The 57,671-nt window shown below is 36.2% G+C and carries 50 protein-coding genes and 1 riboswitch (2 of these 51 running past the window's edge); of the genes, 19 read left to right on the top strand and 31 right to left on the bottom strand.

Features of this window, described 5'->3' with window-relative positions; translation table 11 throughout:
* The 6 genes from aroA to ACZ1JT_RS08015 form a co-directional block, all read right to left on the bottom strand.
* Nucleotides 1–223 carry the 5' end (the start) of a 3-phosphoshikimate 1-carboxyvinyltransferase gene (gene aroA, locus ACZ1JT_RS08040; RefSeq protein ID WP_465093325.1) on the bottom strand. Its footprint begins 1,010 nt before the window's first position, so only the first 223 of its 1,233 coding nucleotides appear in the window; it begins with the start codon at nucleotides 221–223; its stop codon lies beyond the left edge, outside the window.
* Nucleotides 224–225: 2 nt separating this feature from the next.
* Nucleotides 226–552 carry a nucleotide pyrophosphohydrolase gene (locus tag ACZ1JT_RS08035; protein ID WP_221259814.1) on the bottom strand — a complete coding sequence of 109 codons (327 nt, stop codon included), beginning with the start codon at nucleotides 550–552 and terminating at the stop codon, nucleotides 226–228.
* A complete protein-coding gene (gene dtd / locus ACZ1JT_RS08030; protein ID WP_465093324.1) occupies nucleotides 552–1,004 on the bottom strand; it encodes a D-aminoacyl-tRNA deacylase in 453 nt (150 codons plus the stop codon). The genes ACZ1JT_RS08035 and dtd overlap by 1 nt, the downstream gene beginning before the upstream one ends.
* Nucleotides 1,005–1,016: 12 nt before the next feature.
* A complete protein-coding gene (rsgA, locus tag ACZ1JT_RS08025) occupies nucleotides 1,017–1,997 on the bottom strand; it encodes a ribosome small subunit-dependent GTPase A (protein WP_465093323.1) in 981 nt (326 codons plus the stop codon).
* 78 nt (nucleotides 1,998–2,075) lie between these two features.
* Nucleotides 2,076–2,600: a hypothetical protein gene (locus tag ACZ1JT_RS08020; protein WP_465093322.1), complete on the bottom strand. Its 525-nt coding sequence runs from the start codon at nucleotides 2,598–2,600 to the stop codon at nucleotides 2,076–2,078.
* Between the two features lie 75 nt (nucleotides 2,601–2,675).
* Nucleotides 2,676–3,770: a chorismate mutase gene (locus ACZ1JT_RS08015; RefSeq protein ID WP_465093321.1), complete on the bottom strand. Its 1,095-nt coding sequence runs from the start codon at nucleotides 3,768–3,770 to the stop codon at nucleotides 2,676–2,678.
* 269 nt (nucleotides 3,771–4,039) lie between these two features.
* Here ACZ1JT_RS08015 and gldA point away from each other — a divergent pair, with 269 nt between their 5' ends.
* The gene (gene gldA / locus ACZ1JT_RS08010) at nucleotides 4,040–4,936 is read left to right on the top strand and encodes a gliding motility-associated ABC transporter ATP-binding subunit GldA (RefSeq protein WP_465093320.1); all 897 of its coding nucleotides are present in this window, start codon (nucleotides 4,040–4,042) and stop codon (nucleotides 4,934–4,936) included.
* 8 nt (nucleotides 4,937–4,944) lie between these two features.
* On the opposite strand, the gene ACZ1JT_RS08005 is transcribed toward gldA, so the two are convergent.
* The 11 genes from ACZ1JT_RS08005 to ACZ1JT_RS07955 form a co-directional block, all read right to left on the bottom strand.
* Nucleotides 4,945–5,685: a head GIN domain-containing protein gene (locus ACZ1JT_RS08005; protein ID WP_465093319.1), complete on the bottom strand. Its 741-nt coding sequence runs from the start codon at nucleotides 5,683–5,685 to the stop codon at nucleotides 4,945–4,947.
* Between the two features lies 1 nt (nucleotide 5,686).
* The gene (locus tag ACZ1JT_RS08000; RefSeq protein WP_465093318.1) at nucleotides 5,687–6,778 is read right to left on the bottom strand and encodes an acyloxyacyl hydrolase; all 1,092 of its coding nucleotides are present in this window, start codon (nucleotides 6,776–6,778) and stop codon (nucleotides 5,687–5,689) included.
* Nucleotides 6,779–6,835: 57 nt separating this feature from the next.
* Complete coding sequence (locus tag ACZ1JT_RS07995; RefSeq protein WP_465093317.1) at nucleotides 6,836–7,291, bottom strand: hypothetical protein; 456 nt, start codon at nucleotides 7,289–7,291, stop codon at nucleotides 6,836–6,838.
* A 100-nt stretch (nucleotides 7,292–7,391) separates the two neighbouring features.
* Entirely contained in the window at nucleotides 7,392–8,348 is a 957-nt protein-coding gene (metF, locus tag ACZ1JT_RS07990; protein ID WP_465093316.1) for a methylenetetrahydrofolate reductase [NAD(P)H], read from the bottom strand.
* Between the two features lie 91 nt (nucleotides 8,349–8,439).
* Entirely contained in the window at nucleotides 8,440–11,118 is a 2,679-nt protein-coding gene (metH, locus tag ACZ1JT_RS07985; protein WP_465093315.1) for a methionine synthase, read from the bottom strand.
* The gene (locus ACZ1JT_RS07980) at nucleotides 11,118–12,104 is read right to left on the bottom strand and encodes a homocysteine S-methyltransferase family protein (protein WP_465093314.1); all 987 of its coding nucleotides are present in this window, start codon (nucleotides 12,102–12,104) and stop codon (nucleotides 11,118–11,120) included. The genes metH and ACZ1JT_RS07980 overlap by 1 nt, the downstream gene beginning before the upstream one ends.
* A 178-nt stretch (nucleotides 12,105–12,282) precedes the next feature.
* Nucleotides 12,283–12,383: riboswitch (SAM riboswitch) on the bottom strand.
* A gap of 124 nt (nucleotides 12,384–12,507) precedes the next feature.
* The gene (locus ACZ1JT_RS07975; protein WP_465093313.1) at nucleotides 12,508–13,680 is read right to left on the bottom strand and encodes a trans-sulfuration enzyme family protein; all 1,173 of its coding nucleotides are present in this window, start codon (nucleotides 13,678–13,680) and stop codon (nucleotides 12,508–12,510) included.
* 27 nt (nucleotides 13,681–13,707) lie between these two features.
* Nucleotides 13,708–16,125, bottom strand: a complete 2,418-nt coding sequence (gene thrA / locus ACZ1JT_RS07970; protein ID WP_465093312.1) for a bifunctional aspartate kinase/homoserine dehydrogenase I — start codon at nucleotides 16,123–16,125, stop codon at nucleotides 13,708–13,710.
* Between the two features lie 13 nt (nucleotides 16,126–16,138).
* Nucleotides 16,139–17,128 carry an alpha/beta fold hydrolase gene (locus ACZ1JT_RS07965; protein ID WP_465093311.1) on the bottom strand — a complete coding sequence of 330 codons (990 nt, stop codon included), beginning with the start codon at nucleotides 17,126–17,128 and terminating at the stop codon, nucleotides 16,139–16,141.
* Between the two features lie 78 nt (nucleotides 17,129–17,206).
* Nucleotides 17,207–17,665 carry an OsmC family protein gene (locus ACZ1JT_RS07960; protein WP_465093310.1) on the bottom strand — a complete coding sequence of 153 codons (459 nt, stop codon included), beginning with the start codon at nucleotides 17,663–17,665 and terminating at the stop codon, nucleotides 17,207–17,209.
* Between the two features lie 18 nt (nucleotides 17,666–17,683).
* Nucleotides 17,684–17,860 (bottom strand): hypothetical protein, encoded by a 177-nt coding sequence (locus ACZ1JT_RS07955; RefSeq protein ID WP_465093309.1) that lies wholly within the window; start codon nucleotides 17,858–17,860, stop codon nucleotides 17,684–17,686.
* Nucleotides 17,861–18,546: 686 nt separating this feature from the next.
* On the opposite strand from ACZ1JT_RS07955, the gene metK reads away from it, so the two are divergent.
* Both metK and ACZ1JT_RS07945 read left to right on the top strand, forming a co-directional pair.
* Entirely contained in the window at nucleotides 18,547–19,797 is a 1,251-nt protein-coding gene (gene metK, locus ACZ1JT_RS07950; protein WP_465093308.1) for a methionine adenosyltransferase, read from the top strand.
* 103 nt (nucleotides 19,798–19,900) lie between these two features.
* Nucleotides 19,901–22,273 (top strand): tail fiber domain-containing protein, encoded by a 2,373-nt coding sequence (locus ACZ1JT_RS07945; RefSeq protein ID WP_465093307.1) that lies wholly within the window; start codon nucleotides 19,901–19,903, stop codon nucleotides 22,271–22,273.
* A gap of 27 nt (nucleotides 22,274–22,300) precedes the next feature.
* Here the strand turns inward: ACZ1JT_RS07945 and ACZ1JT_RS07940 are convergent, their stop codons facing one another.
* The gene (locus ACZ1JT_RS07940) at nucleotides 22,301–25,054 is read right to left on the bottom strand and encodes a carboxypeptidase regulatory-like domain-containing protein (RefSeq protein ID WP_465093306.1); all 2,754 of its coding nucleotides are present in this window, start codon (nucleotides 25,052–25,054) and stop codon (nucleotides 22,301–22,303) included.
* 30 nt (nucleotides 25,055–25,084) lie between these two features.
* Nucleotides 25,085–25,987 (bottom strand): GLPGLI family protein, encoded by a 903-nt coding sequence (locus ACZ1JT_RS07935; protein ID WP_465093305.1) that lies wholly within the window; start codon nucleotides 25,985–25,987, stop codon nucleotides 25,085–25,087.
* Between the two features lie 110 nt (nucleotides 25,988–26,097).
* Between ACZ1JT_RS07935 and ACZ1JT_RS07930 the strand changes: the two genes are divergently transcribed.
* From ACZ1JT_RS07930 to ACZ1JT_RS07920, 3 genes are all read left to right on the top strand, one after another.
* On the top strand, nucleotides 26,098–26,889 hold the full coding sequence (locus ACZ1JT_RS07930) for a hypothetical protein (RefSeq protein ID WP_465093304.1): 792 nt from the start codon (nucleotides 26,098–26,100) through the stop codon (nucleotides 26,887–26,889).
* Entirely contained in the window at nucleotides 26,889–27,503 is a 615-nt protein-coding gene (locus tag ACZ1JT_RS07925) for a deoxynucleoside kinase (protein ID WP_465093303.1), read from the top strand. The genes ACZ1JT_RS07930 and ACZ1JT_RS07925 overlap by 1 nt, the downstream gene beginning before the upstream one ends.
* Before the next feature lie 98 nt (nucleotides 27,504–27,601).
* Nucleotides 27,602–28,003 carry a hypothetical protein gene (locus tag ACZ1JT_RS07920; protein WP_465093302.1) on the top strand — a complete coding sequence of 134 codons (402 nt, stop codon included), beginning with the start codon at nucleotides 27,602–27,604 and terminating at the stop codon, nucleotides 28,001–28,003.
* Nucleotide 28,004: 1 nt separating this feature from the next.
* Here ACZ1JT_RS07920 and ACZ1JT_RS07915 read toward each other — a convergent pair whose 3' ends face one another.
* The 9 genes from ACZ1JT_RS07915 to ACZ1JT_RS07875 all read right to left on the bottom strand — a co-directional run bounded on the left by ACZ1JT_RS07915 (nucleotide 28,005) and on the right by ACZ1JT_RS07875 (nucleotide 41,973).
* Nucleotides 28,005–30,467 (bottom strand): glycoside hydrolase family 2 protein, encoded by a 2,463-nt coding sequence (locus ACZ1JT_RS07915; RefSeq protein ID WP_465093301.1) that lies wholly within the window; start codon nucleotides 30,465–30,467, stop codon nucleotides 28,005–28,007.
* A complete protein-coding gene (locus ACZ1JT_RS07910) occupies nucleotides 30,467–31,135 on the bottom strand; it encodes a copper homeostasis protein CutC (RefSeq protein WP_465093300.1) in 669 nt (222 codons plus the stop codon). Before ACZ1JT_RS07910 ends, ACZ1JT_RS07915 begins: the two co-directional genes overlap by 1 nt.
* Nucleotides 31,135–32,160: an isoaspartyl peptidase/L-asparaginase family protein gene (locus ACZ1JT_RS07905; protein WP_465093299.1), complete on the bottom strand. Its 1,026-nt coding sequence runs from the start codon at nucleotides 32,158–32,160 to the stop codon at nucleotides 31,135–31,137. The genes ACZ1JT_RS07910 and ACZ1JT_RS07905 overlap by 1 nt, the downstream gene beginning before the upstream one ends.
* An 11-nt stretch (nucleotides 32,161–32,171) precedes the next feature.
* Complete coding sequence (locus tag ACZ1JT_RS07900; protein WP_465093298.1) at nucleotides 32,172–34,439, bottom strand: beta-N-acetylhexosaminidase; 2,268 nt, start codon at nucleotides 34,437–34,439, stop codon at nucleotides 32,172–32,174.
* Nucleotides 34,440–34,522: 83 nt separating this feature from the next.
* Nucleotides 34,523–37,096, bottom strand: coding sequence for a sodium-translocating pyrophosphatase (locus ACZ1JT_RS07895; protein WP_465093297.1), 2,574 nt, complete (start codon nucleotides 37,094–37,096; stop codon nucleotides 34,523–34,525).
* A 114-nt stretch (nucleotides 37,097–37,210) separates the two neighbouring features.
* The gene (locus ACZ1JT_RS07890) at nucleotides 37,211–37,741 is read right to left on the bottom strand and encodes an inorganic diphosphatase (protein WP_465093296.1); all 531 of its coding nucleotides are present in this window, start codon (nucleotides 37,739–37,741) and stop codon (nucleotides 37,211–37,213) included.
* A gap of 106 nt (nucleotides 37,742–37,847) precedes the next feature.
* A complete protein-coding gene (locus tag ACZ1JT_RS07885; RefSeq protein WP_465093295.1) occupies nucleotides 37,848–38,450 on the bottom strand; it encodes a DNA-3-methyladenine glycosylase family protein in 603 nt (200 codons plus the stop codon).
* The gene (locus ACZ1JT_RS07880) at nucleotides 38,450–40,930 is read right to left on the bottom strand and encodes a DUF5686 and carboxypeptidase-like regulatory domain-containing protein (protein WP_465093294.1); all 2,481 of its coding nucleotides are present in this window, start codon (nucleotides 40,928–40,930) and stop codon (nucleotides 38,450–38,452) included. The genes ACZ1JT_RS07885 and ACZ1JT_RS07880 overlap by 1 nt, the downstream gene beginning before the upstream one ends.
* 65 nt (nucleotides 40,931–40,995) lie before the next feature.
* Nucleotides 40,996–41,973, bottom strand: a complete 978-nt coding sequence (locus tag ACZ1JT_RS07875) for a pyruvate dehydrogenase complex E1 component subunit beta (protein ID WP_465093293.1) — start codon at nucleotides 41,971–41,973, stop codon at nucleotides 40,996–40,998.
* Between the two features lie 323 nt (nucleotides 41,974–42,296).
* Here ACZ1JT_RS07875 and ACZ1JT_RS07870 point away from each other — a divergent pair, with 323 nt between their 5' ends.
* The 8 genes from ACZ1JT_RS07870 to porT all read left to right on the top strand — a co-directional run bounded on the left by ACZ1JT_RS07870 (nucleotide 42,297) and on the right by porT (nucleotide 48,615).
* Nucleotides 42,297–43,043, top strand: coding sequence for an electron transfer flavoprotein subunit beta/FixA family protein (locus ACZ1JT_RS07870; RefSeq protein ID WP_465093292.1), 747 nt, complete (start codon nucleotides 42,297–42,299; stop codon nucleotides 43,041–43,043).
* Between the two features lie 78 nt (nucleotides 43,044–43,121).
* Complete coding sequence (locus tag ACZ1JT_RS07865) at nucleotides 43,122–44,090, top strand: electron transfer flavoprotein subunit alpha/FixB family protein (RefSeq protein WP_465093291.1); 969 nt, start codon at nucleotides 43,122–43,124, stop codon at nucleotides 44,088–44,090.
* A 92-nt stretch (nucleotides 44,091–44,182) separates the two neighbouring features.
* Nucleotides 44,183–44,806 (top strand): bifunctional nuclease family protein, encoded by a 624-nt coding sequence (locus ACZ1JT_RS07860; protein WP_465093290.1) that lies wholly within the window; start codon nucleotides 44,183–44,185, stop codon nucleotides 44,804–44,806.
* Between the two features lie 80 nt (nucleotides 44,807–44,886).
* Complete coding sequence (locus tag ACZ1JT_RS07855) at nucleotides 44,887–45,711, top strand: thymidylate synthase (protein WP_465093289.1); 825 nt, start codon at nucleotides 44,887–44,889, stop codon at nucleotides 45,709–45,711.
* Nucleotides 45,712–45,756: 45 nt separating this feature from the next.
* On the top strand, nucleotides 45,757–46,095 hold the full coding sequence (locus tag ACZ1JT_RS07850) for a 2TM domain-containing protein (RefSeq protein ID WP_465093288.1): 339 nt from the start codon (nucleotides 45,757–45,759) through the stop codon (nucleotides 46,093–46,095).
* Complete coding sequence (locus ACZ1JT_RS07845; RefSeq protein WP_465093287.1) at nucleotides 46,092–46,577, top strand: dihydrofolate reductase; 486 nt, start codon at nucleotides 46,092–46,094, stop codon at nucleotides 46,575–46,577. Before ACZ1JT_RS07850 ends, ACZ1JT_RS07845 begins: the two co-directional genes overlap by 4 nt.
* 600 nt (nucleotides 46,578–47,177) lie before the next feature.
* Complete coding sequence (gene ubiE / locus ACZ1JT_RS07840; RefSeq protein WP_465093286.1) at nucleotides 47,178–47,909, top strand: bifunctional demethylmenaquinone methyltransferase/2-methoxy-6-polyprenyl-1,4-benzoquinol methylase UbiE; 732 nt, start codon at nucleotides 47,178–47,180, stop codon at nucleotides 47,907–47,909.
* A gap of 1 nt (nucleotide 47,910) precedes the next feature.
* Entirely contained in the window at nucleotides 47,911–48,615 is a 705-nt protein-coding gene (gene porT / locus ACZ1JT_RS07835) for a type IX secretion/gliding motility protein PorT/SprT (RefSeq protein WP_465093285.1), read from the top strand.
* A 2-nt stretch (nucleotides 48,616–48,617) separates the two neighbouring features.
* On the opposite strand, the gene ACZ1JT_RS07830 is transcribed toward porT, so the two are convergent.
* The gene (locus ACZ1JT_RS07830) at nucleotides 48,618–49,349 is read right to left on the bottom strand and encodes a TrmH family RNA methyltransferase (protein ID WP_465093284.1); all 732 of its coding nucleotides are present in this window, start codon (nucleotides 49,347–49,349) and stop codon (nucleotides 48,618–48,620) included.
* Nucleotides 49,350–49,385: 36 nt separating this feature from the next.
* On the opposite strand from ACZ1JT_RS07830, the gene tamL reads away from it, so the two are divergent.
* From tamL to accD, 3 genes are all read left to right on the top strand, one after another.
* Nucleotides 49,386–51,953 (top strand): translocation and assembly module lipoprotein TamL, encoded by a 2,568-nt coding sequence (tamL, locus tag ACZ1JT_RS07825; RefSeq protein WP_465093283.1) that lies wholly within the window; start codon nucleotides 49,386–49,388, stop codon nucleotides 51,951–51,953.
* A gap of 47 nt (nucleotides 51,954–52,000) precedes the next feature.
* The gene (fbaA, locus tag ACZ1JT_RS07820) at nucleotides 52,001–53,068 is read left to right on the top strand and encodes a class II fructose-bisphosphate aldolase (RefSeq protein ID WP_465093282.1); all 1,068 of its coding nucleotides are present in this window, start codon (nucleotides 52,001–52,003) and stop codon (nucleotides 53,066–53,068) included.
* A gap of 118 nt (nucleotides 53,069–53,186) precedes the next feature.
* Nucleotides 53,187–54,041 carry an acetyl-CoA carboxylase, carboxyltransferase subunit beta gene (gene accD, locus ACZ1JT_RS07815; protein WP_465093281.1) on the top strand — a complete coding sequence of 285 codons (855 nt, stop codon included), beginning with the start codon at nucleotides 53,187–53,189 and terminating at the stop codon, nucleotides 54,039–54,041.
* A 56-nt stretch (nucleotides 54,042–54,097) separates the two neighbouring features.
* Here accD and ACZ1JT_RS07810 read toward each other — a convergent pair whose 3' ends face one another.
* A complete protein-coding gene (locus tag ACZ1JT_RS07810; protein WP_465093280.1) occupies nucleotides 54,098–55,360 on the bottom strand; it encodes an ABC transporter permease in 1,263 nt (420 codons plus the stop codon).
* A gap of 207 nt (nucleotides 55,361–55,567) precedes the next feature.
* Here ACZ1JT_RS07810 and fabD point away from each other — a divergent pair, with 207 nt between their 5' ends.
* Complete coding sequence (fabD, locus tag ACZ1JT_RS07805) at nucleotides 55,568–56,440, top strand: ACP S-malonyltransferase (protein ID WP_465093279.1); 873 nt, start codon at nucleotides 55,568–55,570, stop codon at nucleotides 56,438–56,440.
* Between the two features lie 99 nt (nucleotides 56,441–56,539).
* Complete coding sequence (locus tag ACZ1JT_RS07800; RefSeq protein ID WP_465093278.1) at nucleotides 56,540–56,791, top strand: hypothetical protein; 252 nt, start codon at nucleotides 56,540–56,542, stop codon at nucleotides 56,789–56,791.
* Nucleotides 56,792–56,843: 52 nt separating this feature from the next.
* On the opposite strand, the gene galE is transcribed toward ACZ1JT_RS07800, so the two are convergent.
* Nucleotides 56,844–57,671, bottom strand: partial view of a UDP-glucose 4-epimerase GalE gene (galE, locus tag ACZ1JT_RS07795; RefSeq protein WP_465093277.1) — the 3' portion only. The gene runs 189 nt beyond the window's last position; 828 of the gene's 1,017 nt are visible here — the last part of the coding sequence; its start codon lies off the right edge, out of view — the gene reads right to left on this strand; the stop codon is at nucleotides 56,844–56,846.

The raw sequence follows: 57,671 nt of genomic DNA, 5'->3' as shown, positions 1-57,671 counted from the left end.
GAAAACGCATGGCAGTTCCAGCATGGTGAATATCGATGATGTTCTCCGAAGATTTCAATGCTTTAACCATCACTTCAGAATCGTCGGAATTCGAAGTGTTTTCCAGAGTAAGATTGGAATACAGAGCTTGCAACAATAACAACCGATTCGTTTCCGATTTGGAACCGGAAATACAAACAGTCGATTCCGACTTGATATTGGATTTAGCAAGCTGTAAATTCAAAACTATTTCAGTTTTTCGTTATTATGGTGACGATCGTGATCGCGCTTGGTTTTCAAATCCATTTTCTTATCGAAAGCGGCTTGCAAGTCTACTCCGGTTTGATTGGCCAAACACAAAACCACAAAAACCACATCGGCTAATTCTTCACCTAAATCTTTGTTTTTGTCGCTTTCTTTTTCGGATTGCTCGCCATAGCGACGCGCAATAATTCGAGCCACTTCACCTACTTCTTCAGTAAGTTGCGCCATATTGGTCAATTCGTTAAAGTAACGAACGCCGTGTTCTTTAATCCAATTATCGACGTCTAATTGTGCGTTTTTAATGTTCATCACTCTTTATTTTTTGTATCAATTAATATTGTAACAGGACCATCGTTAATTAATGCCACTTTCATATCGGCTCCAAATCTACCTGTTTGTACATTTTTGCCAAGTTCTATATCCATTTGTTTTACAAAAGCTTCATACAATGGGATAGCAATATCGGGCTTAGCTGCTTTTATATAGGATGGTCTATTCCCTTTTTTGGTAGAAGCATGCAGTGTAAACTGACTTACGACAATACAATCACCATTCATATCTTTTATTGACAAATTCATCACTTCATTTTCATCTGGAAAAATACGAAGGTTAGCTATTTTTGATGCAAGCCAAATAATATCCTCTTGAGTATCGGCCTCTTCTATACCCAGTAAAATAAGTAGTCCCTTATCAATTTGAGCCACTTTTTCTCCTTCAATAGTCACCGAAGATTCTAAAACTCGCTGTAATACTGCTTTCAAATGATTCTAAATTTATGATTGTCGTGTTTCGTCGCTCGCTTTTCTGTCGTCACCGTAAATATCAGTTCGATACTGTTCATCATCACCTTCTAAAATTTGCAAATAACTTTTATACCGCGACCAAGCGATTTCATCTTTATCTAAAGCCGCTTTGACCGCACAATGAGGTTCTTCTTTATGCAAACAGTTATTGAACTTACATTGATTTTTTAAGGCAAAAAATTCCGGAAAATAATCTCCAATTTCTTCTTTTTCCATGTCTACAATTCCGAAGCCACGAATTCCTGGCGTATCGATAATTTTAGCACCAAAAGACAAATCAAACATTTCAGCAAATGTAGTAGTGTGTTGTCCTTGCGAATGCGAATCGGATATTTCTTTGGTTTTCAAATTTAAAGTGGGTTCTAAAGCGTTGACCAACGTAGATTTCCCTACTCCGGAATGTCCTGAAAACATAGAAACCTTATCTTTCATCATAGCTTTAAGTTCTTCCAAACCTTTATTTTCTTTTGCAGAAACTCGCAAGCATTGATAACCAATCGTTGAATAAACATATTGTAAATACAATTGTTCGTCTAGTGTGGCTTCATCGTACGTATCAATTTTATTAAAAACTAAAACTGCCTCAATACCATAAGCTTCAGCAGTTACTAAAAAACGATCAATAAAACTGGTTGTTGTTGGCGGATTATTTATGGTCACTAATAAAAAAACCACATCGATATTTGTAGCAATTATATGAGTTTGCTTAGACAAGTTAACCGATTTTCTGACGATATAATTTTTACGATCGTGAATATTGATTATTGTTCCTGTAGTAACATCGGTGGAATCTTCTAACTCATAATCGACTATATCACCAACCGCAATAGGGTTTGTACTTTTAATACCTTTCAAACGAAATTTGCCTTTGATACGACATTCTAGAAATTTGTCATCATCGGTTTTAATCGTATACCAACTTCCGGTAGATTTATAAACGGTTCCTGTCATGCAACAAAGATATTGCTTCTTTAATTAATAAAAAAGGCTGCAAAATGCAGCCTTTTAATTTTGTACCTAGATACTCAATTACATATATCTGTAACCAATACCTTTTTTAATAACTTGAGAACCTCCTAAAGAGTTTGAAGAAGCCCCTACAGTAGATTTATCAGCTGTTTGTAAAATAAATGGACATTTCATTGCTGCAGCTGCCATTTTTAATTTTTTCTCAGCTTTTTTATCACCTGTATTTCCAGTATGATAGTTAATTAAACCCGTTTTACCTCTTACTTCCTCACCTTTTTTCAATCCTGCGATGTAAGCTTTGTCTTCTAAAATAACAACTTTTTCCCAATCATCTTCACCGTTAACAACGATTTTCTCAGTGATATCTTCTACACGACCACTTTTACCGTAAACAATTTTTTCAATTGCATACTTACTTAAAGTGTTTTCAGCATCTTCACCATCATACTTAAATACAACAGTGTACTCTTCAACTTTAACAACTTTTCCTTCTACAACCTCACCACTGTGTTTGTAGATTTTATCAACTTGAGCACTCACAACACTAGCCGTAAATAAAAGGGCTAACAATAAAAAATTTTTCATGTTTATCTATTTAAATTTGGAAAGGCAATATTACTAAAATTATGTTAATTTGATATACGACAGTTGCCGTATTTTTTAATTATTTAATTTTTTGTTAACCACTTTTTCCTGATGTGAGATGCTTTCTTGATGAATTGCCTTGAAGAGTTTCAGAATAAATTCTTCGCTGAGTCCTTTTTGCTCACCTTCTTCAATCATTTTCCCTAAAATTTGATGCCAACGAGCACTTTGTAATACAGCCACATTTCGCTCTTTTTTTAACAACCCAATAGCATCGGCAATTTTCATTCGGTTGGCCAAAATAGTTACAAGTTTTGCATCCAATTCATCTATCTGAGTTCGTAGTCCAGCCAACTGTTGGTTATAATCATCGCCTTCATCGGTTTCTTTACGAATTTTCAAATCATTAAAGATTTGTTTCAAAGCAGTTGGAGTTACTTGTTGTGCTGCATCGCTCCAAGCTTTATCGGGATTGCAATGCGTTTCTATCATTAAACCATCATAATTTAGATCTAATGCTTGTTGCGAAACTTCTAAAATCATGTCTCTCCTACCTGATATATGAGATGGATCGCAGATTAAAGGCAAATCAGGAAATTTACTTTGCAACTCGATAGCAATTTGCCATTCTGGTATATTTCGGTATTTCGATTTTTCATAAGTAGAAAACCCACGATGAATCACGCCTAAGTTCTTAATCCCCGCATTATACAGTCGTTCTATACCTCCCAACCACAATGACAAATCTGGATTCACAGGATTTTTCAACAATACAATTTTATCGGTTCCATGCAAAATATCGGCAATTTCTTGAACCGCAAAAGGGTTTACTGTAGTACGAGCACCAATCCACAGTACATCTATATCATATTCTAACGCTAATTGTACATGATGCGCATTAGCTACTTCAACAGCAAGCAATAAGCCTGTTTCTTTTTTAGCTCGTTGCAGCCATTTTAACCCAATTTCACCAACACCTTCAAATCCACCCGGACGTGTTCTGGGTTTCCAAATACCTGCTCTAAAAATAGACACATCCGAATTTTTTAATTCGTGTGCAATTTCTAAAACTTGTTCTTCGGTTTCGGCACTACAAGGCCCCGCAATTACTAATGGATGCGACAATTGAAAGGCATCCAACCAGTTACGCATTGTTTTACTGTTTTCCATAGTTTTACAAAATTAGCTTTTGCTATTCAAATTTGAGCAAAAAAAATCCCGATATTTAATCGGGATTGTATTGTATGATATATTGACTTCACTTCATTACACACCAAAACAACCCCATTTGCTTTTCCAAGCAAACCAAGTCATAGTGTTCCAAGCAGTGTTATTACTCTGATTCATGGCGACAAATGTAAAAAATTTCGTTTGAATAAACTAAACTTCACAAATAACCATTCATTTATTTTGTTACTTTTGTTTCAAACTTGTGTGATATGTCTATTGAAGTACAAAATATTTCTAAAAATTACGGCGAACAAAAAGCGTTAGATTCTATTTCTTTCTCAGTAAAAAGAGGTGAAATTGTTGGTTTCTTAGGCCCAAACGGTGCTGGAAAATCAACTTTAATGAAAATTTTGACAACGTATATTAGTGCAGATGAAGGCAACGCATTAGTAAACGGACATGATGTATCAAGTACTCCAAAAGAAGTTCAAAAATCTGTTGGATATTTACCGGAACACAATCCCTTGTATTTGGACTTATATGTTCGTGAATATTTAGCATTCAATGCCGACGTGTATAAAGTAAACAAATCACGAATTGACGAAGTAATAGCTTTAACTGGATTGACTCCGGAAAGTCACAAAAAAATTGGAGAACTTTCAAAAGGATACCGCCAACGAGTTGGATTAGCAACTGCACTACTTCACAATCCAGAAGTATTAATATTAGATGAACCCACAACTGGTTTAGACCCAAACCAATTAGTTGAAATTCGCGACCTGATTAAAAACATCGGAAAAGATAAAACCGTTTTTCTTTCTACACACATTATGCAAGAAGTGGAAGCTATTTGCGACCGCGTTATTATTATCAACCAAGGAAAAATAGTAACCGATAAAAACTTAGAGCATTTGGTTGCCGATGTGGAAGAACAACTTATTGAAGTTGAATTTGACAAAGAAGTATCCGAAACTATTTTAATGAATATCCCGAATTTGAAATCGGTTAAGAACATTCAAAACAACCATTGGGAACTAACCTTTGAGACCAATGAAGACATGCGTCCGAAACTGTTTGATTTTGCCCAAAACAATGGACTTCGAACACTTCAGCTATCTTTAAAGAGTAAAAACTTAGAGCAAATTTTTAGAGAAAAAACGAAATAAAAAATTCGTTATTGATAAATAATATGCCCGGTATAATGCTGAACGACATCAACTATTGGAGGATGTTGTAAAAGTATAACATTACCATTACTATAGATATTTCCTTCAATTTTATTCACTGGATTTAGAATCATGTCGTTTGAACTTCTTTGAAAAATAAACACGTTGTTTGTATTCAAATCCTTGCCTTCAAATCGTGAATCGCCAGCGTAAAAAGAAACGTTTAAATAATTTACATATCCTTTTATTCGGAACATGGTTGTGTTATTATTTTCAACGACCAATTCTTCACAATTTACATTCATTGTAAAAATATTAGAAGCTGTTTTTCCAAACAACCCTTGTTGCAAATGCAAATGAGGAAAATTTAAAACCCCATTAGAAGACACATTAAACTGAGATGATGAATATATTTTTTTAAGGTTTGGAACAGTTACTACTGCTTTTACTGGCGACTCTGATCCTAATTTACAATTCAAATTATTTTTCACTAGCAACGTAGAATCTGCAGAAACTACAGCCGACATTTCATCAATAATATTTTCTCCGGCAACCAAAGTAACTGAAATTTCATCTCCTTGCTGCACTACTAATTCTACCCCTTCACCAATATTTATCTTATCAAAAAATAGAGTTGACACATTTTGATTAACCAAACTTCCAGTACTTCTATAGCAAGCCGGAATTATTTCTGAACTGCAAGAAACCAATCCTAAAAAAGCAAAAAAAAGTAAAACTATCTTCTTCATATTACAATCGAACTCCAATATTAAACTCTAAAGCTTCTGCTCTAGAAATATGTGTTTTTAAACTCATTCCCGCAGAAATATTTTTTGTAATATAATATTTTGCTCCTAACCTTTGATATATGCTACCAAATTTTTGTGATGGGTCATACACATAATATCCCATTTGTGTATCTATGGCTAATTTATCTATAAACAGCTCATGTCCCGCAAAAACACCAACACGTCTATAATCAGCATTACCATCATAACCTGATTCATAATAAGCAATGGCTTGATACTTAATGAATTCTTCTAGATATTTCATCCAAAAAACATCAGTTCCCAGTTGAATCGCACTTTTTCGGTTAATTCTTTTATCCACATACATAGATGCAACATAAAATGGATACTGACCACTATTCACCACATCACTTTCATTTATACCTGTTCTAAAAACCAAATTGTATCGAATTGGCTCTGTGAACTTTTCTTTTTCATGTGAAATGTACTCTTGAGATTCTTTGCTATCAAAATTATAATTCACGCCAACGTTTATAGCAATTGTATTCGTACTGGTATTGGGCGCTTTAATATTAGCATTGGAATGATGTACAAAATTAACGCCGGCCTGTACACCAAAATTTTTCCACACATATGGTTTATGATAATTAAGCATGAAATATGTTGAAGGCATATAGCGTGCCCCGTAAGCCAGATTTCTGTAGTTTGTTTCCCTATCGTAAGGATTTGTATTATAGGCAATACCTTGACCCACGCGAAGTTGCAATCGTCTGCTTAGAAAATAAAAACTAAAATGACCGTATAGGCCGTACAAATTACCTAATTCGGGATTTTTGTTGTTTTGAAATTGAAAAGAAAGTCCGTAATCCGGATAATTATACCAAGCTTCCCATTTTTTAGAACCAAATGTTTTACGGTTAAAACTAAGAATAGTTCCTTCAGGATGCCCTTTAATTAAATGTAAGATGTTGGTGTGGTGCGGCAGAATGCTTCCGTAGAAATAATTTGCATCTACAAAATAGTTTTTAGATTCCTTTTCTTGAGCGATGGAAACAAAACAAAACAAAAGTAAAAAGTAGGTAAATTGGCGCATTTGTTTTTTGAAAATCAAGCAAATATACTAGATTTTCAAAAATTGAAATTATTTTTTTTAGTATGACACCAAAACCTCTTCTTGTTCTAGATACTCTTTGCTGGTATTGAACTTTTCAATGAATTTTTTTCTCAATTCGTTGTATTCAGGTTCAATAGTGCGTATAGCATAAATTTTAAAACCTTGATTCAATTCTGCAGTATTGGTAATGTTATCTATAGTTGAACCATATTCATAAACTGCTATCTTCAAGAACATAACAGCACTTTTTTCTTTATTGTCTTTAAAATAACAATCGGCTATTTCATAACAAATTTCCCTTGCCTTATCATGGTTTTTTTGTTCCTCTTTTAATGCTTTTAAATAAAATTTTATAGCTTTAGAATATTGACTCTCGTTCTTTAGACGAGCAGCTTCTTGAAGATTATCATCACTACCTGATTTGGCAATTGATGTTGAATATGCTGCAGAAAAGCAAAAAATAGCTACGATAAGTGTATAAATTGTTTTCATAGTACTAAAGGTTAAGTTCATTTTTTTGGAGAATTAAATTTAGTAAAAAAATATTAAAAACCAAAAAAAAATAAAATTTTATCAAATTAATTGTTAAAATTTAAAAAACTTCAGTCGCAATAGCTTTAATATTAGTTGCTTTCCCCATAGAATAATAATGCAACACAGGGATACCCGCTTTTTGTAATTCTTTACTTTGCTGAATACACCATTCTACTCCTATTTGCGAAACCGCATCATTATCTTTTGCCTTTACCACTTCCATAACCAAATCATCAGGCAAATCGACTTTAAATCGATGAGGAATTAAATTGAGCTGTTTTTTGGTTGCTATAGGTTTTAATCCCGGAATAATTGGCACAGTAATTCCTGCTGCTCTACATTTGGCTTCGAAATCAAAAAATTTCTGATTGTCAAAAAACATTTGTGTCACAATATAATTAGCACCATTTTTAATTTTTTGTTTTAAAAAATAGATATCACTATCCATGCTTGGCGCTTCCATGTGTTTTTCAGGATAACCCGCAACACCTATACAAAAATTAGTAGCCGTCGAATTTTTTAAATCATCGTCCAGATATATTGCTTTATTTAAATCAGAAATCTGCCCAACTAATTCCGATGCATAGCTATGGCCATCTTTTTCAGGCTTAAAATAAATCTCGCTTTTAACGGCATCACCTCGAAGTGCTACCACATTATCAATCCCTAAAAAATCTAAGTCAATTAAAAAATTCTCGGTATCCTCCTTTGTAAATCCGCCACATAAAATATGTGGAATTGCATCTACTCCATATTTATTCTGAATCGCTGCACAAATCCCAACAGTCCCAGGCCTCTTTTTTACAATCTTTTTTTGCAATAATCCATTAGACAATTCTTTAAACTCATATTCTTCCCGATGATACGTTACATCAATAAATGGCGGATTAAACTCCATCAAAGGATCAATTCCATCAAAAATTGATTGAATGTTTTGCCCTTTTAAAGGGGGCAATATTTCAAAGGAAAATAATGTTTTTCCATTTGCATTTTCTATATGTTCGGTTACTTTCATTTTAAATTTTGAGTTATAAGGAATAAGAAATAAGGGATAAGTTACTCGTCATTTCATTTTACTTATGCCTTGTCCCTTTTCGCTCTTTACTTTAATCAGCTATATTCGGATTCAACCATTTATTGGCGTATTCGTAAGTACAATTTCTTCGTAGGGCATAATCGCGTACTTGATCTTCTTTAATTTTACCAAGACCGAAATACTTACTTTCTGGATTTCCGAAATAGTATCCTGACACTGAAGAAGCCGGCCACATTGCCATGCTTTCCGTCAGTTTCACACCTATTTTTTCTTCCACATTTAACAAACTCCAAATGGTTGGCTTTTCTAAATGGTCAGGACACGCCGGATAGCCCGGAGCCGGACGTATTCCTTTGTAGGCTTCTTTGATTAATTCTTCATTAGACAAATGCTCTTCCGAAGCATACCCCCAAATCTCTTTACGGATTTTCTCGTGCAGGTATTCCGCAAAGGCCTCTGCAAAACGATCGCCCAAGGCTTTGACCATGATGGAACTGTAATCGTCATTCGCTTCTTCAAATTGTTTGGCTTTTTCATCGACCCCAAAACCGGTAGTTACACAGAATGCTCCCATATAATCCGTTTTTTGACTTTCTTTTGGTGCAATGAAATCCGCTAAGGCAATATTCGGTGCGCCCACGGTTTTTTGAGATTGCTGACGAAGGGTTAAAAAAGTTTCCAACAACTTACCGTTTTCGTCGTACAATTCGATATCGTCCTCTTGTACCTGATTTGCCGGAAAAATACCGTAGATTCCTTTTGCCTCTAACCAGTTTTCTTCTAACAATTGTTGCAACATTTTTTGCGCATCGGCAAACAAAATTGCTGCCTGCTCGCCTACTACATTATCGGTTAAAATCGCCGGATATTTTCCGAACAACTGCCAAGATTGGAAAAACGGCGTCCAGTCAATGTAAGGCACCAGTTCTTCCAACTTCACTTCTATGGTTTTTGTCCCGATGAAGTTTGGTTTTTTAGTCTCAAAATTATCCCAATCCAATTGCAGTTTATTCGCTCTGGCCTTTTCAATCGTATGATAACTCTTATCACGCTGACGGTTTAAAAACGTTTCACGGAAAGTCTCGTACTCGGCACGAATGGTACTGGCATATATTTTTTTATCCTTGTTTAATAAATTTCCGGCTACGGTTACGGCTCGTGAAGCATCGTTCACATGCACTACCGTTGATTGATATTCCGGTGCAATTTTGACAGCGGTATGCGCTCGCGAAGTTGTCGCACCCCCAATCATAATCGGAATTTTGATGTCGCGTTTGTCCATTTCTTTGGCCAGATACACCATCTCGTCCAACGAAGGCGTAATCAAACCGCTCAATCCGATGATATCTACATTTTCCGCAACTGCCGTTTCGATGATTTTCTCCGGCGGCACCATCACTCCTAAATCGATGATTTTAAAATTGTTACAGGCCAAAACCACCGATACAATATTTTTACCGATGTCGTGCACGTCACCTTTTACCGTGGCCATCAATACTTTCCCAGCCGAGGAAGTTTTTCCGTCTTTTTCCGCTTCTATATAAGGCAACAGATAAGCTACCGCTTTTTTCATCACCCGGGCGGATTTTACTACCTGAGGCAAAAACATTTTTCCGCTGCCGAACAAATCACCCACCACATTCATACCGGCCATCAAATTGATTTCGATAACTTCAATGGGTCTTGTGGCAGCTTGTCTTGCTTCTTCCACATCAACTTCGATGAACTCATCGATTCCCTTCACCAAAGCATGCGTAATTCGATCTTGAAGTGAACCGCTTCGCCACTCCTGAATCGCTTTTTCGTTAGATTTTACATCGCCTTTAAAGCTTTCGGCTAAATCCAGCAATCGTTCGGTGGCATCGTCCCTTCGATCTAATAAAACATCTTCTACATATTCTAATAAGGTCGGATCGATTTCATCGTACACTTCTAACATTTCCGGATTCACAATTCCCATGGTCATCCCATGTTTGATGGCATGGTACAAAAACGCGGAATGCATCGCTTCACGCACTTTATCATTCCCACGAAACGAGAACGACACGTTACTTACGCCACCCGAAATATTGGCAAACGGCAGGTTTTCACGAATCCATTTGGTCGCTAAAAAGAAATCCAACGCGTTGCGGCGGTGTTCTTCCATTCCTGTTGCCACTGGAAAAATATTCGGATCGAAAATGATGTCTTCCGCTGGGAAGTTGATTTCATTAACTAAAATATCATACGAACGCTTACAGATTTCAATACGTCTTTCATAGGTATCGGCCTGACCAACCTCATCGAAAGCCATAACAATCACGGCAGCTCCGTAACGTTTGATTAATTTCGCATGATGCAGAAAGGCTTCTTTCCCTTCTTTCAAACTGATGGAATTCACCACGCATTTTCCCTGAGCCACTTTTAATCCCGCTTCGATGATTTCCCATTTGGAACTGTCAATCATCACGGGTACTCTGGAAATATCAGGTTCGGACGCGATTAAGTTTAGGAATTTGGTCATGGCATACACGCCGTCCAACATTCCTTCGTCCATGTTGATATCGATGATTTGCGCGCCGCCTTCCACTTGGGCGCGGGCAATATCCAACGCTTCTTCGTATTTCTCTTCTTTGATTAAACGCAGAAATTTTCGGGAACCGGTTACGTTGGTACGTTCGCCGACATTCACGAAATTGGTTTCGGGCGTCACGATTAACGGTTCTAATCCCGAAAGTTTTAAATATTTATGACAAGCTCCTTCACTCATTATGCTTCCTCCAGTACTCTTGGTTTATACTTAGCAGCTACCTCCGCAATTAATTTGATATGCTCCGGGGTAGTTCCGCAGCAGCCGCCTATGATGTTGATTAAATTATCGTCTAAATAGTCCTTGATTAAACCTTGCATTTCCTTCGCCGTTTGGTCGTATTGTCCGAAGGCGTTGGGTAAACCTGCATTGGGATGCGCCGAGATATTAAACGACGTATTGTGCGCCAAACGTTTCAGATACGGTTTCAACTGATCAGCGCCCAAAGCACAATTGAACCCAACACTCAATAACGGAATGTGCGAAATCGAAATTAAAAACGCTTCCACGGTTTGCCCGGATAAGGTTCTGCCGGAAGCGTCAGTTATGGTTCCCGACACCATGATGGGAATGTCGATATTGCGTTCTTCTTTTACTTCTTCGATAGCAAAAAGAGCAGCTTTGGCGTTTAGCGTATCAAAAATAGTTTCCACCAACAACACATCACAACCCCCATCGATTAAGGCTTCCACCTGTTCTTTGTATGCGATGCGCAACTCATCGAAAGTAACCGCACGGAATCCCGGGTCGTTCACGTCGGGACTCATGCTGGCGGTTCGGTTGGTTGGGCCGATAGAACCCGCAACAAAACGCGGTTTATCAGTAAATTCATCAGCGACTTCACGAGCAATTTTGGCCGATTGGTAGTTTAACTCGTATACCAAATCTTCCATATGGTAATCCGCCATTCCGATGGTGGTACCGGAAAACGTGTTGGTTTCCACAATATCCGCTCCGGCTTCGAAATAGGCACGATGCACCGATTTCACCGCTTCCGGCTGTGTAAGTGACAACAAATCGTTGTTTCCTTTTAACGGATGCGGAAAAGCGGCGAAACGCTCGCCCCGAAAATCTTCTTCTTCGAATTTATAGCGTTGCAACATGGTTCCCATTGCTCCATCAAGAACAAGGATTCTTTTTTTTATCGCTTCGTGTATTGTTGCCATATTTTTTTAAGCTTTAAGCCATTACAAAAATTCAATTCGTTTCTTATCTAGCCCCGGTTGCAGCAACTACCTTGTAGTGCGGAAAACGGGAATAGGGGTTACAAGCAAGCCTAAACCTGTCGCTCCCAATCCTAAAAATATGTTATCATGAAATCCAGAGAGATACCAAAAAAGTATCCTGTTATCTGTCCGCGCGGGCGGTAGAATGTAGCACCTTCTACAAGAGTAGGGTTGCTAAGGCTTCATCGGGTCTAGTCCCTCTGCCTTTCGTGATAACGTCAGCTTGTGCAAGAACGGTGCAAAGCTAACAATTAATTTTGAATTCGGAAATATTTTCTAAACATTGATTACAAATCAATTCATTATAGATTTATATTCTACAATTTTTAAATTAAACAGTTAATTATTCTAAAGCTTGTTTTAAATCATTGATAACATCCTGAACCGTTTCCAAACCTACGGAAACACGCACCAAACCGTCAGTAATGCTTACCGCTAATCGCTCTTGTTCGGTTAATTTACTGTGGGTAGTGGAAGCCGGATGCGTTACAATTGTTCGGGTATCCCCAAGATTGGCAGATAAGGAACACAATTGGATTTTATCCAAAAATTTTCTACCTGCTTCAATACCACCTTGAATTTCAAAGGCCACGATGTTGCCGCCCAAACGCATTTGTTTTTTGGCAATTGCATACTGCGGATGCGATTTTAAAAACGGATATTTCACTTGCTTCACTTTCGGATGGCTTTCCAGAAATTCGGCGACTTTTACCGCGTTCTCGCAATGTTTTTCCACGCGAACCGGCAAGGTTTCCAAACTTTTCGACAACACCCACGCGTTAAAAGGAGACAAAGCCGGTCCCGTGTTGCGGGCAAACAGATAAATTTCACGGATCAAATCGGCTCGACCTACGGTAATTCCTCCCAAAACACGACCTTGTCCGTCGATTAGTTTGGTCGCGGAATGCACCACTAAATCGGCACCGTATTGAATCGGATTTTGCAAAAATGGGGTTGCAAAACAGTTGTCGATGATTAAAATCAGGTTGTGTTTTTTCGCGATTTGCCCTAACAATTCCAAATCGATAATATCCACCGCCGGATTGGTAGGCGATTCGGCAAAAAGGATTTTCGTATTCGGCTGGATATAGCTTTCAATGGTTTTCGGCTTATTGATATCGAAATAACTGGTGGTGATGTTCCATTTCGGAAAATATTTCGTGAACAAGGTATGCGTCGAACCAAACACGCTTCCTACCGAAACAATGTGATCGCCGGATTCCAACAAAGTCGCAAAGGTGGAATAAATAGCTGCCATTCCCGTAGCAAACGCATAACCATCTTCCGCACCTTCCATGTTGCAGATTTTCTCTACAAATTCGCTGGTGTTTGGATTGGTGAAACGGCTGTAAATATTGCGTTCCTTTTCCTCTGTGAAGGAAGCACGCATATCTTCCGCATCTTCAAAAACGAAACTGGACGTTAAGTATAAGGGTACCGAATGTTCTAAAAATTGTGTTCTTTCGGTTTGGGTTCTTATGGCTTGAGTTTCGAAGCCGAATGGTGTATTGCTCATGATAAATTGTTTTGTTGTTGTGTTTGATTATTTGCTTTTTTCTGCCAGACGTAGAATATCGCCAAATACACCTCGAGCGGTTACGGCTGCGCCTGCGCCTGCACCTTGGATAACAATCGGATGTTCGCCGTAGGATTCCGTATAGATTTCAAAAATGGAATCGGAACCTTTTAATTGTCCCAGCGAACTTTCTTGTGGAACCGAAACTAAACTCACTTCCAAATTCGCCCCGCTTTCCACCGACAAATCGCCGGACAAATCGCCTACGTAGCGCAATACATGGTTTTCAGCTTGCTTTGTTTTGACATTTTGATAGATCGGATTTAATTCTTCCAATCGGTTAAGAAAGTCTTCCACACTTCCTTCTCGTAAATTTTCAGGAATCAGGTTTTGGATTTTGATTTCAGAGAATTCGTTGCTTAAATCCAATTCGCGGGCTAAGATTAGTAATTTTCTCCCCACATCGTTTCCGTTTAAATCTTCGCGCGGATCGGGTTCGGTAAAGCCTTTTTCGATGGCTTCTTTCAACACCTCGCTAAAAGCTGTATCGGTTGCGGAAAACGTATTGAACAAATAACTCAAAGTTCCGGAAAACACCCCACGGATTCTAGTGATATTTTCTCCGGAATGGTGCAGCAGGCGAATCGTATCAATTAACGGCAATCCTGCTCCTACATTGGTTTCGTATAAATAATTTTTCTGATAGTAGTTTAAATTTTCACGCAGGTTTTTATAAAAACTGTATTCTTTGGTATTGGCAATTTTGTTGGCAGAAACCAAATCGAAGCCGTTTTTAATCAGCTCTACATAATTGGACACAAAATCTTTGCTGGCCGTTGTATCCACCGCAATTAAATTCCCCAAATGCTGTTCTTTAACGGCAGCTAAAATGTTTTCTAAGGATGATTTTTGAATGGAAGTTTCCAACTCTGATTCCCATTGACCAGAAACCCCTTTGGCATTAAAGATGAACTGACGGGAATTCGCAATCGCTACGATATTCAACTCAATTCCCTTACGCTGGATGATGTTGTCACGGCTTTCCAACAACTGATTAATCAACGTTTTTCCAACCGTTCCATGACCAAAAACCACCAAATTGATTTTTTTGGTAATCCCGAAAATTTCACTGTGAATTACATTCAACGCTTTTTTAAGCTGCGAGCGTTCAACTACCAAACTCACGTTCTTTCCGGTTACGGTGTTGTTGAACAAAATCGGAACAATCTGATTGCGAATTAAAGCATCATAGGGTTTGTTGAAGGTCGCTAACTCCTGACCAATAATGGAAATAACCGAAACATTTTCCGTTAAATAAACACTACTCACGTCTTTGGTGTAAAAATCCAGCTCGAATTCGGCTTCGATGGCGGCTTTGGCTTTTTGGGCATCGACAGCATTGACAATAAAACCAATTCCTCTTTCGGAAGAACCTTGGGAAATAATACTTACACTGATGTTGTTCTGCGCCAACACACGGAAGATTCTGGCATCGATTCCAGGTTTTCCTAACAAACCACGTCCTTCTAAATTCACTAAGGTTACGTTTTCCAAAACGGAAAGCGACTTGATGCCTTTTCGTGAATTTTCAGCATTAATCAACGTTCCGTTGTGGGTATGGTTGAAAGTGTTTAAAATTCTCAGCGGAATTTTCTTTTCAATAAGTGGAATAATGGTTTTGGCATGAAGAATGGTAGCGCCGAAAGTGGCTATTTCGTTGGCTTCTTCAAAAGAAAGCTGATCGATTTTTTTGGCATCAGGAACCAAATCGGGGTTGGCTGTGAAAATACCGTCTACGTGGGTGAAGCTTTGTAATTCTTCGGCATCCAAATAATTGGCTAAAAGTGAAGCGGTGAAGTTGCTGCCATTACGGCCTAAAGTGGTGGTTTCGCCGTCGGTGCTGGAAGCGATAAAGCCAGTTACAATATTGACGGTAGTTCCGTTATTGGCAGCAAAATGATTTTGAACGTTCTTTCGAGAAATCACATCGACCGGTTGGGCGTTCCCGAACTTCGCATCGGTCTTGATTAATTGTCTCGTGTCTGAAAAATTAGCGTTGATTCCTTTTTCTTTTAAAGCTTGTGTGACCACTTTTCCGGAAATCACTTCGCCTTGGGCCAACACATTATCTTTGATCTTTTTGCTGTAATCTCCCAAAAGCGCAACACCTTCAAAAAGTTTCTCAAGCAGTTCGAACTCTGTTTTCAAATCAGCCGTGGAATTGTTTCTCTGATAGTTCTTAAAATGTTCCAATTGCACCTGATAAACTTCGTTTTTCTTGGCTTTTTCAAGAATTTCTTCCAATTCATCTGTAGCGCTTCCAATAGCGGAAACCACTACGGCAAATTTTTCCTGTTGCTTGACCTTATCTAAAATAATATTGATGGCTTTGTCGAATCCGCCGTCATAGGCTAAGGATTTTCCGCCGAATTTTAAAATTTTCATAGTTTTTAAGTTTTTAGTTTAGTTTTATTTTTTGTGTTGCAAAGGTGTTTTTTAGTATGGCGTTGAGCTGTTCAAACTCGATTAAAAAGGCATCATGCCCGTGAAGGGATTGGATTTCATGATAACTCACGTTCGGGTTCACGCGCTTCAAAATTTCATAGGTTTCCCGATTTTCGTCGGCGGTGAAAAAATAATCCGAATCGACTGCGATTAAATGAATTTTCGCTGTAGTTTGCTTGGCAAAGCCGATGAATTGTCCGCAGTCTATTCCTTCCCCGATGGTTTTCAAAAGATGGTTCATCAGTTTGTATGACTCTAAAGTAAAACGACTTTCCAACTTCTTCCCATGATGCAACAACCAACTCTCAATCTGGTACAAGTCCTGATTTTCGTTTTTGCTCCGGTTGAATTTTGCTTTTAACGATTGCGGAGTACGATAGAGCAACATAGCATGTAATCTTGCATCGTGAATTGGCGCTTCGGAATTGTTTAGAATTTTATCCTGCACCAGAACATTGGCTATCAACCAATCAGAAGCTTTCCAGTCGGACGCTACCGGAATCAGGTTTTCGATATGGTTGGGTTTTAAAAAAGCCATTTCCCAAGCAATGCCTCCGCCCAAACTTCCACCGATTACAGCGAAAAGCTCATGAATTCCTAAGAATTGTAATCCTTCCCAAAATAACTGAGCGATATCTTTTGTCGTGAAATCTTTGTAATTCTGGATTAGATTTTCGGCTTGACCGTCGAAACCGTTCCCCGGTATGTTGAACGCAATAACCGTGTAACCAGCTGTATCAATGGTTTTTCCAGTACCAATTAAGGCGTTCCACCAACCATTTTCTCCCGTTACCTGCGAATTTCCGGTTAAGGCATGGTTTACCAAAACCACGGGTGCTGTTCCAATTTGCTGACCAAACACCTGGTAATACAACGGCAACCACCGTTTGTAGCTTCCGCTTTGAAGTGTGAAATTGAAAATATCTATCTTTTGTAAACTCATTTTTTTCTTTTTTAAAACCACCCCCGGCTGTGTTGGCAGACGTACCGGAGGCAGTTTAACAAACAAAACAACTTATCGTTAGGCCGCATTATGCTGCGCGTATTCTTTTAAAAGTGTTAGCGTTACAGGAGTTGCATTGATTAGATTGTCACGAAGTGGACATCTTTCTTTTACTTCATCCATCCATTGTTTCAACAAAGCAAGAGGAGCATCAGAAGTTGGTTTCACAATCACTTCTATTTTGCGAAAGCCAGCTCTAGAACGAGTTGGAATCCCATCAACCTTTTTGGTTTCCAATTCTCCCACAATATCCACTTGTATTGATTTCAAATTGATTCCCAATTCTTCGGCAACGAGTAAACCAACCGCATTGATGCTACCGGCAAAACCAGCCAACAAATAATCTGTTGGACTTGGCAATTTTCCTGAACCTATCGAAATCGCATTATTAATCGTTAGGTTTGAACCGCTTGTACTTACCGAAAACTGACTCTTATTTTCCGAAATTCCTATTACAGAAACTATTTTATTGCTCATGATTACTGATTTTTAAGGTTAGATAAAAAGGAATTCGTTTTCCTGAGAATTGATTTCTAGAATTAACAACTCATCCTCTGAAATTGTTTTCTCTTCTCTTAATTCCAATATGCTTTCATTTAATTTTCTCTCGGCATTTTCGATAAGAGAAACAATGGTTTGTATTTTTCTGATTTTATTTTTTAAAGCTGTCATAACTTAAAATTTTAATGAATTGAAATAAAAAAGTCCTTTTGGATGTTTGTTACCAAAAGGACTTTTACAGTTTGAACTATAACTTGAGATTAACTCTTCCGCTTTCGGCAACAATAATGGGGAATGTGGTGCATATACTTGCACATCATTCGTTTCATAAACATGTTTTTAATTGCCGTCGTTTTCATTTTTTCTATTCTGATTAATTATTTAAGTCTTTATTGATTTGGCAGAAAATAAAAAAAGCCTCTGCGGTGTGCAGAGGCTTTAGCTATTTATTTTAAATGAAATTTTAAAACTAAGCAATAAGGTCCTCTGCGGATATTTTCCACATAAAATGACACATATAACGCTTAATTGAATTCACTTTTCTTTCAGTTTTGATGGAGCAAAATTGATAACTAATTTTGAATTCACCAAACAAAAAAATAAATTTTAACACTTTTAATTGAATTATATATATTTAAATACTTTGTATTTACTTTTTCATTGCGAATTCTTAAAATTCAAAAAAACGTTAAGTTTCGTTTGATAATTAAATTTCTTTCATACATTTGCAACAGAAAATCGAGAGGAAAAATTTGAACTGATTGCAACCTCAATAAAAAATGCTAAAGCAGTAACACTACTCCTTTAGGCAATCCCTGCAATTTTTTTCCTCGCTTAAATTTTAAAACAATTTAACTATGGCTTATTTATTTACGTCAGAATCAGTGAGTGAAGGACATCCGGACAAAGTAGCGGATCAAATTTCAGATGCATTAATCGACAACTTTTTGGCCTTTGACGCCGATTCTAAAGTAGCATGTGAAACCTTAGTCACTACAGGTCAAGTAATTCTTGCCGGTGAAGTAAAATCTAAAACCTACCTTGATGTACAGCAAATTGCTCGTGATGTAATCAAGAAAATTGGTTATACAAAAAGTGAATACATGTTTGAAGCGAACTCTTGTGGAGTTTTATCGGCAATTCACGAACAATCTCAAGACATCAATCAAGGAGTAGACCGCGCCAGCAAAGAAGAGCAAGGTGCCGGAGACCAAGGAATGATGTTTGGTTATGCAACCAACGAAACGGCTGATTATATGCCACTAGCCTTAGATTTGTCGCACAAATTATTACAAGAATTAGCAGAATTACGAAGAGAAAACACCGCTATTACCTACTTACGTCCCGATGCTAAATCTCAAGTTACTTTAGAGTACGACAACAACAATAAACCTGTTCGTATCGATGCTATTGTGATATCTACACAACACGATGATTTTGGTCCTGAAGCAGAAATGTTAGCAAAGATCAAAAAAGATATCATCGAGATTTTAATTCCGAGAATTATTGCAAAATACCCTCAGTATGCACATTTATTCAACGATAAAATCCAGTACCACATTAACCCTACTGGAAAATTCGTAATTGGAGGCCCACACGGCGATACTGGATTGACAGGAAGAAAAATCATCGTTGATACGTATGGAGGAAAAGGAGCTCATGGTGGTGGTGCTTTCTCTGGAAAAGACCCATCAAAAGTAGACCGTTCAGCTGCATATGCCACACGTCATATTGCTAAAAACTTAGTCGCAGCTGGAATCGCGGATGAAATTTTAGTACAGGTTTCTTACGCCATTGGTGTAGCTAAACCGATGGGAATTTACATCAATACCTACGGTACTTCCAAAGTAAGTTTAACCGATGGAGAAATCGCTAAAAAAGTAGAAGGTATTTTTGACATGCGTCCTTATTTCATCGAACAACGTTTGAAATTAAGAAATCCTATTTACAGTGAAACAGCTGCTTACGGACATATGGGACGTAAACCTGAAACAGTAAACAAAACTTTCAAATCACCAAACGGTGATGAAAAAACAGTTACTGTAGAATTGTTTACTTGGGAAAAATTAGATTATGTAGACCAAGTGAAAGCTGCTTTCGGATTGTAATACTTTTCGACATAAAAATTGCAAACGACCTATTATTAATGTAATAGGTCGTTTTTTATTTATTATATAACAAAAAAGTGATTTATTTGCAAAAATCTAACAAATGCAAAAGATCATAACCTTTATACTATTCTTTTTGTCGTGGACAACTTATTCCCAAGTTGGAATTAACACTACAAATCCAAATGCCCAGCTAGACATTCGTTCAAGCAATTCAGCTTCACCATCCAACACCGATGGTATTTTGATACCAAAAATCAATGCTTTTCCCGCGATAAATCCCACCATTGCACAGGATGGAATGCTGGTTTATTTAACAACAACAGTAGGGTCAAATACACCCGGTTTCTACTACTGGAAAAACAGTAGCGTTTCATGGCAACCTATTGCAGGGGCAACATCAGGAGGGTGGAACCTTACAGGCAATACAGGAACAAATGCTACAACAGATTTCGTTGGGACCACAGATAATCAGGATTTAGTATTCAAAAGAAACAATGTAGAATCCGGAAGAATTAAAGCTACAAACACGTCTTTTGGCTATTCCTCCTACAACAACCTATCAACCGGCAACGACAATACTGCTTTGGGTATTTTCAGTTTGAACAGTAACACGAACGGTTCATCGAATATTGGAGTAGGATCAAGAACTTTATTCCTCAATCAATCGGGATATGGAAATGTTGGCATTGGTGTAGATGCACTTCGCAACAATACAGGTGGTTATGGAAATGTTGCAATTGGATCGAGTGCATTGTTACAAAACAATACTGGCGGAAATAATATAGCCATAGGTTCTGGCTCACAAATGTCTAATTTCACCACAACAAATAATAGTATCGCTATTGGATACAGTAATAGTGCCAATGAAAATGCAATCGCTATTGGTTATCAATCTTCAGCGTTAAGCAACAATACCGCAATAGGCTACCGTTCTATGGCTCTTGGAAATTACGCTACTGCAATTGGATACTCAACAAATGCACAAAGCGACTATACAACTGCCATTGGTTATTTAGCCCTATCTTCCGCGACAGGTCTTGAAAATACAGCCATCGGCCCTTATACATTAATTAGTTCAAACGGAAGCTCAAATGTCGCTATTGCGCCAAGAGCCCTAAGAAGTAATACAATGGGATATGGAAATATTGGCATTGGTTCTGATGCTTTAAGCAATAATAATGGAGGATCAAACAATATTGCCTTAGGAACAAGCGCTTTATTACAGAATGCTTCGGGAAATAATAATATTGCCATAGGAATTGGCTCTCAGATGAACAACTCCTCAACACCACAAAACAGTGTAGCTATTGGCTATAACAACACTGCAAACACCAACGCTATTGCCATTGGATACCAAACGTTAGCATATGCAAACAATGTCGCTATTGGGTATGGTTCATTTGCAACGGGACAAAATTCTACTGCCATAGGATATTTATCAAATGCTCAAAGCGATAACAGTACAGCCGTAGGAAACCAAGCACTTTATAATGCAATTGGACCAGACAACACCGCCATTGGACCACAAACACTATCCTCCTCAAGCGGTGGTTCAAATGTAGCCATTGCTCCAAGAGCTTTACACAACAACTCCTCAGGAACTGGTAACATTGGAATAGGTATTGATGCACTTAGCAACAACGGAACCGGATCAAACAATATCGCTTTAGGCTCTAGTGCGTTACTTCAAAATAACATAGGTCAAAACAATGTCGCCATTGGAGCAGGCTCACAGATGACGAATTTTGCATTTCCAAACAACAGCATTGCTATTGGTTATAGCACTACTGCAAACGAAAGCGCAATTTCAATAGGATATCAATCATCGGCAGATGAAAATAGTATTGCTATAGGCAAAGGAATTGCAGTACAAAACACCAATAATATAGGTATCGGAAATACTACTTTTGTAAACGGAACATTCAACACCAATATTGGGTTATCCGCTTCAAATTCAGGCTCATATAACAACGCTACTTCTATTGGTGCTTTTTCAACTAACACAGCTAGCAACCAAGTTCGAATTGGGAACAATAGTGTAACCAGTATTGGCGGATATGCTAATTGGTCGAATGTATCCGACAGAAGATTAAAAACCAATATCGTTGAAAATGTACCCGGTTTAGCTTTCATTACTAAACTTCGGCCGGTGACTTACAACTTAAAACTTCCAAATTCTGAAGTTGCAATTCCAGAAAAGCTGAAACAATCTCAAAATGAAAAAGAGCAAGAGACACAAACTGGTTTCATAGCACAAGAAGTGGAAGCAACAGCAAATACTATCGGATATAAATTTAGTGGCGTTGATAAACCTAAAAACAGCAATGACTACTACGGTCTTCGTTATGCAGAGTTTGTAGTTCCTTTGGTAAAAGCAGTTCAAGAACAACAAGAAACCATACTTGAATTGAAAAAAGAAAACGAAATATTGAAGAAAAGACTTGACAGAATAGAACAACTACTATTAAAATAAAAAAAGCCTGACTAAGTCAGGCTTTTTTTACAGTGCATATTTCAAACTTAAAATCAAATATCTCGGTTGTACAATGTAACTGGAGAAACTACTCGTCCCACCTAATTGACTAAAGCTACTATTGTTTAACGAACCTGTGTTTAACAAATTGGTTCCAGATAATTTCCATTCCCATTTGCTATCTTTCTTTTGGTACATTAAAGCCGCTGTCAAGAAATCATATTCATTATTGACTGTTTTCGATTTGTTTCGGTTATGATAGAACGTATATTCCGAAGTAAACGAAAAAGCATCTAAAAAGTAGTATTCTAAAGTTACCGATGGACTATCAACATAGTAAGTATCGTTAGAATAGTCGTTTACCGTAAAATTATATCCAACTTCAATGTTTGGTATTTTCTTATAATTTGTAGAAAATTTCAAATTATAATTTTGAGTAAACGATTCTGTACTTTGAATTTCTGTTGGATTATTGTTTGGATCAGAATCGGCATCTGGGTACACACGAATATTATTAAACTTACTCCAATTTAAACTTGCCCCAAGCGAACCTTTATAATATCTTAAAAATGAACGTCCATAGGTTCCGCTTCCAGAAAAAGTTTCATCCGCAAAAGCCGAATTCATGTTTACTGATGTAGATTCTTGATTAATACCTGTTAACAAAGCCCTACTTTTAACGCCATCTACTTGTCTTGTATAGGTTAGATTACCAAAGATATTTTCGAAATTAAACATATTGTATTTGAAGTAACGCAATGCGTGAACTTGCGACAAAGAATTCTCTAACATTCTATTACCTCGGAACAAACTATTATAATTCGAAAAAACAGCACCTTGTGCCAGCTTATTAATATCGGTGAAGTTATTTGTAATTGTAAAATTATAAGTAAGCGTTTCAGCTTTTTTAAGTTGCCACAATGCATAAAAATCAGGTAAAACACGATTAAATGATTTTTTATTTGACGAGTCTAACTGATCATCAATCATTTGATAATTGTGTGCGGTAAACCCAGGATTAAATGTAAATTTCCCTTTGATGAACTTATAATGCAATCCTAAAAACACATCATTAAAAATATAGCTAACATCGTTATTGTTCTCTGGAGCATTCAAATCATTTTGACTACCATTATCTAAGATTTGAAAAATATGAGAATCAAAGTTTTGATACGAATAAGTATTTCCTAAAGTCACATCAATATTGCTTTTTGGAGTAACCATGTAATAATAATCAAACTTAGCGTCTATTTTATTGGTTTTTACAAATCGGTTTTGCGTTACATCATTACGAGTTTGCGAAGTATTGTATCCAGCAAACATAAAAGGCTGAATGGCTAAATTGGCATTATAAAATGGATCTTCATCCTGATACATGTGTTGCATTTCGAATGCAAATACATTTTTATCATTCAGCGTGTAGTAATAATTTAAATTTTGATTAAATGAAAATGGATTTTGCTTCTTTTTAGAATATACGTCATTGAAAAAAGAAGCGGTCCCCGAAGTTGAACTAATTACTGAATTCGACAACAAGGTTGTTAGTTCATCTTGTTTTGAAAACTTCGTTAAAGCATCATAGTCAAAATGCACCTTTTCGGAAGGCACGTAACTTGAACTCAATTTGAACAATCCCAAACGACTGTCTTGCTTAGTAGTTGAAGTTTCCTCATTTATGGTTGTGGTTCCATTTTTATCCACACGAGTTGTTTTAGAATCGGTTTGCAAATCGGTTTGACTTCCCATTACAATTCCGAAACCACTCAAAGTCCAAGCTTTAGATGGATTATAACTAAAATTAGCTGCTCCAAATTTAGTATCAATTTGTTTGGCTTGGTTGTTTCTTAAACCTAAGATTCCCAAATCGTTTGAAGCAACATTAAAACTGGTTCCACCTCTACGCATCATATTTTTAAATCCTCCTGTGAATTTAAAATAATCCTGCATGGTTAAAGGTAATTCTCCAATGTTATTCAGATTACCAATTACATTCACGCTATATTTAGGATTATAATAAAAGAGCTTCGGATTGATAATATGGCGATCTTCTTTATGACCAACACCAATACCTGCCGTCATATCTCCAAACCAAAAGTTTTTCTTACCTTCTTTTAGTTTAATGTTTATGGCAATATTTTCTTCGTTATTTTCAAGTCCTTTTAGGCTAGAAACTTCATTGTAGTTACGTAAAACCTGGATTTTATCTAAAGCATCGGCAGGAATATTTTTAGTAGCAATTTTAGTATCACCATCAAAAAAGTCCTTCCCTTCCACCATTACCTTTTGAACGGTCTTCCCTTCTACCTGAATTTCACCATCCTTATTCACTTCAACACCTGGAAGCTTTTTCAAGACATCTTCTAGTTTGCGTTCGGTACCATTACGAAAAGAATCGGAATTGTATATAATAGTGTCCCCGCTAATGGAAACTGGCATTTCTTTTACAATTTCAATCTCATTTAGCATCGTGCCTTCTTGCAATACAATATTTTTAACAATGGGTTCAGTTGTTGTTTTAATAGTCGTTTCATACGGCTGAAAACCAACATAACTCACTTTAATGTTATAGGTTGCATTAGGATTTAAAAGAATCTGAAACTTCCCTTTTTCATTCGTTATAGAGTAACCATCCATAGCCTTTGTAGCTTGGTTAACTGCCATAATATTAGCCATTTCAAGAGCTAAACCGGCAGTATCTTTTATGGTTCCTTCAAATTTTACAGATTGGGAATAGGAAATACTTGCTATCAAAAATGACAACAGGAAAAATAGTTTTTTCATTAGATTGATTTCTGTGTGGTTTATTTCCTATTATCTTCCCCCCATTCTCATATGTACTCCTCCGCCTCTATTTCCACCTTGAGACTGGAATTGCTCACGCATTTCTTCCATTTTTTTGGTCACAATCTCGTTGTATTCTTTTTGAGTTACTACTTTACCTTTTTTAGAAGCTTTAATCTCGGCTTTATCTTTAGTATTCATAACCAATTTAGAACACATAATTACGGTTTTACCATCGTTAACTTCCAAAATCAAACCTGGCAATCCCCAATATCCTTCCGGACCTTGATTAATAGGTACTTCTGGTGTATACCACGCCGTAATTAAAATTTCTTTTGGCATTTCATAATCATCCATAAAATTGGTAGATTGTTTTTTCTCTTCTCCGTTTTTCTCTTCCCCTTCTTTTTTCTTTTTTTCACGATAATTACGCATATCAGAAGCATCTACCGGTTTTAATGCCGTTGCTTTATAACAAGTATAATCACCAATTTTTTTAGTTTCCGATTCCAATTTCCAATTTAGTTTTGGAAGTGTATCTACCACTAAAAACTCTTTACCCATAAACTCTTTGTCTACCGTATAGGTTTTTTCTTTTACATTTTTATAATAAGTTCCGCCACCGCCCATCATAGAGCCCATCATACGAAAACCACCACCTCCTTGTCCTGGCGCATCAAGCTTTTCTTCTTCTTTATAAATAGACGCCGCTTTATCAAAATTTAGTATAAAGGTTTTCTCGAACATTTTTTTCATTCGTTCCTCAATCATTTGACGCATCTCTGGCGTAATATCTTTATTACCATCCATACGAGATTTAAAATCGGCCGTACTGGTTTTAGACTCATACACTGCCACCCCTTGAAATTCTTGTGCGAACAAAGAAAAAGCACTCAGAAACAATGCAATTCCTGTAAATAATGATTTTTTCATTTTTTTAGTTTCTATTTAAGTAAAATTAGACGAATAAATTGATGATTTGTTACAAATTTATTTCTTTAGACTATTATTTTTATAAAAGGTTTATTTGTAATTTGGCTTTTATGAAAATGTTATCTAAACTCCTTATTTTTTGTTGGTTCTGCTTTAGCTTTGGTCAAGAAGGCACAATTGAAACCCAATTAATTTCAACTTCTAAAACAACTGCCGAAAGTTTTATTGGAACTGATGCTTTTGGATTTCTATACACTCTACAAAATAATGATTTCATAAAAGAAAACGAAACACGCAAATTCAATTACAGAAACGTTTCTTTAGGAAAACCCGAAACTATAGATTTACAAAATCCACTACAAATAGTTTTGTTCTTCAAAGCCATGAACTCGGTAGTTTTGGTAGACAGCCAGCTTAGTGAAACACTGAAAATAAATTTTTCTGAAACTAATCCCGATTTAATTCCGCAACATGTTCGCTTGGCAAGTCAGAATAGATTTTGGATGTTTGATTTTGCCAGTCAACGTTTAGGATTATACAATTATAGAACCTTACATTTTAGTCCAATTTCCAATCCTTTTTTAAATCCAATCATCTATTGTCAATCGGATTACAATTATTTTTATTGGATAGACACTGAACATAATTTGTATGTTTCCAACGTATTCGGAAAAATCAATTATGTTGGAAAAACGCCAGATTTCGATGCTGTACAAATTATCGCTTCGAATCAAATTTTGTTAAAAAAAGATACAATTATAAGTATTTACGATTTGACTAAAGAAACTTCACAAATCATTGCTTTGCCCGAAAAAAGCATAAAAAGTTTTTGTTATAAAGAACAAATTTTATCTATTTTTACAGACAACGAAATAAGAAATTACAAAATAATTTTACCATAATGTACATAGCTGTTGCAGGAAATATTGGTGCGGGAAAAACTACTCTTACACGACTTTTAGCTAAAAATTTTAAATGGGAACCTCATTTTGAAGATGTAGTTGACAATCCGTATTTGGATGATTTTTATCATTCAATGGACCGATGGTCATTCAATCTTCAGATTTACTTTCTCAACAGTCGTTTTCGTCAAATATTACAAATTCGAGAAAGTGGTAAAAAAATCATACAAGACCGTACTATATACGAAGATGCACACATATTTGCTCCAAACTTACACGCCATGGGCTTAATGAGCAATCGCGATTACGAAAATTATTCGTCGTTATTTGAGCTGATGGAAAACTTGGTTGGCGCTCCCGATTTATTAATTTACTTAAGAAGTTCCATTCCGAATTTAGTAGCTCAGATTCACAAAAGAGGACGTGAATATGAAAATAGTATTTCGATTGATTATTTGAGCAGGTTAAATGAACGCTATGAAGCTTGGATTCAAACCTACAACAAAGGCAAACTTTTAATTATAGATGTTGACAATATTGATTTTGTAAACAAACCTGAAGATTTAGGAAGTGTAATTGAACGAATCAACGCTGAAATCAACGGTCTTTTTTAAAATATACAATCCCGAAAATCAATCGGGATTTTTTGTATCTTTAATATGTCTCCATAACTACACAAACTTATTTTTGTTTAATCTTAATGTTTCATCAGATGAGCAAAAAATTAGTAAAAACGGCAAGCATAAGTATATTTTTTGCATTGCTCTTATTGTTTCAGAGTTGCACCGTATACAAAAGTGCACCAATAACCTTAGATGAAGCAGTAGCCTCAAACCGTAAAGTAAAGATAACAACCGTCACTGATCGAAAATTGGTTTTCAAGCGTATTGAAAAGTCAGACACAATTTATTATGGCCTTAAGAAAAACAACGGTAAAATAGCTAGAATAGTTTTAAATCCTAATAGCATTAAAACGATAAAAGAGCCTGATCGGGTAACTTCTACACTATTAACTACAACATCTATTACAGCCGCTACACTATTTGTAGGCTATTTGATTTTTCAAGATTCCTTTAAGTGGAAAAATAGCTCGGATACAACTTTAACTTTTTAAGTTAATAAAGACTTTTCACTTTCACACTTTTGATTTCACCCTCAAACTGAATTAGCTTGACTTCACCAGGTAACAAGTCAAAATAATTATCTTCGAATTTTACGGTTCCTGCTTCCAAAAACACATTTTTAGCCAGAACATCGGTTGTAACTTCGATGGTAGTATTATCAATTTGACTCACAACAATTTTCGGAGATTTTAACTGCAGTTCTTTTGGTTTTACAAAATAATACAAAGCTCTTTTTTCTAAATAATCCGGCAACACCAATTGAACGGAAAGCGCGGTTTGTTTTGGATTAAAAGTCCCTAATTCCTTTTTATCTATCGCAAAATACACTTTTGAACTGTTAGCTTCTACCGTAACTGACTTTGTATTTTGCCACAAAACATCACCGTCAAACGACAGCAATTGCATATTCAGTCTTGCCTGTTTATCGGTTAAAGCATCATTTACCACATAAACTTTATAGTGATTCTCTTCTTCGTTCACGGAAACCAAAACCGCATCAAAACTACGTTTCACTTGATAATGAAATGCCTTCCAGTTTCCAAAATAATCCACCGAGCTCCAAGAGGTCACAGGCCAACAATCATTGAATTGCCAATACAAAGTCCCCATGCAATACGGTTTAGCTCTTCGATGGGCTTCGATTGCCGTTTTCATTCCTTCAGCCTGTAAGAGTTGTGAAACATAAAGATAGTCTTCAAATTTCTCAGGAATTTTATATTCCCGTTCCATATAGGTTTGTATCGTTTGATAGCCAGTCGGGTGCTTTTGATGGTTTTTAACCGCTTCGGAATTCAAATTCCATTCGTTTTCTTTTGCGAATGCTTTAAAAGTTATTAAGTCTGGCATCCCCTGAAAACCATATTCACTCATAAAACGACCAACTTTCTGCTTGTAAATTTCAAAAGGCTCCATGCCCCACCAAACGCCCCAATAATGAGAATCGCCTTGCAGCAAACTTTCCTTTCTGCCCCAACCAATTGAAGGAGACGAAGGCCAGTAAATATTTTTTTCTTTCGACAAAAGACTGTCTAAGGTTTTCGGAATTACATCATGAAACAGCCTTTTGTAATCATTCCAAATTTTAGTAGAATCCTGAGCCGAATATCTGTACTCTTTCTGCCAACCCCAATTATGCCAACCTTCATCATTTTCATTATTGCCACACCAAAGTGCTAGACTGGGATGATTTTGTAAGCGATTTACATTGTCGATTACTTCTTGCTTTACATTTTGCAGAAACTGTTCATCGCCAGGATACATAGCACAGGCAAACATGAAATCCTGCCAGACCAATATTCCGTTTTTATCGCATTCGTTGTAAAAAGCATCGTCTGCATACACACCGCCACCCCAAACGCGAAGCATGTTCATGTTGGCATCCACGGCGTTTTTTACCATTTTTTGATACACCGAATCTTTGGCTCGAGGTAGAAAACTATCTGGAGGAATAACGTTGGCGCCTTTCATAAATACCGGTACGCCGTTCAATTTGAAATAAAAACTTTTCCCTGCTTGATCTTTTTCCTGCACTAATTCTAATGTACGAAGTCCAATATTCAGCTCGTATTTATCCAACGTTTGATGACCTCGCGTCAGAAAAAGTTGAAACGGATACAAATGCGCTTCTCCCAAACCATTACTCCACCATCGTTTGGGCTCTTGAATTTCATAGGAAATTTTTATCTGTTGTATCCCTTTTTTCAAGGATATGTTTTCAGTTTTCTCGTTGACTTTCAAACCGTAAGTTCCTGATTTTTTACAAGCCACAGTAATTACAAATAACAGCTCCGCTTTCGCATCCGTTAAGGTTTTTTGCTCGAACTTTACATTTTCAATGCTTGCAGCATTATAAAAATTCAACTGTACTTTCTTCCAGATTCCAGCGGTCACAAAGCGCGGTCCCCAATCCCATCCATACTGGTATTGGGCTTTTCGCGTAAATATTTTTTCATCCCCCGGCAAAGTGTATGGCAATTTCACTGCTGCTTCTTTTCCTTTCTTGACCGCAGCATCAAAAACGACTTGCAAGGTGTTGTCCCCTTTAACCAGGAACTTTTTGACATCAATTTTCCAAGTACGAAACATGTTATCGGCTTTGAGAATTGATTTACCGTTTAAGAAAACCTCAGCATACGTATCCAGACCGTCAAATCGTAGCTCGACAACTTCATTTTTTAATTCTTCCGATCTAATGGTGAAATTTGTTTTGTATTCCCAGCCTTCATTTTCAATCCATTGCAATTGTTTTTCATTGGTTCCAAAGAATGGATTTTCGATGCTTTTATTTTGAAGCAAATCGGTATGCACTGTGCCAGGCACCGACGCTTTGAGCCATTTCGCGTCGCCTTTTTTTCGAAAACCCCAGTTTTCAGCTCCTAAATCCCGTTGAAAACTTTGTCCTAAAGCGATAATGGAAAAGCAAAAAACCAATAAAAGTGACAACTGTTTTTTCATTACTCAAGATGGGATTTTAAAGCTTGTACTTCCTCAATATTAGCTGTTTCACTTCCATCAGTTATGGCAGAAGAATGATAAAATCCAGCATTGGTTTGTTGTTGAATCGTATTGATATTCGTCGAACGTAATCCGCCACCGGGCATAATAGCAATTCGATTGTTGGCTTTATCCACCAGTTGTTTTAAAACGGAAACACCTTCGGTTACATTAGGCATTGTTCCTGAAGTTAGAATAGTGGAAAACCCACATTGAATAACTTCTTCCAACGATTGTAAAACATTCTGAACCTCATCAAAAGCTCTGTGAAACGTACAGGGTAATGGTTTCGCTAACGCTACCAATTCTGAACATTGCTGCACATTAACTCTTTTATCATCATTTAGAATCCCAAACACAAAACCGTTAATTCCAATTTCTTTAAAAACCTGTATCTCATTTTTCATTTGTTGGTATTCTGCTTCCGAATAGGTAAAATTCCCTCCTCGCGGACGAATCATCACATATAAAGGAATGGCTACTTTTTCTTTGGTTTGTCTGACAATCTCAAGATTGGGTGTGGTACCGCCTTCTTTAATATTGTCGCAAATCTCGATTCTATCAGCTCCGCCTTCTTGTGCGATTAGGGCTGATTCAGGATTAAAACAAGCAATTTCAATTTTTCTCATTATCGTAAAAAATAATCGGCATCAATTAATTTGTTTCCGGACTCGTCGTACTTCGCATAATTAAAACCGCCTTGAACACAGTAAGACCCGTGCTCTCCTTTTTTATTCAAAGCAATGAATCCAACCTGTATGTCTTTCAAATTTTTGTTTCGATTTTTTGTCAGTTTTACAATTCTCATTACGGCTTCCTCACAGGCTTTTTGCGGTGATTTCCCCTGACGCATCAGTTCCACTACCAAATGACATCCGGCAATTCGGATAACTTCTTCTCCATGACCGGTTGCCGTTGCCGCTCCGATTTCATTATCCACATACAACCCGGCTCCGATAATAGGAGAATCTCCCACACGACCGTGCATTTTATACGCCATACCGCTTGTGGTACAGGCTCCGGACAAATTACCGTGCGCATCTAACGCAATCATTCCAATAGTATCGTGATTTTCAATATTTGCAATAGGTTTGTAATTGCTGGTTTTTAGCCATTCTTTCCATTCTTTTTCGGAAGCGTCCACCAACAGATTTTCTCTTTTATAACCCTGTGACAAAGCAAACTGAAGCGCTCCTTCACCTACCAACATCACATGCGGTGTTTTTTCCATCACGGCTCTAGCAACAGAAATCGGATGTTTGATATGCTCTAAACAAGCCACCGAACCAATGTTGGAATACTCATCCATAATACAAGAATCAAGAGTTACACGACCATCACGATCGGGGCGTCCTCCATAACCTACACTACGTTCGTTTGGATCACCTTCCGGAATTTTTACTCCGGCTTCCACTGCATCAAGTGCGCGACCATTATTTTTTAACACTTCCCAAGCGGCCTCATTGGCAGGAATTCCAAACCGCCAAGTAGACAATACGATTGGTTTAGCTCCGCTCCGTTCGCCTGTAGCTCGGGTTTTAACTTTCCCAGAAGAAATAATCGGCTCCTCTTCCGATTTTCCACGAAAGGCATTCAATGCTACCGCTACGGAAGCGATGGCTGTTGTTTTTAAAAAATTTCTACGATTTGCCATATTTTAAATTTTTATTCCACCATAATTTCGTCGACGAACAACCAGCAATCTGAACCTGCGCCAGGTTTACCATCGGGTATTTTTCCAGCATTAGGCGCTATCACCCTGATAAACTTTACTTTTTGTTTTTTAAATTTCATTTCGACAACACCTTTCATCTTAATGATTTCTTCTACTGCAACTTTCTTTGCCGATTGAAATACTTTTCCATCTTTGGAAGTCATAACTTCAACATATTTCGGATAATGAATCCAGCTTCCGTCATTGGTTAACACATCTACCGTCACTTTGGAAACGCATTGTTTTTTGCCTAAATCGATGGTTGCCTCCAAATCTTTTCCCCAGAAACCAATCCAATCACGCCCGTATTTCTCCATGTTACCGCGCATTCCATCGACCAAAGTAAAACTACCTCCAAGACCATAGTTTTCATGTGGTTGATGCAGTAAAGTAATTTTTTTTCCAGTCGATTTACTAATGAAAAACGATTGTTCGATTACGGTGCTTTTTTGTTTGCCATTTTCAAAATATGCGGCTTTTATTGTTTGGCTTTGAGTAACATTGATAGGCTTTTCATATACTGTTGAAGTTGGAGTTGGATTTGATCCGTTTGTAGTATAAAAGATTCCTTCTTTTGCTGATTTTAAACTAAAAAGCACGCCTTTTCCATTATCCGATGGACCAACCTTAGAAGTTACTTCATAAATTGAACGACTGTAATTAATGCCTCTTTTCTCATACACTGAAAAATGTTGAAGAAGCCGGTCTTGAAACGCTTTATAATTATCAGGCTGGGAAGTTCCCCAAACCACCTCCGACAAAGCCGCCATTCTTGGCATGACCATATATTCGACATGTTCCGGTGTATTGATATATTCTGTCCAAAGATTTCCTTGCGCGCCTAAAATGTATTTTGTTTCTTCAGAAGTCAGTTCTTTTGGAGTTGGCTCTAAGGAATATACTTTTTCAACAGTTGTATATCCGCCTATAGCTATCGGTTCGTTCTTAGGTTCACCTTGATAATGATCGAAATAGCAATGAGACCCCGGTGTCATAACAACAAAATGTTTTTGTTTGGCTGCAGCTATTCCGCCTTCCGTACCACGCCAACTCATTACAGCTGCATTCGGGGCCAAGCCTCCTTCTAAAATCTCATCCCAACCTATAATTTTTCGGCCATTGGAATTGACAAATTTTTCGATGCGTTTGATGAAATAACTTTGTAGTTCGTGCTCGTCTTTCAAGCCTTCTTTTTGGATTAAAGCCTGACAATGGGCACAATTCTTCCAGCGAACTTTCGGACTTTCATCGCCTCCGATATGAATATAATCCGACGGAAACAAGGCCATAACTTCCGTTAAAACATCTTTTAAAAATCGAAAAGTAGTTTCTTTAGGACAAAACACATCGTCTAAAACACCCCATTGCATCGCTACTTCAAAAGGACCTCCAGCGCAGGATAATTCGGGATATGACGCTAAAGCAGCAACTGCATGCCCAGGCATTTCTATTTCCGGAACTACAGTAATATGCCGTTTTTGAGCATAAGCCACAATTTCTTTAATGTCTTCCTGAGTATAAAAACCTCCATAAGCGACATCATCAAATTTCTGATCGTTGTAATGTCCAACCATCGAACCTTTTCGCCAGGCCCCAATTTCGGTTAGCTTGGGGTATTTTTTTATTTCGATACGCCAACCCTGATCGTCGGTTAAATGCCAATGAAAAGTATTCATTTTATACATTGCCAGATAATCGATATACTTTTTTATAAAGCCTTTGGGAAAAAAATGTCGGCAAACATCCAAATGCATGCCACGCCATGCGTATTTAGGTTCATCTTTTATCGCAACACAAGGAATTTGTATTGCATCGCTTTTTTCTAGTGGTAATAATTGTTGCAATGTTTGAAAAGCATAAAACAGCCCTAAGTTACTTTTTGCTGAAATGGTTATTTGCTGTTGATTAACTTGCAACTGATACGCTCCAGTATCGTTAAGATTAGGGTTTTCAACCTGAATCTGAATTGTATTTAACGGACTTTTAGAATTATTGGTTGTTATTAGTTCAAAGCCATAATTCGTTTGTAAGAACCGATTGAACAATTGCAATTCATTAGTACTTTCTGAATTTCCAATTAATATTAAAGTACCACTATTTAAAACAAAATCCCCTTGCTGAAGTTTTAATTCTTTGGGTTGCGGAATTAAAGGCCACTGACTTTGAGCTAGTCCAGCAGTGGTTATAATAAAAAAAAGTAGCGTAAAAAGCCTATTCATTACTTGTGTTGTTGTTTAGTTAAAAGTACTAAAATAAAAAAGCCCCACAAATTGCGGAGCTTTTTATTATCACTATTTAGAGACTATTTATCCCTAAACTCATCTATTTTAGCTTGTACTTCAGCTTCAGTTCCTTCGAAAACTTTTTCTTCAGTAGTTGCTTTTCCATTTACTTCAGAAGTAATTTTCACGGTTGCTTTCACTTTACCATTCATTTCTTCTTTCTGAATAGAGATTTGCTTTGAAACTTCTTTAGTCATCATACCGGCATCTGTACAACAAGCCATTTTACAATCGGCTTTTTTCATGAATTTTCCATCAGCGTCAAAATGTGACATGCACATCGCTTTTTCTTCATCATTACAGCCCATTTCATCACACATTTTAGCACATTCGTCTTTGGTCATGGTTGCGATTTTAGACATATCGCATTTCGCTGTACACGATTTCATTTCCATTTTCGTACAACATGATCCTTTTTCCGAAGATGCTTCATGACCATGCCCGCTTCCTAAAATTGGTGCAATAACCAAACCTACCAAACACGTTAATTTGATTAAAATGTTCATAGAAGGTCCAGAAGTATCTTTAAATGGATCTCCAACCGTATCTCCTGTAACAGCAGCTTTATGAGCATCAGAACCTTTGAAAGTCATTTCGCCATTAATCATAACTCCCGCTTCAAACGATTTTTTAGCGTTATCCCAAGCACCACCAGCATTGTTTTGGAAAATGGCCCATAATACTCCAGATACACACACACCAGCCATATAACCTCCAAGCGCCTCAGCTCCCATTAAAGCTCCAACAATAATTGGTGTAATAATAGTGATAGCACCTGGCAGCATCATTTCACGTAAAGCCGCTTGTGTTGAAATATCTACACATTTACCATATTCCGGTTTTCCAGTTCCTTCCATAATTCCAGGAATTTCACGGAACTGACGACGTACTTCGTTTACCATATCCATGGCTGCTTTACCAACAGACTGCATCGCTAAAGCCGAGAATATTACAGGAATCATTCCTCCAATAAATAAAGCAGCCAATACATCTGCTTTAAAAATATTAATACCGTCAATACCTGTAAATGTTACATATGCAGCAAATAAAGCTAAAGCAGTTAACGCAGCAGAAGCAATTGCAAAACCTTTACCTACAGCCGCTGTTGTATTACCAACTGAATCTAAAACGTCTGTTCTTTGACGAACTTCTTTTGGTAGTTCGCTCATTTCGGCTACACCTCCTGCGTTATCAGCAATAGGTCCGAAAGCATCGATTGCTAATTGCATTGCAGTTGTTGCCATCATTGCAGAAGCAGCAATTGCCACTCCGTAGAAACCTGCCAACTCATATGAACCCCAAATTGCAGCTGCAAATAAAATTACAGATGAAAAAGTTGATTTCATACCCGTAGCTAATCCAGCAATAATATTAGTTGCTGCTCCAGTGGATGAATTTTGAACGATATTTAAAACCGGTTTTTTTCCTAAAGCAGTATAATACTCGGTAAAAGCAGAAATCAACCAACCTACAGCTAATCCTACTAAGGTAGCATAGAATACATGACGACTTGGAATTGCTTTCATTCCTTCACCAAAAAATTTCATATTGATGGTTTCCGGCAACATCATATCGATTAAAAACCAACATGCAACAACCGTTAATGCTAAAGAAACATAATTTCCAAGGTTTAAGGCACTTTGTACTTGAGCCTCTTTGGCATCGTTATTTTTGATTTTCACAAAAAAGGTACCGATGATTGAAGACAAGATTCCTGTTCCAGCAATTACTAAAGGCAGCAAGATTGGCCCCATTCCATTAAATGCATCGGAAAACTGAGAACCTGCGGCTTCAGTCATATCTTTAATAATATAATTTCCTAACACCATTGATGCTAATACGGTAGCCACGTACGAACCAAATAAATCGGCACCCATACCAGCCACATCACCAACATTATCACCAACATTATCAGCAATAGTTGCAGGGTTACGCGGATCATCTTCCGGAATTCCTGCTTCTACTTTACCTACTAAATCCGCACCAACGTCTGCCGCTTTAGTATAGATACCTCCACCTACGCGAGCAAACAATGCAATAGATTCTGCTCCAAGCGAAAATCCAGCTAGTGATTCTAGAGCAACAGTCATTTCATCATAGAAATTACCCGCTCCAGTAACAAACATATTGGTAAACAAAATGAAAAATATACTTAAGCCTAAAACTGCTAATCCAGCAACACCTAGCCCCATAACTGTTCCTCCAGAAAAAGAAACTTTTAAGGCTTGAGGCAAACTGGTTTTAGCAGCCTGAGTAGTACGTACATTCGCTTGAGTAGCGATACGCATACCGATGTTTCCGGCAAGTGCTGAGAAGAAAGCGCCGAAAACAAAAGCTACCACAATAATCCAATGTGATGTTTCCACAAATCGGGAAACTGTAAATAATGCAACAGAAGCAATTACAACAAAAACAGCCAGAATTCTGTATTCGGCTTTCAAGAATGCCATTGCGCCTTCTTGAATACTTTTCGAAATGCCTTGCATTTTCTCGTCACCTGCGTCCTGACTCTTCACCCAAGCGGCTTTGATTCCCATGAACACAAGACCTAGTATGGCCAATACAATTGGCACATAAACAATCATTTTCTCCATAAAATTGGTTTTGGTATTTAGTTAATTTTCGTAAATATAACGAAACCAAAACAAATAAAAAAGCAACATTCTTTTTAGAACATTGCTTTTTTTATAAAATTTTATGAAAATTTATTATTTGATACTGAACAGGCCAGCAGGTTTGTTTTCTATAGCATTAAAACGCTCTACGCATAACTTTAAAATTCGTTTAGCATCGTTAACATCACCCCATCCTTCAACATCAACTTTCTTGTTCTCTAAATCTTTATATACTTGGAAGAAATGTTCGATTTCTTTAACCAAGTGCGGATTCATATCACTTAAATCTTCTAATTTATTCCAGATTGGATCTGAAACCGGTACACAAATAATTTTCTCATCTGGTCCTTTATCATCTGCCATATGAAACACTCCGATTGGTTTTACTTCGATAACACAACCTGGAAAAGTTGGTTTAGTAACCAAAACCAAAACATCCAACGGATCACCATCTAATGCTAACGTTTCTGGAATAAAACCATAATCGGCAGGGTACATCATTGATGAAAAAAGCATTCTATCAAAACGCATTCTTTTTAAATCGAAATCGTATTCGTATTTGTTTCGGCTTCCACGAGGAATTTCCACTAATACATCAAAAGTTGTTACTTTATCAGCTGTCATTTTTACTATCTATTTTATTTTGAGGGTGCAAAAGTAGGACAAAACAAGCTGACTTACAAGAAATATAAAAAGTAAAAAAACGATTTAGCAATTCCCTAACGAATTTTTAATATGGATTTTTCCGGCCTCTTTTCTGAAGATAATAATGCCAAAGAAAAAATGTGGCCGCCGAACGATAAGGTTTCCATTTTTCGGCATACGATTCCATTTCTGATTTTTCGTGAATATCGAACAATTCTTTAATGGTATTTACCACTGCAATATCTCCTAACGGAATAATATCTGGCGATTGCAAACAAAACATCAAATAAACATCGATGGTCCAATGTCCAATTCCCTTGATTTTTATTAATTCGGCGCGCACACTTTCAGCATCTTTTAGTACCAAACCATCCACATCTAATTCTTCAGTTATAATAGCTTGCGAAAGTGCTTTGAGATAACTTGTTTTTTGTCGACTTACACCACAAGTTCGAAAAGCCTCATCGGAAAAATCCAGAAGCGCAGCAGGTCTAAAATCAGGAATTGCATTTTTTAACTTCAAAAAAGTAGCTTTTGCCGAATCGATGGAAACTTGTTGTTCCAATATCAATAAGCATAATGTTTCGAAGCCAGAAGGTCGCTTTACAAAAACAGGTTTCCCATACAAAGAGACAATTTTTCTGAATTTTTCTTCTTTTTCGAGTAAAAAATCAACACTTTCTTTCATTAGAAATAAAATCCAAACGAACCTTTAATTCCAAATTTGTTTGCATCTGGCAAGTTCAAGTAACTACCTCTCCAGCAAAAATCAACACGAAAACATTTAAAAATATTCCCAACACCTGCGTGGTATTCCCAATATCCTTTTTCTGGAGCCAAATAGGTAAGTCCGGAAGCGTTTATTGCTTTATTATCATCAGACACCGTTCCGTAAACGCCTTTGATTCCGATAATTTCTCTCCAATTTAGCTTTCGCAATAACGGAACCCTTGAAAACAACCTTCCGTTAAAGTGGTGCTCCAAGTGAAGCGACACATATTCATCGGCAACAAATTCGTAATAGTTTAACAAGTTGTAGGTATTATCGATTTGAAAATACGACTGATTACCCGGAATTACCCCCATTAAACCAAGGGGTACTTTACCAAATATTTTACCGGTTTCAAATGTTGGAAACAAACGTCCGAAGCCACCAATTAAAATTGGTTGACGGTAATACAATTGCAATTTCTGATAATTGAAATCACTATTAAACACATCTTTCATCCCGTGACTGTAGTTTACAAAGACTCTTGGGAAATTATAATCGACCAACTGACGTTCTACTCCATGACCAACAGTTTTTCGTTTTGGAGTATAATCTATCATGAAATTCCATTCCGCTTGCTTGACTTGACTTTGGACATTTCCATTTTCATCATAAAAATCAAGACTAAATTTATCCCAAGCCGACTTCAAGGTTCTATAGGTAAGTCCGGTTTGAAAAGTTAAATTCTTGATTGGTTCCATTTCTACAGATACTGTCGACAAATTAATAGATGTCAACTTATTATTGTTTCCGCTTGAGAACAATGAATTGGATGCAAAACTTCTTCCTAAAACATCATTTGTTGTAGTTAAACTCACACCAATTTGCTCAATATCACGGCGATTTCCTCCGGAAATAATTAGTCTGTTTTTGTTATTCAATAACCATTTACCAGATAAACCATATTTTACCTGATGATCACTAAAACCATAAGCAGTATATCCTTGTAAACGCCAAGTATCATTAGGACCGAAATAGGTTCTTCCACCCGCACGCAGACGCATACCTTCAACATTATTATATCCGAACGTTGAAAAAATAGGTCCATAATCCATTTTCCACTTTGGAATTTCGATATAACCACTAGCAAGAACGGTAGCTACATTATATATACGTTTGAACTTTGGTATCGTGTTTAATGTATCCAGCAAACCGTAGATACTTTTCTCGTTTTTATTAAGGTTTTCAAAACGATTTTCTTCCCAAAACGCATCGGATTTATTAAAAACATCGGCATCGAAATTATCAACTTCCTGCTTATAGAATTTATCATCTTTTGGGATGTTAAATTGATGATTTCGATATAATGATGTACGTTTACCATAGACGCCTCTTGCTTTTTCTTTCTTAGAAAAACTGAAGTCAGACATCATATGATCTCTTTTCAACAAAAAAACCGAATCGTTCAAAACTTCAAACTCTTGCTCAATATATATTTCTTTAACCCAGTTGATATTGGCACTTTTACTTGCCTCAAGGTTAATTTTTTTAATTGCAAAAGTTGTGTCGTTAACCCAAAAATCACCTTTAAAAGTTAGCTCGTTTTTTCTTCTAGGGTAATAAATAATATTATAACACCATTTATTATCAACATAAGCACTATCGGCCAATACATAATTATACACATTGATACCCGTTCTGGACAGTGGGCTCACAAAGTCTTTATCGAAAAACTTTAGATAATTATTGTAGATATCGTATTCGGCATACAAATCTTTAATGAATGTAGTTACACCATCCCCTTGTCCTAACCCGGAATTTTTACTAGCGGTAATAATTTCCTTCTTCTTTCCATTAGCATTATCGGCATAAACTTCACTTAAATTTTCATTGATAAAGATGGGTAAAAACGCCTTACCAGTAACTCTTGACGTATCAATTCTATCCCAAATAAATTCCATTCCTTTAAAAATCTTACTAGACATGAAGGCACTATCTATGGAATTCAAATCAAATTCAATCTTCTCGTATTTATCGTACTGATATTGATTGAACATATTAAGTCCGTTCTTTCTTTTTCGAGCCCAAATTTTTCGAAGAATATCGATTGCCGGGTTATTTTTTTTAGATGTTTTTCCGGTGTATATTTTAACTTCTTGTAACTGATTATCAGGAACAATCGTAATCTTCATGTTTAGATTAACAGCCTGCGTTAAGGTTATCTCAACTGCTTTATATCCGACAAACGAAGCTACTAAAGTTTTATATGTTTTGTCGGATTGCAAGTAAAACCGACCATTTTCATCGGCTACAATACCTTCCGTAGAACCTTTAAAAAAAACATTCGCATACCCCATAGGTTGGTTCGTTTCATCGTAAACCACACCACCAACTTTGGTTTGAGCCTGAATGGAATAAACTGCTAAAAATAAAGCTATAAACAGAAAAAACTTTCTCATATATATTCAAAAAAAAACTTCACCAGCGAATTACTGATGAAGTTTCAAATATAAAGTATTTTTAATTACTTGTACATTACTTTTTTAACCGCTTTAATTACATCGGTTGAATTTGGCAACCATTCTTTTAATAAGACTGGCGAATATGGCGCTGGTGTATCAGCAGTAGTTATTCTTTGCACTGGTGCATCTAAATAATCGAATGCTTTTTCTTGAACCATATACGTAATTTCGGAAGCCACAGAAGCGAAAGGCCAAGCCTCTTCTAAAACCACCAAACGATTGGTTTTTTTAACAGAATTCAAAATAGTATCGTAATCCATCGGACGAACCGTTCTCAAATCTATAATTTCACAAGAAATACCTTCTTTAGCCAATTCATCTGCTGCCAAAAAAGCTTCTTTTATAATTTTACCGAAAGACACAATAGTCACATCGCTACCTTCTCTTTTCACATCTGCAACACCAAGAGGAATAATATATTCTCCTTCAGGAACTTCGCCTTTATCCCCATACATTTGCTCCGATTCCATGAAGATTACAGGATCATTGTCGCGAATTGCTGCTTTTAACAAGCCTTTTGCATCATACGGTGTTGATGGAACTACAACTTTTAATCCCGGTGTATTAGCAAACCAATTTTCGAAAGCTTGTGAGTGTGTTGCCCCTAACTGACCTGCTGAAGCAGTTGGCCCACGGAAGACCATTGGCATAGGAAATTGACCTGCAGACATTTGACGCATTTTTGCAGCGTTATTGATAATCTGATCAATACCTACCAAAGAGAAATTGAATGTCATGAATTCTACAATTGGGCGACAACCATTCATGGCTGATCCAACTGCAATACCTGCAAAACCAAGTTCTGCAATTGGTGTATCGATAACTCTTTTAGGTCCGAACTCGTCTAACATACCTTTTGACGCTTTATAAGCACCATTGTATTCTGCAACTTCTTCACCCATTAAATATACCGATTCGTCGCGACGCATTTCTTCGCTCATTGCTTCACAAACCGCTTCTCTAAACTGTATCGTTCTCATGTATTTGTCTTTAATCCAAAATTATTGAATGGCAAAAATAAAAATTTTATATCAGTTATTTGTTAAGTAATGTTTTTTAGGTGAATTTATTTCAAAAAAAGATTAAACAGTGTACTATAAAAATTAAAATATTCGTTTTCAAACAAAATAAAAACTGCATTATAAACAAAAAACAATTCGAAAAAGTATTCATTTTTTCACATTCAAACAAAATATATCTTATTTGCTACTAAATTCATATTTATTATGCACGCATACTATTTTATTGAAAATATTTCCTTAAATTCGTCCCTTAAAATAATCAACATTATAACTTTATAAAAATGAAAATATTAGTTTGCATCAGCCATGTGCCTGATACTACTTCAAAAATTAATTTCATTAATGGTGATTCTGAATTCGATACTAACGGAGTTCAATTCGTAATCAATCCAAATGATGAATTCGGTTTAACCAGAGCTATATGGTTTAAAGAACAACAAGGCGCTAATGTTACTGTAGTTAACGTTGGTGGCACTGACGCTGAAGCTACTCTTAGAAAAGCATTAGCAATTGGTGCTGACGAAGCTATTCGCGTAAACGCTAACCCTACAGATGGTTTTTTTGTTGCTAAACAATTGGCTGAAGTTGTAAAACAAGGTGGATATGATTTAGTAATTGCTGGTAAAGAATCTTTAGATTACAACGGCGGTATGGTACCAGGAATGTTAGCCGCTTTAACAGGTGCTGATTTTGTTAACTCTTGCATTGGTTTAGATATCAATGGTACTTCGGCAAAAGCAGTTAGAGAAATTGATGGTGGTAAAGAAACTATCTCTGCTAATTTACCCTTAGTAATTGGTGGACAAAAAGGTTTAGTTGAAGAAAAAGATTTACGCATTCCGAACATGCGCGGAATCATGACTGCAAGAACTAAAGCATTAACTATTTTAGAACCAGTTGGAGCTGACAACAACACTAAAGCTGTGAAATTCGAAAAACCCGCAGCTAAATCGGCAGTAAAACTAGTTAGTCCTGATAATCTAGACGAGTTAATCAACTTATTACACAACGAAGCGAAGGTAATCTAATTTTAAATTTTGAATTATAAATGATGAATCATAAAGTCATTTAAAATTTAGAATTCAACATTCAAAATAATAGAAATTATGTCAATTTTAATATACGCGGAATCCGCAGAAGGAAAATTTAAAAAAGTAGCTTTCGAATTGGCTTCTTATGCTAAGAAAGTAGCTTCATCAATGGGAACAACCGTTACTGCCGTTACAATTAACGCAGGCGATGTTTCCGGTTTATCAAAATACGGAGTAGACAAAGTATTAAAAGTTTCTAATGACAAATTAGGCACTTTCAATGCAAAAGCTTATGCTGATATTATTAAACAAGCAGCTCAAAAAGAAGGCACCAAAGTAGTTATCTTATCATCTACAACCGATTCATTATACTTGGCTCCACTTGTAGCTGTAGGATTAAATGCAGGATATGCTTCAAACGTAGTAGCGCTACCAGAAAGCACTTCTCCTTTTACAGTAAAAAGAAACGCTTTCTCAAACAAAGCATTCAATATTACAGAAATCACAACGGATGTAAAAGTTTTAGGAATTGCTAAAAACTCATTTGGTTTAATTGAATCTGCTTCATCATTATCTGAAGAAGATTTTACTCCTTCTTTAAACGATGCTGATTTCTCTGTAAAAATTGAATCTGTTGAAAAAGTAACTGGAAAAGTAACCATTGCTGATGCTGAAATTGTAGTTTCTGCAGGACGTGGGCTAAAAGGTCCTGAAAACTGGGGAATGATTGAAGAATTAGCCTCTGTATTAGGTGCGGCTACAGCTTGTTCAAAACCGGTATCCGATTTAGATTGGAGACCTCACAGCGAACACGTAGGACAAACCGGAAAACCAGTTGCAGCTAACCTTTATATAGCCGTAGGTATTTCGGGAGCAATCCAACACATTGCAGGAATCAATTCTTCGAAAGTTAAAGTAGTAATCAATTCTGATCCTGAAGCTCCTTTCTTCAAAGTAGCTGATTATGGAGTTGTAGGAGATGCTTTCCAAGTTGTTCCTCAATTAATCGAAAAATTAAAAGCTTTTAAAGCAGCACAACATTAATATTTTTAGTTAATTTGCGCCTATAAAAGGGCTGTCTAAATTGAAGATAGTTTGTATCTTTGTTTTAGACAGCCCTTGTTTATTAACAGAATATGAGCTTAGTAAAACTTACCATAAAAGGAATATCGTACAGCCAAACCCAAAATGGTGCTTATGCACTTATTCTTAACGAGGTAGACGGCGAACGAAAACTCCCAATAGTTATTGGCGCCTTTGAAGCGCAATCCATCGCCATTGCTTTGGAAAAAGAAATCAGACCACCAAGACCATTAACCCACGATTTATTTAAAAATTTTGCAGACCGTTTCGATATTGTTGTCAAACAAGTAATCATTCATAAATTAGTTGATGGTGTTTTTTATTCCAGCATTATTTGTGAAAGAGATCGAATTGAAGAAATTATAGATGCGAGAACTTCGGATGCCATTGCTTTGGCATTGCGATTCAATGCCCCTATTTTTACATATAAAAACATTTTGGATAAAGCCGGTATTTATCTAAAAGTAAATCCTGAAGAAGGCAAATCAGAAGAAAATGACGACCCTCTAACCAGCCCTGAAACTTTTGGTTTAGTTGGAGAAGAATCGGTAACCGGCGAAACATACACACAATACGCATTAGACGAATTGTATGATCTTCTTGACAGTGCTGTTCAAAATGAAGATTATGAAAAAGCCGCTAAAATTAGAGATGAAATCTCTAAAAGAGAATCGTAAAAAGTTTATTCTTTGATTTTTTTATTCGGTTTTTGAAATCAAATAAACAAATCCACATATTATCACAAATAGACCAAAAAATGAAGCAGTATTTAGATTTAGTAAAGCACGTTATAGAGAACGGAAATGAAAAAGGAGACAGAACTGGAACTGGAACCAAAAGTGTATTTGGCTATCAGATGCGTTTTGATTTGAGCAAAGGTTTCCCTATGGTTACTACTAAAAAGCTGCATTTAAAATCTATTATTTACGAATTGCTTTGGTTTTTGAAAGGTGAAACCAATATTAGCTACTTAAAAGAAAATGGTGTTAGAATTTGGGACGAATGGGCGGATGAAAATGGTGATTTAGGCCCTGTTTACGGACATCAATGGCGCAACTGGAACAGTGAAGAAGTTGATCAAATAACCGAACTAATTGAAACCTTAAAGAAAAATCCAAACAGCCGTAGAATGTTGGTTTCGGCTTGGAATCCTTCGGTTTTACCGGACGATAAAAAATCGTTTGCTGAAAATGTTGCCAATGGAAAAGCAGCACTCCCACCATGTCATGCTTTCTTCCAATTTTATGTTGCTGATGGAAAATTATCGTGCCAGCTTTACCAACGAAGTGCCGATATCTTTTTAGGTGTTCCGTTCAATATTGCTTCATATGCTTTATTCACTTTAATGATTGCACAAGTTTGCGATTTACAACCGGGAGAATTTATCCACACCTTTGGCGACGCACATATCTACAACAACCACATGGAACAATTGGAATTGCAATTAAGCCGCGAACCTAAAGCACTTCCAAAAATGATTTTAAATCCGGATATCAAAAACATATTCGATTTTAAATTTGAAGATTTTACTCTTGTAGATTACGACCCGCATCCTCATATTAAAGGTCAGGTTGCTGTATAATTATTTCCAGAATTTACTTATCTTTAAATCGATAAATAAATATTTATGGACATCAATCAACATGAATTGTATGAATATGCAAGACAACGTTTGCGACAAAAAAAGCATCTGTATTTTCATTTTGTCTTGTTTTTTGTTGGTAGTATTTTTTTAGTAATTGCCAATAAACTTCTCAATATAAAACCCGAAATCGATTGGTATTTGTGGGCAATCACTGCTTGGGCTTTCGTTTTTATCCTTCATTTTATTCGCGTTTTTATAACCGATAGTTTTATGAATAAAAAATGGGAACGTGCTCAAATCGACAAACTAATCTTAAAGCAAGAACGTAAATTAGAACAACTTGAAAAAGATTTAAATCAAAAAAACAACGTTTCACAATGATTATTTTAATAGCTGCTGCTGCAGAAAACAATGCTTTAGGAAAAGACAATCAGCTATTATGGCATTTACCAGACGATTTTAAACGTTTCAAACAACTAACTACCGGGCATTATATTGTAATGGGACGAAAAACATTTGAAAGCTTCCCTAAACCTCTGCCCAATAGAACTCACGTTGTAATTTCTAGAAAAAAAAACCTTGAATTACCCGATGGTTGTCTACACGCCGATTCTTTAAAAAAGGCAATTCAGTTATGCCCTAAAAAAGAACCTATCTATATTATTGGTGGTGGTGAAATATACAAACAATGCTTAGAAATAGCAGACCGAATTGAATTAACACGAGTTCATGCCGATTTTGACGCTGACACCTTTTTCCCTGAAATTAATTTATCGGATTGGAAATTAGTATTTGAAGAATTCCATCCGACAGATGAAAAGCATGATTTTTCGTTTACCTTTCTAACATACGAAAAGCCATAAAACGAAAAACATCCCGATAAAAAAACTACCGGGATGTTTCAACTAACAAACTAAAAATGTATCAAACTAACGGACTATTCAAGGGAAAGTACCTGAAAACATAAAATAAAAATTACTATAGCTAATAATATTCCAGAAACGAAAATTATTAGATTAGCAAATTTCCGAGAATACATCTCGAAAAAGCCTTTAATACCAAATACCACAAAAGTACTAAAGACAAAAAAAACTAAAATTTCCAAAAACAAATTTAACCCAAAGAACGTATGCGGCACCCCTAAATCAGCAGTTCCAAAATAGACGCTGCTGTTGATACTTTCCACTAGAACCAATGTTATTACTAGTGCCAGTAATACCCATTTAAGTTCCGATATCAAAAGTTTTGACAACATCATCAGCCTGTTTGTAACTTATTGTAAAATTGCAAAGAATTGCAAAGCCAAACAATCGCTAAATTTTGGTATTTTTCGTATCACTAAATTTGGTGAGAAAACCACCTCTTTTAATCGTATTCCTAAAATACCTCATCATTTCTGAAATAAATTTACAAAGTATTTTATGATAAAGTTTATATTATCTTTGTACAAATAAATATAATCGATGAACGACAACATCACCCCATATAAAGACTCAAAACTCGGTAAAAAACAGCAAGTTACACAAATGTTTGACAACATTTCTGACAATTATGACAACTTAAACAGAGTCATTTCTTTCGGAATTGATGTTAAATGGCGAAAAAAAGTGGTTCAAATGGTTTCCGATATTAAACCTAATACCATTTTAGATATTGCAACCGGAACTGGTGACTTGGCTATTTTGATGTCGGCTACTTCAGCAACAAAAATTATTGGGCTTGATATATCGGACGGTATGCTACAAGTTGGTCGTAAAAAAGTACATGAGAAAAATCTTGACCAACAAATTGAATTGGTTTTAGGTGATTCTGAAAACATCCCTTACCCCGACAATTATTTTGACGCCATAACAGTTGGCTTTGGCGTTCGTAATTTCGAAAACTTAGAATTGGGTTTTTCAGAAATTTTACGTGTACTGAAACCTAATGGTCGTTTTGTTATTTTGGAGACTTCGGTGCCTACAAAATTTCCATACAAACAAGGTTATGGTTTCTATACCAAATTTATATTGCCTCTTATTGGCAAATTATTCTCCAAAGATAAGGTTGCCTACTCCTATTTATCAGAATCTGCTTCACATTTCCCTTTTGGCGAAGCATTAAACAATATTTTACGAAAAGTTGGGTTTATAGAGGTGAAACATATGCCGCAAACTTTTGGTGTGGCAACTATTTATTCGGCGTCAAAAAAATAACATGAAAAAGGTTTTTGTTTTATTTATACTATTAGTTTCACTAAACACTTTTAGTCAAAAAGGATTAGGAATGTTTGGGAAAGATCCAATTATAAATCTTGAAAATTTTGACAAGCAAAGAGTTCATTGGGGCTACTTTTTAGGTTTCAATACTTACGATTTCAAATTCGACTATCTTAATGTAGATAAAGACATACAAGTACAAACCACTACCGGTTTCAACGTAGGTTTAATTGGAAACTTACGTATTATGGAACATGTTGATATTCGTTTCGAACCTGGTCTTTTTTATGCACAACGAAATTTAATCTACCCTAACATTCAAGATTCATTCGACAGAATTCGTGAAGTAAAATCAACTTACATTCATTTTCCGTTGCTATTAAAGTTATCCTCAAAAAGAGTTGGAAACATTAAACCGTATTTAATTGGTGGTGTTTCTCAATCGATGAACCTTGGAAGTAATTACAAAGCAAAAGACGATAATTACAACGAGCGTTTTCGAATGAAAAAAATGACTTCAAACTACGAATTAGGATTTGGAATTGATTTGTATTTTGAATATTTCAAGTTTTCGCCTTCGATTCGTGGAGTATTTGGAACCGATGACGAACTTATTCGAGACAACAATCCTGACAGTCCTTGGACAGGTAATGTAGCATCAATGAGAACACGCGCTGTTTTCATTAATTTTGCTTTTCATTAAAATTAGGCTTTCAATCTTCGGAATTCGCTCATAATAATGGCAGTTGCTGTTGCCACGTTTAAACTCTCGGTTTGTTGTAAATCACCAAAACGAGGAATTGCAATTCGTTTGGTCACAAAGCGCTCTATTTCTGGGGAAATACCATTGGCTTCATTTCCCATTATCACAACTGCATTTTCAGGAAGCGACTCTTTATAAATCGAATTCCCGTCCATAAAAGTACCATAAACAGGCAAATTTGTTTCACTCAAAAATATCTCCAAATTAGTGTAGCTTACATTAACACGAGTCAAAGAACCCATTGTAGCCTGCACCACCTTAGGATTATATAAATCTACCGTTTCGGAGGAACAAACCAGATTCGAAATGCCAAACCAATCACACAAACGAATTATTGTTCCTAAATTCCCGGGATCGCGGATATCATCTAATGCCACAACAATACCTTCGGGAACTATACTTTTGGATTCCTGAATTTTAAAAACCGCCAAACAATTATTAGGTGTGGTTAAAGCTGTAATTTTTCTTAAATCTGATTCCGAAATCAATGTTTTTTTACCAACGTCAACTGTATCAAACAATTCTTCGGTCATATATAAATGATGCAATTCGAAATTGGAAGTAATCAATTCCTGTATTACCTTTATACCTTCAGCAATAAACAACCCGTTTAATTTTCGGTACTTTTTTTGCTGTAAACTCGTTATTAATTTTATTTGGTTTTTACTAACCATAAAAAAACGTATTTTTGACTATCTATTGTAATCGCCTTGAAAAATAATTTATCAAAAATAGCACTATTATTTGGTATCGGTGCAATTTTATATTCCTGCTCTTTGGTAAAAAGAGTTCCGGACAACAAACATCTATTAACTAAAAGCACAATTTTAGTTAACGACGAAAAAGTTACCGATGAAATAATTATCGATCAACAATATCAAAAACCAAATAGTAGAATTCCACTTATTAATTATCCTTTTGGGTTGCACTTATACAATTTAGCCAAACCGAATCCGGATTCGTCGTATCATGCATGGTTAGACCGAAAACCGAAGCGTCATGAAAATCTTGCTAAATTTTTATCTGAAAAACAAGTACAACGCCTTGGTAAATCGTTTATAGTTTCGGGATTTGGAAACATTTTGAAAAAAAATGGAGAAGCTCCCGTTATTGTTGATGACGCTAAAACCAAAAAAACAAAAAACCGTTTTCTGTCGTATTATTTCAATAAAGGGTATTTTAACACGAAAGTAGAATACAAAACCGACACCCTTCCTAATAAACGCGCTGAAATAACTTATAAAGTTACTACAGGTGAAGCTTTTGTTGTTGACAGTATTAGCGCTAGTATAGAAACACCAGTATTGGATTCATTATACCAAAAAACAAAAAATGCTTCATTAATAAAAACAGGAAAGCAATACGATTCTAAAGATTTCTCAGATGAAAGAAAGCGAATCTCTACATACTTTAGAGATAATGGAGCCTATACTTTTCAAGAAACGTACATTACTTATGATATCGATACGCTAAATCGGAATCACAAAGCTAATGTAGATATTATCATTGAAAATCAATCGGTAAAAAAAGGCGACTCATTAATCAAGCGACCTTTTAAATTATATAAAATTAGTGAAGTCAATTTATTCACCGACAATACACCATCCAATCGTAACAAAATTAAGGTAGCCGATAGTTTACAATACAACAACTTCAACCTATATAGTTCTGACAAACTCAATTATCGTCCAAAAGCGTTAACCGATGCAGTTTTCATCTCAAAAGGCAGTTATTTTAGTGACACAAAACGTCTTTTAACCTCTAAGGCTATTAGTAATCTTCGTGTTTTCAATTATCCTTCTATTGAGTATACTGAAGATAAAAGAGATTCTACAGGACGTTCCTTAATTGCCAACATCTATCTAACGCCAAGAAAAAAGTTCAACTTCAACATTACGGCAGATTTCATGCATTCCAACATTCAGGATTTTGGAATTGCCGGTAGTATGGGATTGTCAATTCGAAACATTTTCAAAGGGGCCGAAACATTACAAATCTCAACACGAGGAAATATTGGTGCTTCTAAAGATTTAGCTAATCCAGATGATGTTTTCTTTAATATTTCAGAATATGGTGCTGATGCAAAACTCACATTTCCACGTATTTTCTTCCCGTTTAACACCGAGAAAATAATTCCGAAAACCATGTTCCCAAATACCTTGGTTAGTTTTGGTATTTCAAGGCAACAAAATATTGGACTTGATAAAGAGAATTTCACTGGAATGCTGAGTTACAATTGGCAACCCAAGAGAAATAATTCGGCACGACTGGATTTATTTAATGTACAATACGTACGAAATTTAAATCCCGGAAACTACTTTAGTGTTTATAAATCGTCGTACAATACTTTAAACACATTAGCACAAACGTATAATATAAATCCAGCTTATTTAGATGAATCTGGAAACCTTTCTACAACAAATGGTGGTGTTTACGGGTTTATTTCAGATGTTTTAAGTGGTGGAACCGCACTTAACGCTAATGACGCTGAATATAAATCGGTTAAAAGTATTGAAGAACGCAGAAATCGACTTACCGAGAACAACTTGATTTTTGCTTCGAGCTACACGTTTACCAAGTCGACTAAAACTGACATTTTAGACAATAGCTTTTCCATTTTTAAAACAAAAATAGAATCGGCTGGAAATGTGATTTCATTGATTTCAAAAATCAACCCAGAACCTCTTAATGCTAATGGCAAAAGAACATTTTTGGATGTAGAATATTCACAGTACATTAAAACAGAATTGGATTTCATAAAACACTGGGATTTTGGGCATAAAAATATTTTAGCCATGCGAAGCTTTTTTGGAATAGCTATCCCGTATGGAAATTCTGCCAACATTCCTTTTTCGCGAAGTTATTTTGGAGGAGGATCAAACGACAACAGAGGGTGGAAATCCTATGACTTAGGGCCTGGTCGAAGTGGAAGTATAAACGACTTTAACGAAGCCAATATGAAAATAGCTTTTAGTACAGAATATCGTTTCAACATCACGGGTAAATGGAATGCCGCTATGTTTGCGGATGTTGGAAATATTTGGAATGTGCTAGACAATGTGGAGGATAAAAAATTCACATTTAACGGCGTTGAATCCTTAAAAGATTTAGCTTTAGGATCCGGAATGGGTATTCGATATGACTTCAGCTTTTTTGTATTTCGTACAGACTTAGGATTCAAAACCTACAATCCAGCAAATGAAGAAAACCGCAGATGGTTTAAAGACGTACGCTTTGACAAATCGGTTATAAATATTGGAATTAATTATCCTTTCTAAAAATAGAAATTATTATTTTTGTTTCTTATTAAATAAAAACCAACACAATGGCTCATAATATCAAACCCGGAGTTGCAACCGGAGATCAGGTTCAAGAAATTTTCAACTACGCGAAAGAAAAAGGATTCGCTCTTCCAGCAGTAAATGTAACTGGTTCTAGCACAATAAATGGTGTTTTAGAAACCGCTGCTAAATTAAACGCTCCTGTAATTATCCAGTTTTCAAATGGAGGTGCTTCTTTCAACGCTGGGAAAGGACTTTCTAACGAAGGACAAAAATCAGCAATATTAGGAGCTGTTGCAGGTGCAAAACACATTCATACGTTAGCAGAAGCTTACGGAGCAACAGTAATACTTCACACAGACCATTGTGCTAAAAACCTTCTTCCTTGGATTGACGGCTTATTAGACGCCAGCGAAGAACACTTTAAACAAACCGGAAAACCATTATATAGCTCACACATGATTGACTTATCGGAAGAACCGATTGAAGAAAATCTTGAAATCTCTAAAAAATATTTAGAGCGAATGAGCAAGATGGGAATGACATTAGAAATTGAATTAGGAATTACAGGTGGTGAAGAAGATGGAGTTGATAATTCGGATGTTGACAGTTCAAAATTATACACTCAACCTGAAGAAGTTGCTTATGCCTACGAAGAACTAATGAAAGTTAGTCCGCGTTTTACTATAGCAGCTGCTTTTGGAAATGTTCACGGAGTATACAAACCCGGAAATGTAAAACTAACTCCTGTAATACTTAAAAACTCACAAGATTACGTTCAAAACAAATACGGAACAGGGAAAAATCCAATTGATTTTGTTTTCCACGGAGGTTCTGGATCAACTTTAGAAGAAATTCGTGAAGCAATTTCTTATGGTGTAATCAAAATGAATATTGATACCGATTTACAATTTGCTTTTACCGAAGGTATTAGAGATTACATGACTTCTAAAATTGATTACTTAAAAACACAAATTGGAAGTCCAGATGGTGCAGATTCACCAAACAAAAAACATTACGACCCTAGAAAGTGGATTCGTGAAGGCGAACTAACTTTTAACAAACGATTAGAACAGGCATTTGCCGATTTAAATAACGTTAATACACTTTAATTAGAAGTTAGAAATAAGAAATAAGAAATCTGAAGTTAGAAATTAGAGACATCCTCTAAATTCTAAATTCACAATTCAAGTTTCACAATTCTAAACTCATAATTCTAAATTTAAAATTATGGCTTGGTTTAAAAGAACAGAAAAAGGTATTCAAACCGCAACTGAAGATAAAAAAGATGTTCCTAAAGGTCTTTGGTATAAGTCACCAACGGGAAAAATTGTAGATGCAGACGAATTAGCGAGAAACCTTTGGGTAAGTCCAGAAGATGGTTTCCACGTACGTATTGGTAGTAAAGAATACTTCGAAATACTTTTTGACGATAACGAATTTAAAGAACTTGATGCCAACATCACGTCTAAAGATTCTTTGAAGTTTGTGGATACCAAAAAATATAGCGATCGTTTAAAAGACGCTATGGATAAAACCAAACTTAAAGATGCTGTTCGTACTGCAGTAGGAAAATCGAAAGGAAAAGACATCGTTATCTGCTGTATGGATTTTGCATTTATTGGTGGTTCAATGGGTGCTGTTGTGGGAGAAAAAATTGCCAGAGGTATTGATTATGCCATCAAGAAAAAAGTTCCTTTTGTAATGATTTCTAAATCCGGTGGAGCCCGTATGATGGAAGCTGCAATGTCATTAATGCAGTTAGCAAAAACTTCCGCCAAATTAGCTCAATTAGCCGAAGCCGGAATCCCATATATTTCGTTGTGTACCGATCCAACTACTGGTGGAACTACAGCTTCTTACGCTATGTTAGGAGATATTAATATAGCAGAACCTGGCGCATTAATTGGATTTGCAGGTCCACGTGTTGTTAAAGACACTACCGGTAAAGATTTACCAGAAGGATTTCAAACCTCTGAATTCCTTTTAGAGCATGGCTTCTTAGATTTTATCACTCCAAGAAAAGAGCTAAAAGACAAAATCAACTTGTATCTAGATTTGATTTTAAATCAAGAAATACGATAAAAATAAAAATCCCGAGTAATTGCTCGGGATTTTTGTTTTAACTACTATATAAATTTTTACATTCCACTTCTAATCGCTTCAACTGGATCCAGTTTTGAAGCTGAAATAGCCGGGATAATTCCAGATATTAATCCGATAAAAGCCGCCAAAGAAGTTCCAATCACAACATTCCAAAATCCAAGTACAAATTCAAAATCGAGAGCTTTTGTTAGAATCATAGCAATAATCCATACTAATAACATTCCAACGATACCACCAATTACTGATAATATAATTGCTTCAAATAAAAACTGAAATAAAATAAATCGATTTTTAGCACCTAAAGCCTTTTGAATCCCAATTAAATTGGTACGCTCTTTAACCGAAACGAACATAATATTTGCAATTCCAAACCCGCCAACCAAAAGTGAAAAGAAACTAATTGCCCATCCCATTGCATTCATCTGACCTACAATATTATCAACGGCATCAGTAAATCCAGATAAAACATTAATGAAAAAGTTGTTTGGCTCACTAATTTTCATTCCTCTAAAGGCTCTAATTTTCTGAGTCAATTCACCTTTAAATTCATCCATATCGACACCTTTGTAAGGCTTCAAGGTAATAACCGGCGTTAGAAAATCTGTGTTATCACCATACAAACGACGAACGAAATTACAAGGAAAATAAGCACGAGTATCATTACTTCCAAAAACCGTTTCACCTTGTTTCTTCATAACCCCAATAACCGTAAAACGCTGACCGTATAAACGTACTTCTTTACCAATCGGACTCATACTACCAAAAAGAGTTTGAGCCACTTCATAACCAATTACAATAACCGGAGAACCCGCATTGGATTCCGCTTCACTAAAAAAACGGCCATCTTCTATTTTCAAAGCTTCTATTTGTTCTCCTTCATCAGTCGTTGGAACTACTTCAATCCCACTTGCCGTTTCTTTTTCGTATTTAATATTCTCTCGTTTAGTAAAATACATATATGCGATATTCTCTAAACCAGTCATGTTTCGCTTCAAGTACAAAAACTCATCATATTTTACATTTGGAAACTGGCCTATTTTCCATTGTGGGATATCGGTTGGCCCGAATGAGAACTTCATTAGGTAAACCGTATTTTTATCCAGACCACTCAAATCGCTTTTAATTTTGCGATCCATAGAATCTACAGCCGTTAAAACCGCAATGATGGAAAAAATTCCAATAGTAACCCCCAACAATGAAAGCAAGGTTCGCAACTTATTATTACGCAAAGCACTAAATGCAAAACCAAGACTTTCCTTTAAAAGGCGTATATACAAAAGAGATTTATTATTTCCCATTATTTACTTTAAAAGCGATTTAAACTCTTATTATAAGTGTAAAGACTTGAAAATTTGTTACAAAATCTACAGCCTTTTTACAATTTCACAACTGTTACGACAAAATTGCAACACAATTTGCCATTACAAAAATACAGGAATACTCCACTATAAAAAAATTGCTACTTTTGTTTTACTTTGATTATTATTCAATTGTAAATAAAACCTATGAAAGCATACATTTTCCCTGGGCAAGGCGCTCAATTTACCGGAATGGGTAAAGACTTATACGAATCTTCTGCAGAAGCAAAAGCATTATTTGAAAAAGCAAACGAAATTTTAGGATTTCGAATTACGGATATCATGTTTGAAGGAACTGCAGAACAATTAAAAGAAACAAAAGTAACACAACCTGCTGTTTTTTTACATTCTGTAATTTTAGCCAAAACGCTAACGGATTTCAAACCCGATATGGTAGCAGGCCATTCCTTAGGTGAGTTTTCAGCTTTAGTGGCAAATGGCGCTTTATCTTTTGAAGACGGGTTAAAACTAGTTTCACAAAGAGCTTTGGCAATGCAAAAAGCTTGCGAAATAACGCCTTCCACTATGGCTGCAGTTCTAAACTTAGACGACAAAATTGTTGAAGATATTTGCAACTCAATTGATGGTGTAGTAGTTGCGGCAAACTATAACTGCCCTGGGCAACTTGTTATATCTGGTGAGTTACAAGCTGTTGAAGTTGCTTGTGAAAAAATGAAAGAAGCAGGTGCAAAACGCGCTTTAATTTTACCAGTAGGTGGAGCATTTCACTCACCGATGATGGAACCGGCAAGAGAAGAATTAGCAGCGGCTATTGAAGCTACTTCATTCAACACTCCAATATGTCCAGTTTATCAAAATGTAACTGCTAGTGCTGTTTCTAGTCCAGAGGAAATAAAGAAAAACTTAATCATTCAACTAACCGCTCCTGTAAAATGGACACAATCTGTACAAAAAATGATTGCTGATGGTGCTACAAGTTTTACTGAAGTTGGACCAGGTAAAGTTTTAGTGGGATTAGTGAACAAAATAAACAAAGAAGTAGAAACAATTTCTGCATAATCAAGTTTATTTTTTTTGAACTTGACTTGTTTTTTATTAAAAAATTATTATAATTTTATAGTATTGAATAATTAATTATTAATTCTTAAAATTAGAAAAATGAAAAAAACACTTTTAGCATTAGCATTCGTTGGAGCATTAATGGTTTCATGTAAAGAAAAAACAGAAGAAAAAATGGACGACGCTGTTGAGGCAGTTGGTACTGAAATGACCGAAGCGGTTGATTCTGCTGCTGCAAAAATGGACGAGGCTGTTGACTCTACTGCTGCTAAAGCTGGTGAAGCTATGGAAGCTGGTGCTGCCAAAGTTGAAGCTGCTGCTAAAGAAGTAAAAGAAGAGGTTAAACACTAATAACCATTTCTTTTAAAAAATTAATCCCGAGTAAACTCGGGATTTTTTTATGCTATTTGTTTCTAATTTTCTTTTCCCATTTCCAAGCGCTTGCTAGTGCATCTTTTAATGAAGACGTAGCATTCCAACCTAAAACGGCATTTGCTTTATGAGTACTGGCATAAGCCTCGGTAATATCACCTTCTCGTCTCGCAACTACTATATACGGCAATTTTTGATCACTAACCTCTTCAAAAGCATGTATTACCTCCATTACCGAACTCCCTGTTCCAGTTCCAACATTATACACTTCTACTTTACTTGTGTTTTTCTTTTGCAACAACCTTTGAAGTGCAACCACATGAGCTTTAGCCAAATCTACCACATGAATATAATCGCGAATTGCAGTGCCATCTGGTGTAGAATAATCATCTCCAAAAACCGACAATTCTTGTCGCAATCCAATAGCAGTTTGTGTAATAAACGGAACTAAATTTTGAGGTACTCCATTAGGCAACTCCCCTATTTCTGCAGACGGATGTGCTCCAATCGGATTAAAATAGCGTAGCAATATGGCATTAACATTAGAAATCTTAGCTACATCACTAACAATATCTTCTCCTATTTGTTTTGTGTTTCCATAAGGAGACATTGCTTTTTGCATTGGTGCATCTTCGGCTATAGGCATTTTTTCAGCTTGTCCATAAACCGTACATGAAGAACTAAAAATAAAACTAGCTTCAGGTAGCTTTTCTAATTCTTGGAGAATATAGACTAATGATGCTATATTATTTTCATAATACAGTAATGGATTTTCTACACTTTCACCAACAGCCTTAGAAGCTGCAAAATGTATTACACCTGAAATATCTGAATGATTTTTAAAAAAATCTTGAACAGA

Source organism: Flavobacterium sp. IC2-16, assembly GCF_055521455.1.
The sequence above is the reverse complement of the archived record's forward strand: the minus strand, read 5'-3'. Positions and strand labels throughout refer to the sequence as shown.

Bases quoted from the DNA above. Each gene is read 5' to 3' on its own strand.
- ACZ1JT_RS07910 (WP_465093300.1), bottom strand. From the start codon at position 31,135: ATGAGAAAAATTGAAATTGCTTGTTTTAATCCTGAATCAGCCCTAATC.
- ACZ1JT_RS07965 (WP_465093311.1), bottom strand. From the start codon at position 17,128: ATGAGTTTACAAAAGATAGATATTTTCAATTTCACACTTCAAAGCGGA.
- fabD (WP_465093279.1), top strand. From the start codon at position 55,568: ATGAAAGCATACATTTTCCCTGGGCAAGGCGCTCAATTTACCGGAATG.
- ACZ1JT_RS07975 (WP_465093313.1), bottom strand. From the start codon at position 13,680: ATGAGCAATACACCATTCGGCTTCGAAACTCAAGCCATAAGAACCCAA.
- ACZ1JT_RS07810 (WP_465093280.1), bottom strand. From the start codon at position 55,360: ATGGGAAATAATAAATCTCTTTTGTATATACGCCTTTTAAAGGAAAGT.
- ACZ1JT_RS07860 (WP_465093290.1), top strand. From the start codon at position 44,183: ATGAGCTTAGTAAAACTTACCATAAAAGGAATATCGTACAGCCAAACC.
- ACZ1JT_RS07930 (WP_465093304.1), top strand. From the start codon at position 26,098: ATGAAAATGTTATCTAAACTCCTTATTTTTTGTTGGTTCTGCTTTAGC.
- ACZ1JT_RS07920 (WP_465093302.1), top strand. From the start codon at position 27,602: ATGAGCAAAAAATTAGTAAAAACGGCAAGCATAAGTATATTTTTTGCA.
- ACZ1JT_RS07995 (WP_465093317.1), bottom strand. From the start codon at position 7,291: ATGAAAACAATTTATACACTTATCGTAGCTATTTTTTGCTTTTCTGCA.
- ACZ1JT_RS07800 (WP_465093278.1), top strand. From the start codon at position 56,540: ATGAAAAAAACACTTTTAGCATTAGCATTCGTTGGAGCATTAATGGTT.
- ACZ1JT_RS07925 (WP_465093303.1), top strand. From the start codon at position 26,889: ATGTACATAGCTGTTGCAGGAAATATTGGTGCGGGAAAAACTACTCTT.
- ACZ1JT_RS07830 (WP_465093284.1), bottom strand. From the start codon at position 49,349: ATGGTTAGTAAAAACCAAATAAAATTAATAACGAGTTTACAGCAAAAA.
- ACZ1JT_RS07855 (WP_465093289.1), top strand. From the start codon at position 44,887: ATGAAGCAGTATTTAGATTTAGTAAAGCACGTTATAGAGAACGGAAAT.
- metH (WP_465093315.1), bottom strand. From the start codon at position 11,118: ATGAGTGAAGGAGCTTGTCATAAATATTTAAAACTTTCGGGATTAGAA.
- ACZ1JT_RS07870 (WP_465093292.1), top strand. From the start codon at position 42,297: ATGAAAATATTAGTTTGCATCAGCCATGTGCCTGATACTACTTCAAAA.
- ACZ1JT_RS07895 (WP_465093297.1), bottom strand. From the start codon at position 37,096: ATGGAGAAAATGATTGTTTATGTGCCAATTGTATTGGCCATACTAGGT.
- ACZ1JT_RS08015 (WP_465093321.1), bottom strand. From the start codon at position 3,770: ATGGAAAACAGTAAAACAATGCGTAACTGGTTGGATGCCTTTCAATTG.
- ACZ1JT_RS07900 (WP_465093298.1), bottom strand. From the start codon at position 34,439: ATGAATAGGCTTTTTACGCTACTTTTTTTTATTATAACCACTGCTGGA.
- ACZ1JT_RS07940 (WP_465093306.1), bottom strand. From the start codon at position 25,054: ATGAAAAAACTATTTTTCCTGTTGTCATTTTTGATAGCAAGTATTTCC.
- ACZ1JT_RS07905 (WP_465093299.1), bottom strand. From the start codon at position 32,160: ATGGCAAATCGTAGAAATTTTTTAAAAACAACAGCCATCGCTTCCGTA.
- ACZ1JT_RS07880 (WP_465093294.1), bottom strand. From the start codon at position 40,930: ATGAGAAAGTTTTTTCTGTTTATAGCTTTATTTTTAGCAGTTTATTCC.
- ACZ1JT_RS07915 (WP_465093301.1), bottom strand. From the start codon at position 30,467: ATGAAAAAACAGTTGTCACTTTTATTGGTTTTTTGCTTTTCCATTATC.
- ACZ1JT_RS07945 (WP_465093307.1), top strand. From the start codon at position 19,901: ATGCAAAAGATCATAACCTTTATACTATTCTTTTTGTCGTGGACAACT.
- ACZ1JT_RS07845 (WP_465093287.1), top strand. From the start codon at position 46,092: ATGATTATTTTAATAGCTGCTGCTGCAGAAAACAATGCTTTAGGAAAA.
- ACZ1JT_RS08035 (WP_221259814.1), bottom strand. From the start codon at position 552: ATGAACATTAAAAACGCACAATTAGACGTCGATAATTGGATTAAAGAA.
- accD (WP_465093281.1), top strand. From the start codon at position 53,187: ATGGCTTGGTTTAAAAGAACAGAAAAAGGTATTCAAACCGCAACTGAA.
- ACZ1JT_RS08000 (WP_465093318.1), bottom strand. From the start codon at position 6,778: ATGCGCCAATTTACCTACTTTTTACTTTTGTTTTGTTTTGTTTCCATC.
- ACZ1JT_RS08020 (WP_465093322.1), bottom strand. From the start codon at position 2,600: ATGAAAAATTTTTTATTGTTAGCCCTTTTATTTACGGCTAGTGTTGTG.
- ACZ1JT_RS07885 (WP_465093295.1), bottom strand. From the start codon at position 38,450: ATGAAAGAAAGTGTTGATTTTTTACTCGAAAAAGAAGAAAAATTCAGA.
- ACZ1JT_RS07960 (WP_465093310.1), bottom strand. From the start codon at position 17,665: ATGAGCAATAAAATAGTTTCTGTAATAGGAATTTCGGAAAATAAGAGT.
- ACZ1JT_RS08005 (WP_465093319.1), bottom strand. From the start codon at position 5,685: ATGAAGAAGATAGTTTTACTTTTTTTTGCTTTTTTAGGATTGGTTTCT.
- ACZ1JT_RS07850 (WP_465093288.1), top strand. From the start codon at position 45,757: ATGGACATCAATCAACATGAATTGTATGAATATGCAAGACAACGTTTG.
- ACZ1JT_RS07890 (WP_465093296.1), bottom strand. From the start codon at position 37,741: ATGACAGCTGATAAAGTAACAACTTTTGATGTATTAGTGGAAATTCCT.
- thrA (WP_465093312.1), bottom strand. From the start codon at position 16,125: ATGAAAATTTTAAAATTCGGCGGAAAATCCTTAGCCTATGACGGCGGA.
- ACZ1JT_RS07865 (WP_465093291.1), top strand. From the start codon at position 43,122: ATGTCAATTTTAATATACGCGGAATCCGCAGAAGGAAAATTTAAAAAA.
- metF (WP_465093316.1), bottom strand. From the start codon at position 8,348: ATGAAAGTAACCGAACATATAGAAAATGCAAATGGAAAAACATTATTT.
- ubiE (WP_465093286.1), top strand. From the start codon at position 47,178: ATGAACGACAACATCACCCCATATAAAGACTCAAAACTCGGTAAAAAA.
- fbaA (WP_465093282.1), top strand. From the start codon at position 52,001: ATGGCTCATAATATCAAACCCGGAGTTGCAACCGGAGATCAGGTTCAA.
- ACZ1JT_RS07980 (WP_465093314.1), bottom strand. From the start codon at position 12,104: ATGGCAACAATACACGAAGCGATAAAAAAAAGAATCCTTGTTCTTGAT.
- ACZ1JT_RS07955 (WP_465093309.1), bottom strand. From the start codon at position 17,860: ATGACAGCTTTAAAAAATAAAATCAGAAAAATACAAACCATTGTTTCT.
- rsgA (WP_465093323.1), bottom strand. From the start codon at position 1,997: ATGACAGGAACCGTTTATAAATCTACCGGAAGTTGGTATACGATTAAA.
- gldA (WP_465093320.1), top strand. From the start codon at position 4,040: ATGTCTATTGAAGTACAAAATATTTCTAAAAATTACGGCGAACAAAAA.
- porT (WP_465093285.1), top strand. From the start codon at position 47,911: ATGAAAAAGGTTTTTGTTTTATTTATACTATTAGTTTCACTAAACACT.
- ACZ1JT_RS07875 (WP_465093293.1), bottom strand. From the start codon at position 41,973: ATGAGAACGATACAGTTTAGAGAAGCGGTTTGTGAAGCAATGAGCGAA.
- ACZ1JT_RS07935 (WP_465093305.1), bottom strand. From the start codon at position 25,987: ATGAAAAAATCATTATTTACAGGAATTGCATTGTTTCTGAGTGCTTTT.
- metK (WP_465093308.1), top strand. From the start codon at position 18,547: ATGGCTTATTTATTTACGTCAGAATCAGTGAGTGAAGGACATCCGGAC.